The sequence below is a fragment of the Companilactobacillus halodurans genome (assembly GCF_009600985.1).
Lineage (GTDB): Bacteria > Bacillota > Bacilli > Lactobacillales > Lactobacillaceae > Companilactobacillus > Companilactobacillus halodurans.
The window spans coordinates 57,672-103,974 of record NZ_VDFP01000008.1; the positions used below are offsets into that span (position 1 = coordinate 57,672).

The following is a 46,303-nucleotide window of genomic DNA, read 5'->3' on the forward strand; positions in this document are numbered from 1 at the left end:
ATATCTTGAAAGTAAATTGAAAATCAAAACTGCGATAATCAAAACTGCAGAAGCTCCAGCTGAAACTTGTACAGCATCTGGAATCAATCCTTCTGAATTCACTTTCCAAATATGAACAGCTAATGTTTCGGCAGGTCGCATCAAGTTCAATGGACTAGTGATACTGAAAATATTGAAGTTAGTAAAGTCAAGTGGCGGAGCACTTTGACCAGCCGTATAAATTAATGCAGCGGCTTCACCAAAGACTCTTCCGGCCCCAATAATCATACCTGTAATAATACCAGGAAGTCCATCAGGAATAATAACGTGAATCACTGTTTCCCATTTTGAAAGTCCTAAAGCCAGACCGGCTTCACGTTGAGATTGCGGAACTGATTTCAATGAATCCTCAACATTTCTTGTCAAAATTGGCAAGTTGAAAACTGTCAAAGTTAAAGCACCTGACAAAATGGAAAAACCGAAATTGAAACTGATAACGAAAATCAAAAATCCAAACAAACCAACAACGATTGATGGCAATGAACTCAATACTTCAATTGAAACTCGAATCAATTCGACGAATTTATTTTTACCAGCATACTCTGATAAGTAAATTCCGGCACAAATTGAAATCGGTATTGAAATCAACATAGAAAGAATCAATAAGAAGAACGAATTGAACAATTGAATCCCCACACCGCTTCCAGCTTGAAAGGCCTTAGATCCAGAAGTGAGAAAGTGCCAGTTTACATATCGTAAACCACTTCCCAAAATATAAACTAACAATCCAATAAGAATCAAAACGATGATCCCTGACATAAAGTAAATTACGCCAGTTGCAATCTTATCTTTTGTTTTAGCATTAAACACTAGAATTCACCTCGCTTAGCAATTGATCTAATCACAAAGTTGAACAATAGTGACATTAATAGCAATAGTAAAGCTAAGGACCAAAGTGCATTATTTGCGGTCGATCCCATAATCGTATTACCCATGTTCATAGTTAGAACACTGGTTAGAGTTGATGATGGCGAAACAAGATTCTGTGGCAGAAGCATGGCATTACCAATAACCATTTGCACAGCTAATGCTTCACCAAATGCCCGTGCCATTCCAAAAACGACAGCCGTTAAAATTCCTGGCGTGGCAGCGCGTAACACTACCTTAGAAATTGTCTGCCATCTAGTTGCTCCAAGAGCTAACGAAGCTTCTCGATAATATCTAGGAACGGCTTTTAAAGCATCGACTGACATAGAAGTAATCGTTGGTAGAATCATGACGAATAAAACAAATGACCCGGCTAAAATACCAAACCCACTGCCTCCAGCAATTTTTCTAACGAAAGGAACCACAATTGTTAACCCGATAAATCCATAAACTACTGATGGAATACCCACCAATAATTCAATGACCGGTTGTAAAACTTTGCGACCCCATTTAGGCGAGATTTCAGTCATAAAAATGGCTGCTGCAATCGCAAATGGCGTTCCAATTAAAGCTGCAATCAAAGTAACTGAAAATGATCCGATAATCATTGGTGCAGCACCAACAATTGGATGGCCTGAACTATCTAACTTGTTTGGAGACCAAACTGAATGAGTTAAAAAATCAATTGGATTGACGCCATCCTTAAAGAAAATAACTAACCCTTTTGAAGCGACGAATCCAATAATAGTGATAACTAGTAAAACGATAATGGCAGTAAAACTGAAAGAAATAGCTTTTCCACGAGTTTCTCTTTTAGCGGAGACAGATTTCTTAGTTAAACTTTCTTTAATTGGATCTTTCAAATTATTTTACCCCCTTTGTAACTGGCGTAACATTGCCCTTATAATCTTTTTGATATTTCATTTCATTGATTGGAACATAGTTCATCTTTTTAACGACATCGTTTTGAACTTTCTTAGTCATAATGAAGTCCAAGAAGTCCTTGGTCATACCAGTTGGTTTGCCATTGGTATAAAGATGTTCGTAGGACCAAATCTTCCAAGTATTATTCTCAATATTTTTAATAGTTGGTGCAATATTGTTAATGTTAATAGTTTTGACAGTATCATTTAAATATGGCATTGCTAAATAACTGATGGCACCAGCAGTATTGTAGACAATTTGTCTAACCATTCCGCTAGAATCTTGTTCTTGAGAGCGAACAAACGGCGTACCGTCCATAACGTCACTTTCAAAGGCTGCTCTAGTACCACTACCATCGGCACGATTAATAATGGTGATCGGTAGATCCTGACCACCAACTTGTTTCCAGTTAGTTATTTCACCAGAAAAAATTTCTTTTAATTGCTCGATAGTTAACGATTTAACCTTAACATTTTTGTTCACTATGGGAACCATTGCGACTGCAGCTATACGATGATCGACAAGTTTACTAGCATCGATATCCTTTTTTTGTTCTGCATAGAGATCGGAATTTCCAATATCTACCGCACCTTGTTGAATCTGACTGAGTCCTGTACCAGTTCCGCCACCCTGAACGTTAACGTACTCGCTTGAATTACTCTTGGTAAATTCTTCCCCAGCGAGTTCTACTAATGGCTGAGCGGCAGACGATCCCACCGCTGTAATCGTTTGTTGGCTTCCGCTGCCTTTGCAACCACTCAATATAAAAATCATGGGTATTACAATTGCAAATAATGCGACAAGTCTTTTTTTCAATGTTCTCACCTCTATCTAGCTTAGAATAGTATAGAAATGTATATTTTTTGTATAAAAAAATGTCGCAACAAAATAAATTATTTTGTTGCGACATTTTCTTTAAAGTGGTATATCGACTGTAAATTTAGTTCCTAATCCCTTATGGGACTCGATTCTGATATCACCGTCAAGCGTATCAAGTGTTTCCTTAACGATAGCCAGACCCAAACCAGTTCCACCAGTCTCTAAACTTCTCGACCGATCGACACGATAAAATCTTTCAAAGATTCGACCTTGATCCTCTTCAGAGATTCCGATACCAGTATCTTTAATGATGAACTTGATTCGATTCTCAATTTCATCATGATGAACTTCTAAGTCAATCTCACCATTTTCTTTATTATATGAAATAGCATTTTTAATTAAATTACGAAAGACCAAGTTAATTTTTTCTTTATTGACCGTAACTTCCTGATTACCGAAATAATCTTGCTTAACAGTCAGGTTATGCTTTTTAATAGCCAGTGATTGACGCTCTAAAATCTTATTCACATCATCATGCAAATTGATAACATCGGTCTTTTCAGTATCTCGTTTAACTTTTGAAAGCGACAAAATATCTTGAATCAATTCTGTCAAACGAATACTTTCACTGTGAATAATCTTCAAGAAATGATCCAATTTTTTAGGATCATCTTTGGCTCCGCCCAAAAGCGTTTCTGAAAAGCCCTCAATTGACGTTACTGGAGTCTTCAATTCATGACTGACATTGTTGACGAAATCAACTTGCATCCGTTCAATTTGGCGGCTTTCAGTCAAATCATACAAGATAACCAAAACTTGTTGATCAAAGTCTTCTCGCGAGTGAATCAGGCGAATAACATTGGCATCAACGAATTTTTGCGAGTTGCCAACCAATTGAATCTCTCGATGATGATTCTTATTCTTCTTCAAAGTATGTTCGATCATTCGACTCAAACTATAAGTCTTAATGTCTTCAATGAAGGGGTGAATATCATTTGAAATGTTTACGTTCAACAGGCTTGCCATAGCTTGGTTATGCAACAAAACATCCCCTTGCGAATTCAACAGCATAACACCGATTGGCAAATGACCTACTAAACCACGAAATCTTCTCTCACGTAAACGGACATCATCACGTAAATCATTGATATCCATACTGATTTTATTAGTTTGTTCGACCAAGCCATACAATTCGTCATCTGGCGACAGAATCAGTGAGGCCATTTCCTTATTTTTACGTACTCGACGTAAATTCTCGGTAACGCTCTTAATATCATTGCTCAATTGCTGACGTTTGCGGTAATAAAACAGAATTACTGAATCAGTAATGAGAAAATACATCAAGGCAATGATAACTGAAGTCATTGGGCTTTGACTCCACAAACGATCAAACTTTTTAGCAACGACGTGACGATTTGAATTCGACATGAAATACATCGTTCTCGTTCCAAAGGTTGTATCCGTCACGTAATTTTTACCCGGAGCAATACGGCCACGGTGATACATATCATAGGCTTGCTTTTGCAAGGGCGTATCTTCTTTTTTCAAATCGACGTAACTCAAGCCAGCAATCCTTGCCGCCTCGGATGGATCGTGATTCTTCTTTAATTCTTGAAATGAATCAGTTTCTTCGGTAAACATATTATTTTGTGAACTGCCCAAAATACTGTCGGAAAATGTCGCCAAAATAATAAAGATAATTACGGAAATCAAGATAGCAACTATTGGTCCTATTTTTCTCTTCATCATCATACCTCTAAAATATAACCGAACCCGTGGACGGTCTTAATTATTTGTGGATTTTTCGTATCCGTTTCAATTTTATCACGGAGGTGACTAATTTGGATATCGACCATCCGCATTTGTGAATTCGAATTAATTCCCCAGACATTGTCAAAAATTTGCTCACGAGACACGACAATGCCTTTATTTCTAATCAAAAACTCCAATAACTCATATTCCTTTTTAGTCAAACTGATTTCATTTCCATCAATAATCAAACTTTTGACATCGGTATTGAGTCTGAAATTCTTTTCTTTTTCTTCACTCGAAGTTCTTCTTAGAACAACTTCGATTCGTGCCAGTAATTCTTTGATGCTAAAAGGCTTGGTGACATAGTCGTCAGCACCACTGATCAAGCCTTCAATCTTGTTATCTTCAGAATCCACCGCTGTTAAAAATATAACTGGTGTAAGATTACCTGACTTGCGCATTTTTTTCAGTACATCAATTCCACTCAATTTGGGTAACATTTGATCCAATAAGATTAAATCAAAAATTCCGGTATTGGCCTTATCAAGCGCCATTTGCCCATCTGTGGCAGTAGAGACTTGGTAATCATTACTTTCCAAATTGTATTCTATTAATTCTACGATCGTAGGTTCATCATCGACAACTAAGATTTTCTTTTTCATTGTTTGACCCCTTGTAGTTTCCATTGGAGATAAGCATAAATAAATGGATCTAAATCGCCATCCATAACGGCCTGACCATTGCTCGTTGAATAATTGGAACGATGGTCTTTAACCATTGTGTATGGATGAAAAACGTAGGAACGAATCTGTGAGCCCCAGCCAATATCCTTTTGCTCGCCTTGGATTTCAGCATGCTTTTTAGCACGTTCTTCTTCTTCTCGTTGGAAGAGCTTAGCCTTTAACATGTTCATGGCTGTTTCTCTATTTTGTAATTGGGAACGCTGTGCTTGCGAACTAACGACGATTCCTGTTGGCAAATGAGTGATTCTGACCGCTGATGAAGTCTTATTGATATGTTGACCACCAGCACCAGATGATCTAAAAACGTCAACTCTTAAATCGTCATCGTTAATTTCAACATGAATACTATCATCCAATTCGGGCATTACGTCAACTGATGCAAACGATGTATGTCGACGTCCAGCCGAATCAAAGGGTGAAATTCTTACTAAACGGTGCACTCCTCTTTCGGAACGAAGCAATCCATAGGCGTTTTTACCACGAATCATCATTGAAACACTCTTAATTCCTGCCTCATCGCCGGGTTGATAATCTTCGACTTCAACTGAAAATTTATGCTGTTCAGCCCATCTTTGATACATTCTTAAAAGCATTGAGCCCCAATCTTGCGATTCAGTTCCACCTGCTCCAGGATGTATTTCTAAAATTGCATTATGAGAATCATATGGTTCTGACAAAAGCATCATCAATTCATAATTACGCAATTCATCAGCCAACTTATCAGAATCAGTTTCCATTTGTGTTATCAAGTCATCTTCTGGATCTTCTTGATATAGCTCAGCGAGAACTTGTAAATTTTCCAAACCTTCGCTTAACTTTTTGAAATTGTCGTATTTATCTTTGAGATCATTAGTTTGATCAATTAATTTTTGAGCTTTTTCATGGTCATCCCAAAAACCATTCTCAGTCATCTTAGCTTCATTTTCAGCAATGCTTTCTTCAAGGTTCTCTAAGTCAAAGAGACCCCCTGAATTGAGTTATTTTGTTCTCCATATCGGAAATACGGTTTTTAATTTCTCCAAATTCCATTTAATCACCCTTATAAAAAAAGCCGGCCATTTGGCCCGCTTTTTATCTTTCCATATTTTGTCTAATTTCGGCCTTCATGAATAGTCTTGTAACATCATATTCAATATCAGAAACCATTTCTTCAAACATACGATATCCTTCTTCTTGATACTCAACCAAAGGATTCAATTGTCCGTATCCACGTAGACCAATTGATTGACGAAGTTGATCCATAGCATCGATATGATCAGTCCAATGTTCATCGACAACTCTTAGTATAACAACTTTCTCAAATTCTAGCATTTGTGAAGGGTCGCCTAATTGTTGTTTCTTCTCTTCATAATTCTTTGTAACAAAGTCCATCAAGTACTTAATGATTTCTTCAGGTGTCTTGAGTTGCAAATCAACAACACTCATCTTATCTTCATTAACTAAGGCTGACTTAGCAAAATCAGCAATAGCTTCAAGTTCCCAATCTTCTTCTTTACCTTGAGTATGAACATCGACTTGAGCTTTAATTGTACGTTCAATCATTGGAAGCAAGACCCTATCCAGATCCTTATCTTCAGTTATAACTTCCATTCTCTCTTTATAGATAACTTCACGTTGTTCACGCATAACATCATCATATTGCAAAGTATTCTTACGTGTATCGTAGTTATTACCTTCAACACGTTTTTGAGCTGATTCAACTTGACGAGTCATCATCTTACTTTGAATAACAGCATCGTCGTCTTCAACCTTCAAAGCCTTCAAAACGTGCTTGATTCTTTCAGAACCAAAACGTTTCATCAAGTCATCTTCAAGCGACATGTAAAATTGTGTTACACCAGGATCACCTTGACGACCTGAACGTCCACGAAGTTGATTATCGATACGACGTGATTCATGTCGTTCAGTACCAATAACAGCTAAACCGCCAAGTTCAACAACTCCCGGTCCAAGTTTAATATCAGTCCCACGACCAGCCATATTAGTAGCAATCGTAACGGCGCCACGTTGACCAGCGTTCATGATGATTTCAGCTTCTTTGGCGTGGTTCTTAGCATTCAAGACAGCGTGAGGAATACCTTCTTTATCCAATAATTTAGATAGGTATTCTGAAGATTCAACCGCAACAGTACCAACTAAAATAGGTTGACCCTTTTCGTGACGAGCTTTGATGTCGCGAACAACAGCCGCAAACTTACTCTTCAAAGTTGGATACAAAACGTCATCTTTATCATCACGGATAACTGGCTTGTTAGTAGGAATTGAAATAACTTCCATGTTATAGATTTCTCTAAATTCTTCTGCTTCAGTCTTAGCAGTACCAGTCATACCAGCTAATTTATCATACATTCTGAAGAAGTTTTGATAAGTGATATTAGCCATGGTCTTAGTTTCATCTTGGATTTCAACGCCTTCTTTAGCTTCAATAGCTTGGTGCAATCCATCAGAATAACGACGGCCATCCATAACACGACCAGTAAATTGGTCAACGATTTTTACTTCACCGTCTTGAACCACGTAATCAATATCCAAACTCATAATAAAGTTGGCACGTAATGCTTGATCCAAATGGTGATTTAAAACTGTATTATCAATATCATACAAATTATCAAGGCCAAAGTAATCTTCAGCTTTTCTAATTCCTGTTTCAGTTAAACTGATTGACTTTGTAGGCCAATCAATCTTGTAATCATCCTTGTCAAGCGTCTTAGCGAAACGATCAGTTCTAACATACATTGCAGTTGATTTTTCAGCTGCACCAGAAATGATCAATGGAGTTCTAGCCTCATCGATCAAAATAGAATCGACCTCATCGACAATTGCATAGTGAAGTGGACGTTGAACCATTTGTTCCTTGTAAACGACCATGTTATCACGCAAGTAGTCGAATCCTAATTCACTGTTAGTTGAATATGTAATGTCACAATTGTAAGCAGCACGTTTTTCTTCTGAGTCCATGCTATTAATGTTCAAGCCAACTGATAGACCTAACCAGTTATATAACTCACCCATTTGTTTAGCATCACGGCCAGATAGATATTCATTAACTGTAACAACGTGAACACCCTTGCCAGCTAAAGCATTCAAATAAACGGGCAATGTAGCTGTTAAAGTTTTACCTTCACCAGTTTTCATTTCCGCAATATTACCTTCATGCAAAGTGATACCACCGATTAATTGAACTCTAAATGGATATAGTCCAAGAACTCTTTTGGCACCTTCTCTAGCTGTAGCAAAAGCTTCTGGTAAAATATCGTCTAAAGTTTCACCGTTTGCTAGTCTCTCTTTAAATTTAGGAGTCTTAGCTTGAAGTTCTTCATCAGACAATTTACTGTAAGGTTCAGCATAAGCTTCAATCTTATCGGCAATCTTGCCCATACGTTTAACTTCTCTTTTATCGCTTTCGACCCATCTTCTTAGTGGATTTGCCATTTTAATCTATCTCTCCTAAGTGTTATAAACATACTCTTAATAGTAGCATTAATTTTTAAAGTTTTAAACTCATTATCAATTAAACAGACTTTCAGGATTACAATGATACACTATTTTTTAGTGCTTTGTATTAAAAATGCTTTACATTTTTTATAGTCAAATTAAAAAGAGCTTCAAATAAGGATTCAATCCTCATTTGAAGCTCTCTTTGTATATTATCAATTATTCATTAGTTTCAATCAAGCCATATTTGCCATCGTTACGTTTGTATACGATGCTTGCTCCATTTGTTTCTGAGTCTTCAAAAATGAAGAATTCGTGGCCAAGCATTTCCATTTGTAGAACAGCTTCTTCAGCATCCATTGGTTTCAATGAAAGACGCTTTGTTCTAACAATTTCTGAGGCATCTTCTTGAGTATCATCTGGCGTGATATCATCCAATGGAAGATCCTTAACGCTTCCACCTTCACGGCTCTTACGATTTACACGTGTTTTGAATTTCTTAACTTGTCTTTCGAGCTTATCGACAACTAAATCGATTCCAGCATATAAATCATCATTGACCTCTTCGGCTCTCAATGTGATATATGGCAATGGAATTGTTACTTCAACCTTTGTACCTTTTGAAGGGTATGTTTTCAAGTTTACATGAGCAATCGGATTGCTTTCACCACTAAAGTATTTTTCCATTTTGGAAAGTCTTTTTTCGACATATTCGCGAATTGATGAAGTTACTTCAATATTTTCACCACGTACATTAATAGTTAACATAATAATCTCTCCTTCCAACGATAGGAAATTTAAGAGTGTTCTTACATCTCTTTAATGCAATTATAATATTCTTGAGCTTATATGACAACGTTTACACTATCTAGATAATGAAAATGTCGTAACATTGTGCAAATTTTGTGCCAAAAATATCTCACGAGCGTACATTAAAGTCCGACCAGTCGTATAAATATCATCCAAAATTAAAATACTCTTGTCCTTAGGAATCGTCCTAATTTCTGGTCTGGCGCTAAAAGTCTGTGGCGTCTGCAATCGCTCTAAACGATTTTTTTGGGCTTGGGGCTTATCAGCGTCAGCTTTAATTAGGAGTTTCTTCAAATCAAAAACCTCAGAGTACAATTCATAGACTGGATCGAATCCGCGCTCTAGAAGATGACTTGGGCTTGCTGGAATATACGTAACTACATCAAAGTGATGCAAAGAAGACCACTGCATGATATCTTGATAAAACAAACGAGCCAATAAGACATCTCCATATCGTTTATACAGCTTGAAGTAGCTGTGTATGAACTGATTATACTCAAACAAAGCGTGATGACAATTGATTATATGGTATTTTTCTTCCCAAATCAGACAATCATCACAAATTCTCCCACTATTTGGTTTAAAACAGCGTGAACAATTATTGCGTCCAGCTAATGGTATTACTTGGCTACGACATAAATTGCAAATATAATTTGGATTGATTTTATTTAACGAAAAAATTTCATTTATTTTTAAATTTCTATTTATATCACTGCCACAAAAAAGACATTTCATTTTTTGACCGCCTGTCTATTCAAATAGCTGATTTCTTGGCAAGCTTGTTTTATCTGACGATTGTAAAATCGATAATAAAAATGAACTTCATCGTCAAAAGAATCCACGCCACGACCCGCTCTTCCGGCAATTTGAATCAAAGTTGTTTTAGTAAATTCTTTTGCCTGAGCTTCCAATACTATGACCGTGATTTTTTTAAAAGTTACGCCTCTTTCTAAAATAGTCGTAGTTAGGATAGCTTGGACTTGTTGTTCTCGAAATAGTTGAACCTTTTTCAAACGCTGTTCATCTTTTGAACTAACATCAACAAAAGATAATTCTGGATATAATTTCTTTAATTTCTTCGCAAATGATTTCATTATTGGAATCTGGGGAAAGAAAAGCATAAATCTTTCGTGATTTCTAATCAATCGGTTTAATCTAAGGCGTAATTTCGGATTGATTCCTAAGAATTCTAATTTTTCAATCAGCAGATGGCAATGAGGCTCTGGTAATGGATGTCCGTGAAATCTTTGATACAATTTAGTTAAGGTTACTTTCTTACGTTTTACGGCTTGCAATAATTTTTGAGGTGGCGTAGCTGATAAATAAATGATTATTCCATTATCTTTCTTTGCCTTTTTTATAGCCTTGTACAACATGTTATTGCCCGCCAAGGGGTAAGAATCCACCTCATCAATAATTAATACATCAAAGGCTCTTTCAAATCTAACTAATTGATGAACCGTCATTAATGAGATTTGAGCTAAATAATATTTTTGGTCGCTTTTACCATGAAATAATCCCACCGATGTTTGTGGAAAAACTTGCTGAATCCGAGGATATAATTCAATACAAACATCCACTCTGGGCGAACAAATGGCGACTCGTTTTTGTTGAATCAAAACTTGTTCTAATAATGGGAAAATCATTTCTGTTTTTCCGGCACCTGTCACCGCCCAGACTAAGTGATCTTGATGATTTTGAAACGCTTTGAGGAGCTCTCTAACTCCTTTTTCCTGATTGACGGTTAGTTGTCCATGCCAGGTTAAATAATTAGACTGACTTGGAAATTTTACGTTTGTGGGGGTAATTATCAATTCATCGTTAACTTCAATCTTTCCTAAATTTATACAAGCTCGACAATATTGGGATTTAATCGGCAATTTGACGATTTCCATCAAACATCTCCGGCAATACAACTTGTTACGTTTTTTAAAAGTCGCTGGAACTAAGCAGCCGCCGTTTTCTAATAAGTAATTCAATTCATCTATTTTTAAATCAGCCTTTTTTAAAATTCGGCCACCTAAATATTCATTTATTTTATCCATATTAAAAAATACGCAAGGGAGTAAATTTTTTGCAAAATTATAAAACAATTGCCAATACTGGCAGTCACGAAAAAGATATTAAGAAATCACGCTTCATCGCTCACATCGCACAAACTTTTTCAGAAGCTGAGGCCAATGATTTTATTCAAAAAATCAGAGAACAAGAATCAGGAGCTACCCACAACTGTACCGCCTTTATTGTTATGGAAAATGTTAAAACAGAACGAATGTCAGATGACGGAGAACCTAGTGGAACTGCTGGATCACCAATTCTTAATGTTTTGCAACAACAAGACCTTTTAAATGTCACAGTGGTTGTAACAAGATACTTCGGTGGCATCAAACTCGGAGCTGGCGGTTTAATCAGAGCTTATTCATCTACTACTGCAGAAGCTGTTAAAGAAATAGGCTTGGTCGAAAATCGTATTCAACAGGGATATGAATTAACGATTCCCTATCATTTATTCGATAAATTTAATAATTATGCTCAAACTGAAAAGATTCAACTAGAGAATAAACAATTTGCAATCGATGTGAAATGTGAAGTTTTCTTGGATTTAGATACAGCTGAACAGACCGAACAAAACATTCGAGACCTTTTTCAGAATCAAATCACTTTAAAGAAAACCAAACAAAGCTATAAACAAGTTCCAATTGCTGCTAATTAAACGAGTTTTCGACAAAAGGACCTAGCGATTATATAAAATCACTAGGTCCTTTTTACAATCAATTTTTAATACTTACCAGTTTGAACAGTAAATCTAACTGTTTTTTCCCACTTAGCCTGCTGTGGCAGATTTTGAGACATTTCTCGATACGTTTCATAATCAGGATACATATTATTTCGAATCGGTTTAGGAATTGATTCCCAATCGATAAAATTAATTTTAGAGACATAAGTACCATGATGTTTGACCATTGCATACGGTTTATCCTTTGGTGCCAACCCTCCGTAAAAAGTTAAATACATTGATTCTCCCCAAGCGTTGTCGGTCACCACCATATTTTTATATGGACTTCCCAAAAGTTTTTTCGTTTTATTTTTGGAAATTTTTTGAACATTATAATCCGACTTTTTCGCAGATTCCTTTGTTGGCACAGCAGCATAACCAATTTCAGTTGGTATCAGAGGATTGAATCGATCAACCACTTCATTTTTATACTGATAGGTCAAAAGAAATATAAAACTACCAAGAATGGCAATAAATACAAAAGCCATGATGGTAAACCACTTCTTATAGACTCCCTTTAACTTTAAATCTTTATCAATTTTATCCACAGTCTCTGCGTCTCCTTTTAAAAACTCATCTAAGGAAATATTCAAAATAGAACTAAGATTAATTAATGAAGAAATATCCGGATAGGTCCGACCAGTCTCCCAACTCGAAATGGTTTTATCAGAAACGTTTAGTTTCATCGCCAATTCTTTTTGAGTCAGATTAGTTTTTTTCCGATATTTTTTTAATTGCTGGCTTAATTCCATAATGTTTTCTCCTCAAAGTCAATTTAACAAGGCCAAATCTAATTAACTACCTACAGACACAAGAATTCAATAACTAGTCAGTCTATCAATTGTGGAATTAATTCTAGAGCAAAAAAAACAGGCGTTATAACGACGTCTGTTAATTTTTCTTTTCTAATCTTTTTACAAGTCTTTGAATTGCTTTTAATAAAGGTTGTCGATCATCGCCCAATAATCCAATCGATTCAATAAATAATTCCAAGCCAATCAAAACACCAATTGTTAAGAGCACGCTGCCCCACAAGGTTGACAATGGATAAAGCAAGGAAATAAACGCAAATACCAACGACAATCCGTAAATTACTAGAACCGTCTGGCGATGCGACAATCCTAATTGCATTAATCGATGGTGCAAGTGATGCTTATCAGCTTGCATAATTGGCTTTTTGTTCAATAATCTTCTTAAAATTGCATAAACAGTATCGGTAATTGGCACACCCATAATAACTACCGGCATTAACAAAGTAATGAAAGTTACGTTTTTCAAACCCTTGAGTGAGAAAACAGCCATCATGAAACCAATAAATAACGAACCGGTGTCACCTAAGAAAATACTAGCTGGATGGAAATTGTGCGGCAAGAACCCTATCAAGGCTGAAACCATCGCAAAAATCCAAATAGCAACGTAAACGTTGGTAAAGTTCAAGAAGAAATATGCCATGACGCCCATTGTGAACAGGGCAATAATTGAAACCCCCGTCGCTAAACCATCCAGACCATCAATCAAATTGACGGCATTAGTAATGGCGATAATCCAAATAATGGTAATCGGCAAACTCCACCATCCTAAGTAGAAAGTCCCTACAATTGGCAAGGTAACCTCATTCATTCTGATTCCTGCTAAGAAATAAATAACTAAAGCAGCTGCAAAAATACCGGCTAACTTAGCTTTCGGGGAAAGCTCTCGAATATCATCAATAATACCAGTCAAAATAATTATACATTCCGCTAAAAAAACACTAAATAATTCATGTGTAGGGAACTGTTCCCGTAATAACGCAAACGTGGAGAAATTAAACGCAATAAAAATAGCCAGTCCACCCATTGTGGGCATTGGCTTGATATTAACACGACGTGCATTGGGCTTATCCACTGCCCCTAAGATATAAGCTAACTTCACTACGAAAGGAGTTATCGCAGCCGATAAGATCATCGTTAAAAATAATTTTACTATTACACTAAACATACCCGACATTTTTAGAAAAACTCACTTTCCATTAATAAAACAATTATACAATACCAAGCGCTTATTCCAAAAAGAAATTAAAAAAAGAGTGCATCAAAAGACACACCCCTTAATATTTTAATTATTTAGCTAATTCAACTTTTCTAACTTCACGTACGACTGTAACTTTGATATGGCCTGGATATTCAAGATTTTCTTCAATCTCCCCTTTGATATCTCGAGCCAAAATTGCAGCTTGGTCATCAGAAATTTCTTCTGGTTTGACCATCACGCGAATTTCATGACCAGCTTGAATTGCGTAACAATGATCAACACCTTCATGCTTATTGGCAATTTCTTCCAATTTTTCAAGTCGATGGATGTAATTTTCCATCGATTCAGATCTGGCACCTGGACGTGCCGCAGAAATTGCATCAGCCGTTGCAACAATTGTTGCGATGAATGATGTTGGTTCTACATCCCCATGATGTGAAGCAATCGTATTAACGACTACTTCTGGTTCTTTATACTTAGTGGCGATATCCACACCAATTTCAACGTGTGAACCGTCAACTTCACGATCGATAGCTTTACCGATATCGTGCAATAAACCTGCTCGTTTTGCTAACATAACATCTTCACCCATTTCAGCAGCCATTACAGCGGATAATTTAGCTACTTCGATTGAGTGACTCAAAACATTTTGACCGTAACTCGTACGATATTGCATACGTCCAATGATCTTGATTAAATCTGGATTGACAGAGCTGATGCCCAGACTATAAACTGTCTGTTCACCGACTTCACGAATATGATCATCCATTTCTTTTCTAGCTTTATCGACCATTTCTTCGATTCTAGCTGGATGGATACGACCATCTTCAATCAATTTCTCCAGAGCCATGCGGGCAATTTCTCTTCTCACTGGATCATAAGCGCTCAATGAAACCGCTTCTGGCGTATCGTCAATAATCAAGTCGACACCAGTAAGTGATTCAATGGTACGAATATTTCTCCCCTCACGGCCAATGATTCTGCCCTTCATATCTTCATTAGGTAGGGTAACGGTCGTAACGGTAGATTCTGAAACCGTATCAGCCACACTTCTTTGAAGAGCTGCAACGATTAAGGCTTTCGCATCTTTATCAACATGTTGCTTAGCCTGTTCGTCGCTTTCTTTAATCATCTTGGCACGTTCATGTACTAATTCTTTATTTAATTTACCAAGAATAATCTTTCTTGCTTGTTCACGAGTTAAATTACTTACTCTAACCAGCTCCGCTTGCTGTTCATTTAGAGTATCAGTCAATTGTTTAGATTTTTCATCAAGTTTATGTTGTCTTGCTGTAATATTATTCTCGCCATTTTCAATATTTTCCTCACGTTTTTCTAACGATTGGTCCTTTTTATCTAAAATGTCTTGTCGTTCGAGAACTCTATTCTCTTGTTTCTGAATGTCTTTACGACGTTCTTTAAGTTCATCTTCTTGTTTCTCACGATAACGATGAACTTCATCTTTTGCTTCAAGCAAAGTCTCCTTTTTCAAAGACTTAGCCGCTTTTTTAGCATCTGAAACAATATCTTCAGCAGTTTGTTTTGCTTGTGAAAGTTTTTTCTCATAAGCATCCTTACAGAGAGCATATCCGAAAAGAACACCTACGATCAATGTTACTAGAGCGAAAGAGAAGGTTATGATAGCAGGATACATGCCATCACCTCCATGTTTGCTTTTAAAAAGTTTGTTGTAAAATCATATGTTACAGAATATTTACATACAACTTAATATTATAGAATAAATATGACCTGTCAACCAAATAAAAAGAAAAAAAGAGACCTAATCAGTCTCTTTTTTATTTGAATTTGGAATTAAATCGATGGTTTCAGCATTTTTTTGACCTTTTTTAGTTGATGATTTTGTCTCAGAAGACTTATCATCATCCTTTTTTTCTGTAGCTGAATCATCTGGTTTTCCATCCATTCCATAAGCGGCTCTGACACGACTCTTGATCTCTTCCATCTTCTCAGGATTCTCAGATAGATAAGTCTTCGCGTTTTCACGACCTTGTCCAATCCGTTCATCGCCATAAGAGTACCAAGAACCACTCTTATCAATGATATCCTTATCGACAGCCATATCGACCAATTCACCTGTCTGTGAAATACCATGTCCATACATGATATCTACTAGAGCCACCTTAAATGGAGGCGCAACCTTGTTCTTCACGACTTTAATCTTAGTTCTGTTACCAATTACATCTGAACCATCTTTAATTTGTTCAGCACGGCGAATTTCAAGTCTGATAGTCGAATAAAACTTCAAAGCACGACCACCAGGCGTTGTTTCAGGATTACCGAACATAATACCGACTTTTTCACGAATTTGATTGATAAATAAAGCGATTGTCTTAGTCTTGTTGATTGAACCCGAAAGCTTACGTAAAGCTTGCGACATCAATCTAGCTTGAAGGCCAACGTGAGCATCGCCCATTTCCCCTTCAATTTCAGCACGTGGAACTAAGGCTGCAACTGAATCAACAACAACAATATCAACTGCACCACTGGTAACCAAGGCATCAGCAATTTGAAGTCCTTGTTCACCTGTATCAGGTTGAGAAAGCAATAATTCATCAATATTAACGCCTAAAGCCTTGGCATATTCTGGATCCATGGCATTTTCAGCATCGATATAAGCAGCTGTACCGCCTTGTTTTTGCACTTCTGCAACCGCATGTAAGGCCACAGTAGTTTTACCAGAACTTTCAGGTCCATAGATTTCAACGATTCTACCACGTGGAAATCCTCCGACACCTAGAGCATTATCTAAGGCTAGTGAACCAGTAGATACTGTTGAAATCTGGGTATTTGCGTCATCACCCATTCTCATAATGGCACCTTTACCAAAGTCTTTTTCAATCTTTTTCAAAGCAACGTCTAACGCTTTTTGACGTTCATCTTTTACCTTTTGTCGTTCATCTTTAGCCAAATTGAGTTCCTCCTAATGCATTCATCACTAAGTATATTATTAGTAATTCATCAAAAAAGCAAGAAAAAAGCGAACAAATGTTTGTCCGTTATATTATTTCCCAAACGAGAGCAAATCCACAAAGCATTGCTTGCAAACGAATCGCCTGACGTGTTCCAGAAAAGTGAATTTCTTTAACTATTGTTTGGTTCTTTTGACTATTATTAACACCGATAAAGACGGTTCCGACCGGATTGCCTTCTAAAGGATCAGGACCAGCTACACCTGTAAAGCCTACGCCAATATCAGCTTGCAACTTTTTAGCTGATAATTCGGCCATAGCTTGTGCAACAGGACCACTGACGACAGTATTTTTTTTAATCAAGTCTTCATCCATCCCTAATAACTGAACCTTAACAGAATCAGCATAGGTAACGAATCCTCCATCAAAAACATTTGAGGCTCCAGGAACAGATGCCAAAGTTGCTTGAAATAATCCTGCCGTTAAACTTTCAGCAGCAGTAATTTTTAAACCATTGCTTTTTAATGATTCCACCACTTGTTGAGGAATATCTTCATATTCCTTAGGCAAGCCAGATTCAAAATCAGTCGATTCAATTCTCTTTAAAATTTCAGTTACTTTGCTATTCATTGTTCTCACTTTCCAAATTACGTATTAAGATTTGAAAACATCTTTACTTTGAATAAAGTAATCAGCACCTGAATAAATCGTAAAGATCAAACAGATGTATAAGAATATTTCTCCAATAGGAATACCAATAGCGGAGAAGAAAATATCGTGTAGCAATAAGAAAATAATTGCTAACATTTGTGTAGTTGTTTTAATTTTTCCAGGCATTTGTGCTGCCATAACTTTGCCACCAAATTCCAAAACAATCGTTCTCAATCCGGTAACGGCCAATTCACGGCAGACAATAATTGCGACTACCCATGCTGGAGCCATGTTAAAGCTAACTAAAAAGATAAATGCTGTCATAACTAACATCTTGTCAGCTAAAGTATCAGCAAACTTACCAAAATTAGAAACTAAATTATATTTACGAGCAATTTTACCATCAAGTAAATCTGTTAATGAAGCTACAATGAAAACTACTGTTGCAATAACGTGATTCATTGGAATCAAATCGTTAGCAACATAAATATCGCCCCAATCACTCCAACCGAATGCCAATAAAATAATAAATACTGGTATTAAAATAATGCGAAACATGGTTAATTTATTAGGTACATTCCAAACCATCAGATATCCTCCAAGATTTTTAACAAAATAATGGTGTCTACTCATATAAGATTAGACACCATTATTTTATTTTTCAATATTAAATGTCAAAGTTTTAACGATTGAACTGCCACTTTGAGATTTTGATAAATCAACAGCTTTTCCATCAATAGTAACTTTCGTATTGTTGACGTTACCTGTTTGAATCGAGAAAGTTGAAGTATCGCTTGGTACAGTCGTTGATTTCTTATCGCCAGAACTCAATGCTTGTTGCCAAGTCGTGTCTGAGCCTTCATCAAATTGAATCCAAGCTTGACCACCACTACCTTCGACAACTACTTTCAAGCCATCTGAAGGAACGTTCTTAACTGTGAATGTTCCAGAGGTACTTGATTCTTCAACACTTGCTGAAGTTGACTTTTTAGTTGTCTTAGACTTTTTCTTAGTATCTTTTTTAGCTGTTGTTTTTTTACTGCTGCTGCTCTTCTTTTTAGTTGTTTGCGTTGTATTATCCTTAGGAATTGAGACACTTGATTCGTTTTGACTACGGTGTACCATTCCAAAAGCAATCACAGCAATAATTACAATTATAATTATTCCAACAACGATTTGAGGAATATAATTACTCAAATTGGAGAAAAATGAATTGGATTCTTCTTTGATTGTTCGAGTTTTTGTTTCTGTTGGTTGTGCTTCTTGCTTTGGTTGAGAATTAGGTATCTCAGCCTTATATTCATCCAACAAGTCATCGCTATTTATCCCAACTGCATCAGAATATTGTTTGATAAAAGCTCTAACGTAAAAGTCACCAGGAAGATGATCAAATTGACCCTCTTCAATAGCAATTAAATATCTTTTTTGAATTTTTGTGATTTGTTGTAAATCATCAATTGTGTAGCCCTTTTTAATACGGGCATTTCTTAACTTTTGGCCAATTTCGTCCATTATTTACCACCGATTAACTAATTTTTCTAAGTATAACATATATTATTATCCAACTACTAGCGACCTTATAACAACCAGCCACCAGCAAAATATATCGTTTGTCCAGTCAGATAATTCGACTTGATATTGACTAAATAACTGACTAAATCAGCTATTTCATCTGGATTTGCCAACCTGTCAGCTGGTATCTCATCTTTGACGCTTTCCAAATCCTCTTGTGAAAACTCTTGTGTATTCATCTTGGTATTCACCGCACCTGGTGCAACAACATTGACAGAAATACCTAATGAAGCAACTTCTTTAGCATAAGCATCCGCAAAAGATGACATTGCACCCTTCACCGTGCTATAAACGACTTCCATTGCTGAACCAATCTTTCCATAAATGGATCCAATGAAAACCACTCGACCATGATGCGTCTTTGCAAGCTTATCCTGCAATTGTTTCAGAATAAGAATTGGTAATTTCAAATGAATATTCCAAAGAGAATCAATTTCCTCTTCTGAAATATCAACTAATAACTTGTAGTAAGTATTGCCTTGTGCAAACACAATCGCATCTAACCCAAAGATTTGTTTCGTTAAATCTGAGACAGCATCATGCGTCATATCAAATTTAATGGGAATGAAATCTTGTTGCGGATACTTATCGACAAGCTCTGTGCGTAACTTTTCAATTCGTTCTTTATTGCGATTGTAATGCAGATAAAGAGACCAGCCATTTTTAGCCAGTTTCTTTGCACTGCTAGTCCCTATATCGCCAGAACTACCCATAACCAATGCATACATAATTTACTTCCTATTTGGTAAAAGATTGTAATAGGTACAATTATCATCTTTTAGAAATTTCGCAGATATTTCTAGCACATCATCCTTACTTATCGAATCAATCATATGGATAAGTTGCAAATAATCGACATCATAAAAATACAATTCTGCCATTTGATTGGCAATTGCATCTGGTGAATTTTGTGCAAAAAGATAAGAACCGATTGCATCACGTTTGATTCTTTCAAATTTTGCGTCGCTTAAGACTTCTTTTAAGACCTCGTAAGATAGATGATTGCGTAAATATTCTTGAAATTGCTCAGGATTATTTGTTGACCCACTAACAATGATAAAACAATAGTTGTTTTCTGCAACAACATTATAAGAAAAACTATCATCAATTAAATTAAGTCGGCTCATTTCTTGATAATTTTTAGAAGATTCACCGATTAAGGTTTCCATAATCATGTTCAATTCAAACTGCTTTTTAACTAAATCATATCCAGACATTTCAGTATCGATTCTAATTCCAAATGAACTTCGAGCCTGACTGATATCCATTGTCTCCTGTCCGCCTTGAGCAATTGGAGCAAATTTTCCTTGAATTTTTTTCAAAGGTGCATCTACGGTATGAAAGTCAGATGATTCAACAATATTTTCAATTTTTTCAAAATCAACATCGCCAACTAAAACTAAATCCATATTATCTGGACGATAATTTTGAAGATAAGTCTCTGACAAGTTAGTTCGATTGATTTGTTTTAAAGATGCACTGGAACCAGCTATATCTTGAGCAATAGGGTCATTTGGATAGAGTTTTCCTAAAATTCGTTGTTCCAAGACCCACTCTGGCATATCAAGATACATTTGAATTTCTTGATCAATAATTCCTCGTTCTGAAGCCACGTTTGCATCAGTGAAATAAGGATTTTGAACCAAGTCCAAAAGGATACGCAAATTATCATAAGGATTCTCTAAAGTTTGAAATAAATAAGCCGTCTTAGTGTAACTGGTATAAGCATTTGAGTTAGCCCCATATTGAGCGAATTTTTCAGATACATCATAATTTGGCTTGGCAAACAGCTTATGCTCAATAAAATGAGCTATCCCGGCTGGCAAAGCGCCCTTTTGCGTCTGAGTGTCAACTGATCCAAAATTAGCCATCGCCAATCCATAAACTTGGTTAAAGCCTGGCATTGGTACGACGCTTATTTGCAAACCATTGGCCAATTTTTTTGTTTGTTTCTCTAATTTTTCCGTCATACTAATCTCAAATCAACTGATATTGCGCAATTGCATGCAGATTTTGAGCTGCATTTGCAATATGTTCTCGATCCAAATTATCCAAATCATTTTGAAATTGTTCATCAGTTAGTAAAGTCTTTGGATAAACTGTTTCCCAAATGCTTCTCATAATGTAATAGTGAATCGAATCAGTTGAAATCTTTCGTCTAGTTAACATAACTTTTTGAGCATGGCTAACTTGATTATCAGTGAAATCGCCACGCTTGATGTAATCAATTTGTTGATTGATCAAGTCCAAAGCCTTATCAATTGAAGCAGAATCAAGACCTGCTTGAATCATCACTAAGTGACTGATTGGTTGATAAACGCTAGAAACTGAATAAGCTAAACTATTCTTTTCTCTGACTTGTTGAAATAGTTGCGATTGGTCGTCTCCTCCTAAAATCAAGTTCATAACTTGTGGAGCCAATCGGTTAAATTTTTTATTGATATTTTCAGTCGAATAAGCTAGGGCAATTCGACTTTGGTTTAAATGTTTATGATCAATTTGTTTCAAAGGATGTTTAACTAATTCCGTGAATTTCTCAAATTCAATTTGTAAGTCATTTCGATCATTTGTCATTTGTTGATAAAAATCACTAGCCATTATTTCTTGAAGAAACTCATCTTCATTAACATTTCCGACGACATTGATCACAATCGTATCGTTTTTGACAACATCTTGATAAGTTTCCAATAACTTTTCATTTGTTAAATCTTTTAGTTGCTCAATACTTCCAAAAATTGGAATTTGACGGTTAGGATTATTTTGATAGATTAGCTTAGCTAATCCCAAGGTACTAACAAGGTCTTGATTATCTTGGACCGAAATTAAATTGGACATTAAGTTTCTTTTCTCTGTCTCAAAGGCAGTCTGATTGAACTTATTTCCATCTAAATTGGGCTTAAAAATAATTTCACCAAGTAAATCAAGATTATCCTTAATCTGCTTTTGTCCATCTATTAAAAAGTTAGGATCAGCAAACTCTACGCTAAATGCTAAATCGTTGAAGTTTAGAAGATTGCGCGTAAAGACGTTGATTTCTGAACCATAAAGTTCCATTTCACGGTCATTTATCGCTTTAAAACTGGGATAATCTGCCGTTGAATTAGACATAACATTAGCCAATAAGCGTCGGCTAGTGGTTTCATCTTTGTTTAATGGACGTAAGAAGTCCATCTGAATCTTAATGGTTCGGAATTTTTTTATTGGATTAATATTCAAGAAAATATTTTTTGCTAATGTTTTTCTCAATTTTTCACCTGATTTTTCTTTATTGTTTCAAGTTGTTCGGGAGTGATTAAGACTTTGCGGGGTTTACTTCCCTCTGAAGCACCAACAATGCCCTTATTCTCCATTTCATCGACCATTCTAGCGGCTCGATTGTAGCCAATACTGAATCTTCTTTGAAGCATCGAAACACTGGCTGATTGCTTATCAACTATCATGTCGACAGCATCATCCCAATATTCATCTTCAGGTTTTTCACCATCACCTGTGCCCGATTCATCAACATCAGTTGGAATCATATCTTCATCATATTCTGCCGTCTGTTGATTTGTAATAAAGTTAACGACATTTTCTACTTCAGATTCCGAAATATAAGCTCCCTGCAAGCGAACTGGCTTACTCTTTCCAATCGGTTGAAATAGCATATCGCCTCGCCCTAAGAGCTTCTCTGCACCAACTGAGTCAAGAATTGTTCTTGAATCGACCCCACTAGAAACAGCAAAGGCCATTCTTGATGGAATATTGGCTTTGATCAATCCAGTAATAACATCAACAGATGGACGCTGCGTTGCAATAATAATATGCAAACCAGCAGCACGCGCCATTTGAGCCAATCGAACGATAGCTGCTTCAACTTCATGCCCAGCAACCATCATTAAATCAGATAATTCATCGACTATAACGACGATATAAGGCAAACGTTCCATTTTTTCTTCATCGCTAGCTGTTTTATTGAATTTATCTACATCGGCGTTGTATTCAGTGATATTACGGTGACTGGTATCGGCAAAGAGCTTGTAACGCCGTTCCATTTCTTTAACCGCCTTTTGTAAAGCTCCAGCAGCACGTCTTGCATCAGTTACAACTGGAATCAACAATTGCGGAATGCCATTATAGACATTTAATTCCACCATTTTTGGATCAATCAAAATTAATTTGACATCATTTGGCTTAGCTTTCATTAAAATACCGGTAATAATCGTATTAATAGCTACAGATTTACCACTACCAGTTGAACCAGCAATTAATAAATGCGGCATTTTAGTAATATTTGCTTCAATAATGTTACCTGAAACATCTTTTCCTAATGGAACAATCAACGGATGAGTCTTATCCTTTTGATTCTCAGTAATATCTTTGAATGAAACAGTCGAAATAGTCTTATTAGGCACTTCAATACCAACGAATGGCTTACCAGGTATTGGCGCCTCGATTCTAATATCTTTGGCTGCTAAAGCTAGTGCTAAATCATCGGCCAAGTTAACAATCTTGCTGACTTTAACACCGACAGCTGGTTGAACTTCATATTTTGTGATGGTTGGTCCAAGACTAGCTTTTTTAACATCAACGTCAACGCCAAAACTCTTGAATGTCTCACGTAATTTATCTTTATTTTCCTCAATCAAATGTACTTCTGATGTTTGGTCAGTCTGAGGAACTTCTTTTAACAAGTCCACTCCAGGCAATTGATACCCTTCATCACTAACATTTGTATCGCCCTTTTTAGCACTGACTGGGTCTGGTAAGTCCTTATCTTTAGTCCCATCGATACCATAAGGTTTGGAAACCACTTGAGCTTTATCAGAATTAGGTTCAGACATTTCCTTCGATGCCTTTTTCATTGTTGGTTGTTCAATTTCAAACGGTTCAGAATCTGGCTCTTTTTTAGTAAAACTATTGATTCCATCGGCAAACTTATCATCGTCACGATCCACTGTATCTTCTTTAGCTGCTTTATTAGCCGTCTTCGGTTTGTTATCAGTTGCTTTTTGATCAACATAATCGTTATATTTTCCACTCAAAGCATCTTTTATTTTGATGAACAAATGTTTGAAATAAACTAAAACATCCGTTGTAACGATTGATACCTGTTTCATCGTCACATTGCACAACATCAATATTCCTATAAAAATCAATATTGCCGTGACAAAATAAGTCCCCACAGTTGAAAACATCGGCATAAAAATACTGAACAAGTATGAGCCTATCATACCTCCACCGACAGTGTCATTAACTGAGACTTGCGTTATGTCAGCAGCCAATGTATTCCAAGTCACTAAATTATAGTTATGATAAAGCGACATATTTGAGAAGAAAATGCCATGTAAAATAATTAAAGTTCCTAAATATACAAATAAAAATCCGAAATTTCTCTTCGGCGTCATAACGGGTATTCGACCCGTTGCAATCACTACTGCCCCAATAAAAATGCTAATAATCAATAATGCTTGATAACTGTCACCAACTAGAATTCGATAAAGATTATCAAAGGTTTTTCCAACCAGTCCAAATTTGAACAGGCCTAAAACTGACAAAATTATCCATACTAGACTGATTAAAGATTTAATCAAGCGTGAATTATCAACAGTCTTTTTTCTCTTTCTAGGCTTTGAACTTGCCTTTTTTCTTACCATAAGTACCTCACACGATTTTAAAAGTCATCATCTAAAATTATACCTTTTTTAAGACCTAAAAAAAACAGCCCAGCTGGACTGTTTATTTATCTTCATTCTTCAAATCATTCATAGCGTCATTGGGCTTAATCTCTGAATTTTCATTAAAGTTCAATGAAACGCCATGATTCAACGTAACGCTAGTAACTTGATAAACCAACGTTTCAATATATTCCACTACTGAACGTGATAATTGTCTAACCTGTTTAGAATCGAGATCTTTGATTTCACCATGAAAATCAACTGGCTGAACAACTTGTCCAATAAGTCCCGACACCTTGAATGGTGCATCTTCAATGTGAATTTCAAATGGAACCACGATTTGTAAAATCAGACCTTCATCTTCATTCATTGGCGTTCCATCCTCGTTTTTGAATCCAGGATGTTCAATATTGATATTCAAATTTGTTTTTGCATCGGCTGTCGGTGCTTCTGCATCATAATGAAACGACTGAACAGTAACTTCACCTTTATTAATTTTCATAATCTAATCTTTCCCCCTAATCTAATTTATCATGTTGATAATGGTGACTTAATTCTAAGCCTGCAAACTTTTGTTGACGAACAGCTTCATATATAACTAAAGCAACACTGTTAGATAAGTTCAAAGCTCGAATATTATCACTCATTGGAATACGAAGACATTTCTCAGGATTTTGACGCATAAAATCTTCTGGCAAACCTGTTGTTTCTTTACCAAATAAGAAATAGTGATCAGCTGAAGTATCAGTGAAATCTTGATCACTGTAAACTTTATTTGAAAACTTAGTGATTAAATAAAGATATTTATCATCAGGAATAGAATTCAAAAAGTCATCTAAATCATCATGATAAGTAATATCGACCTTATCCCAATAATCTAAGCCAGCTCTTTTCATATGAGCATCATCAGTACTGAATCCTAATGGACGGATGAGGTGTAATTTAGTGTTGGTACCAGCACAAGTTCTAGCAATATTACCTGTGTTTGCTGGCATCAATGGTTCGTAAAGTGCAATATGATTTGTCATTATTTAAATTTAGTCTCCTTTTTACCAAAAAAGCGCATACCCTCGGTGAAAACCACAGCAAGGACATGCGCTAGTATAGCCTCTCATTTACCTGCTTTTGTCAAAATTTCTCCTGAGAAAAACAAGCAAATACAAAACTCAAAGAACATTATATACGATATGCCCGGTCTAGACAACACAAATATGAATTATTTGTGAATTTTTTTGGAACTATCATCATCTGAATCCTCTGATTCAGTTTTTTTATCCTCTATTAATGGCTCATCTTGATACCAACTTGAGTTTCGTTTGAACCAATTAAAGAATCTCGTACAAATAATTTTCAAGATAGCAAAGATTGGAATTCCGGCAATCATGCCAATCAAACCATACATCCCTGCTGAAACTAACAGTACTAGGATTGTCGTAACAGGATGCATTTGCATTTTGTTTCCAACAACAATTGGCGAAACAACACGTGTTTCAACTGTTTGTTCAACAATAAAGACAATGACGACCTTTAAGACCATTGATGGTGCAATAAATGCAGCAATCACAAGCGATGGTATTAAAGCTAAAGTCGAACCGATATAAGGAATCAAATTAAGAATCCCAGCTACGATACCCAAAATCAAAGCGTATCTTTGACCAATAATCAGGTAGCCAATGAAAAACATCACAGCAACCCAAAAGGCAACCGTCAATTGACCTGTGATATATGAACTCAAAGCTTTGCTGATTTCAGATAACATATCGCCAACTGATTTTTTCACACGGTTTGGAACAAAACGAATCACTGACTCTTTAAATTTATTATTATCCTTTAACATAAAGAACAAAATAAATGGCGCCGTTAAGATAACTACTACCACATTGGTCAACACGCCAACAGCTGAACTGATATTATTGACGGTCTGTGGCAAAATCTGGTCCATTGATTTCTCAAAACTCTTCGTTATGCTGGTATTCGTATCAGCTAATCTCTTCTGAACAATATGAAGCTTAGGATCAGAAAATAAATTCTGCAAACTCTTATTCAAAGAATCCCAATACTGTGGCCAATTTTGAACTAACGAAGCAACTTGGCTTTGAACAAAAGGAATCAGCGACATAACGCCCCAAATCAATAATGCCAAAATAATTATGAAAACGAAGGTAATCGAAACTATCCGATTAATATGAAACCTTTTTTCTAATAAATTAATTAACGGATTAATCAAATAATATAACACCAGCGCTAAAATCACTGGTGGCATCGTAATCCCCAGAATTTGGCTTATTGGTTCAAAGACAAATTTTATTTTTGAAAATAAGTAAATTATCAAAAAAACTAGGAAAATATTAATCAGAATCACCGTCAATTGGTTATTCAGAAACCATTTGTAAAACCAACTTTTCTTTCTTTCTGGTGTTTCTTTCATGAATTACTCCCCAAAAATATTCTAGTAAGATTATACTGTATATTATAATACTATACATTATTTGGAGGAATTATTAATGATTGAAAACGTTCTTTTAAGTGGTTATACCAATACCGGCAAAGGTGTTTATCAAGCACAATTCAATTCTGAAAACGGCGAATTGACAACACCTAAAGTTCTACTAGAACTCAATAGTCCCACATATATTGACGTTACTAACGATATGAAGTTGATTGCCTTAGCCAAAAAAGGCGACAAAGGTGGAATCGTCATTTATGATATTTCCGAAGATTCACCAAAATTATTGGATGAAGATTTTTCAGAAGAAACTTCCCCATCATATGTAAAATTTGATGCCAGTCGCAATTTGATTTTCAGTGCCTATTTCCATTTGAGCAAAGTTAAGATTGACCATCTGACAGAAGATGGCAAAATTGAACACTACTCCGAATTAAATTTCGAAGGCCATGGTCCACGTACTGAGCAAGACCAATCAAAACCTCACTATAGTGCCTTGACACCAGATGGCAAATTGATTATTTGTGATTACGGTGCAGACAGGATTTATATTTATGACCTCGAAAATCCTAAACAACCTAAATTAATGAATAATTATGTTGCTCCAAGCGGCTATGCTCCTAGACATTTAGTCTTCAATCCTACTAAGCCTTATGTTTATGTGGCCTGTGAGTTATCATCTAAAGTATTAGTGATGGAATACAATAAAGAAACAGCTGGATTGACCTTAGTTGATGAAGTAGAAGCTGCTAAAGATGAACAAAAGAATACCACCGCTGCTATCCGTATCAGTAAAGATGGTAAATTCCTTTATGTTTCAACTCGTGGCGCCGATACGATCGCAACATTTTCAGTTAGTGCAGATGGCGATCGTCTCAAGAAACTCAATACTACTTCAGCTAATGGCAATGGTCCACGTGATTTTGAACTCGACCCAAGTGAAAATTACCTTGTTGTGGCTAACCAAGATTCTGACAATATCTCAATCTTTAAACGCAATGCCCAAAAGGGAAATTTGACTGATTTGAAAAAAAATATTTCCATTCCTGAGTGCGTTTGTGTACACTTTATCTAGTTCTAGTCTTAATCTAAATTTGGTCAATTTTTTAGCTAGCATATAAATCAATGTGAGGTGCTTGTTATTAAATACTAAGAATCGTTTTTCATTCATTGACCAATTACGATTTTAGAAAATGAAATGTAGAAGGGAAATATACAATCTTTCTTAAGTGCCTTTATGACATTTACTCACATCTTGTATATCAGAATAATTATTTATTATGTTCATTGAAATTATAAAAACCATCATCCTTGGTATCATTGAAGGTTTCACTGAATTTCTACCTATCAGTTCAACTGGACATTTATACTTAGCTGACGAATTCGTTAAATTAAATGAATCCACCGCTTTTATCAACATGTTCATGGTAGTTATTCAATTTGGTGCAATCTTAGCGGTTATCTTGATTTACTTCCACAAGTTGAATCCTTTCTCACCCAAGAAAAATCACGTTGAGAAAAATCAAACTTGGAATATTTGGTTCAAGGTCATCGTTGCCATCTTGCCTTCAGTAATCTTCGGATTGCCACTAAACGATTGGATGGATGCTCACTTAACTAGTTGGCAAGTCATTTCAGCCACACTTTTGATTTATGGTATTTTGTTCATCGTTGTTGAAAACTGGCTTAAAGACAAGCAACCTCAAGTAGCTGATTTAGATAGTCTTTCTTATAAAACTGCCTTGCAGATTGGACTTTTCCAAGTTCTCTCATTGATTCCCGGTACTTCACGTTCCGGTGCAACTATTTTAGGTGGTATGACAGTTGGTACTTCTAGATTCGTTGCAACTGAGTTCTCATTCTTCTTAGCCATTCCAACAATGTTTGGTGCCAGTCTTTTGAAGATTTTTAAATACTTTAAAAATGGTCATTCCTTCACAGGTGATCAAACGATAATTTTAATTGTCGGTACGTTAGTTTCATTTATCGTTGCCTACGCTTCAATCAAATTCTTATTGGATTACATCAAACGTAATGACTTTAAGGCTTTTGGTTGGTACAGAATTATCTTGGCCATCATTGTAATTGCTTACTTTGGTTTCAAAGCAATTCTATAATCGTAAAGAACGTCGTCTGACGTTCTTTTTTTTGTAATAATTGTTAGAATATAGTCACAACGAATAAAGAGAGGTTGATTATTATTTATAAGGAAGTTGCATTAGAAAATTTCACAAAGGTCCCTACTGCTGTTTTAAAGGGTGCCAATCGAATTGAATTAAACGATAATCTAGCCGTCGGTGGAACATCCCCAAGTTTTGGAGTTCTCCAAGAGACTACCAAATACCTTCAAGAAAAATCCATTCCCATAGTAGAAATGATTCGTCCTCGTGGAGGAGATTTCGTCTACAATGATTTGGAAATTAAAATGATGGAAGCTGACTTGTTCCAAGCTCAAAAATTAGGCGTCGACGGCGTCTGCTTTGGTGCATTAACTAAGGACGGAGAATTAGACACTGATGCAATGGAACAATTGATTGCTGCTTCATCTGGAATGCAAGTAGTCTTCCATATGGCTTTTGATTTCTTAGCAGAAGACAATAAAAAAGATGCTATCGACTGGCTGATCGATCACGATGTAGAGCGCATCCTGACTCACGGTGGACCACTAACTACTCCTATCGACCAAACCTTAGACAATATTAAAAAGTACATCGATTATGCCGATGGCAAAATCACAATTCTTCCTGGTGGTGGCATTAACCATCAAAATTGCGATGAAATCGCTGAAAAATTAGGTGTTAAAGAATTGCACGGTACTAAAATCATCGCTGGAATCAACGATTAGAATGATTAATTAGAAATAAAAGAGTTTAAGGACATAACTATTTTCTCCTAAACGGGGAATATAACATCCAAAATAAATAGCTCCTGGTAATTAAAGTACAATTACCAGGAGCTATTTATCTTAATTTTTCAAATATATTAACTTTTCAAACCTTGACAAAGTACTGTAAGAAACTACCTGCAATACTGAAGTAAATCAAAACACTGGTCAAATCACTCAAAGTTGAGATAAAAGGACCACTGGCTACAGCTGGATCAAATCCGAAACTAGACATCAACATAGGGATGAAACTTCCGGCTAAGTTAGCTACTGTAATCGCAGCACACATTGCCATTCCGATAACCATTCCTAAGATGAAATTGTGTTTCCAAATTCCGACAAGTAAAAAGACTGCTATTCCTGTCACCAAACCAGTTACGAATCCGGTGATGAACTCTTTAACTAAAAGCTTCAAGAATTCATGACGATCTATTTCTTCAACAGCTAGACGTCTAACCGCCACAGCCAAGCTTTGCGTCCCCGCATTACCAGCTGTACCAGTAATCGTCGAAATAAAGACTGCTAAGATACTCGCTTCAGCTAAAAGATTTTCGTAATGGTTGATTAAAGTCGCCGTAATCATACTAAGCAACAACAAAGTAATCAGCCAAGGCAAACGCTTAGAAGCAGCCTTTAAAGGCCCGTCATTATTGGCTTCATCCATACTAACACCAGCCAAACCGGAGTAATCTTGCTGAGCCTCGTCATCGATAACTTCAATAACATCATCAACAGTGACGATACCAACTAATTTATTAGAATGGTCGACGACCGGTACGGCCAAGAATTCATAATCTCTAAATACTTGTGCAACTTCAGCTTGTTCAGCATCAACGTTGACCGTAATAATATCGCTATTCATTTTTTCACCCAATGTGTCATTATCATCAAGCAAAATCAAATCACGTAAAGACATCACCCCAACTAAATCGTCGTGGTGGTCCAATACGTATAAGTAATAAATCGTTTCAGCTGTTTTAGCAAATTTTTTCAGTGCTCGAATAGCTTCTTGAGCAGTTTCTTCTTCATGAAATTCAACGTAATCAGTCGTCATGATACCACCGGCTGTTTCCGTATCATAATGCAACAAGCCACGAAGATTATTTGCATCATTTTTTGGCATTTGTTCTAAAAACCGATCAACATCGACTTTTTCTAAATGCTCCAAAACATCGGCGGCATTATCATCGTACATATCGTTCAACATCTTAGAAGCATATTCCAAATCCATTTCCTTTAATAATGCTGGAATTTGAGGATTATCGTCTTCAATCGTGTCGAACATATCGCCCATTTCATCAGGTTCAAGAATTCCATAAAGAGCTTCTCTTTCAGCCTTATTCAATGTGAGGTAAAAAGTACTCTGATCATAAAAATGCATATCCAAATAAGTTTTTCGGAACCTTTTTTTATCACCACTATCAAGATAGCCCTTTAATTGGGTAAATCTATCTTGGAGTCTTTTTTCATTTTCGTCCATTCTTCTCACCCCTTAGCACACCCTTTAACATTACCATATCTTTTGGCAATGGTGCCTTTAATTTTAATAATACTTTCGTAACAGGGTGAACAATATTTAATCGGTAGCAATGCAAGGCTTGTCGATTGATTCTTGAATCGCGGACTTTACTATACATATCATCACCAATGATGGGATGACCAATGGCAGTTAAATGAACTCTGATTTGATGAGTCCGTCCTGTCAGCAATTTCAATTTCAATAAACTAGCCTGTGGATAATTTTCAATGGTCTTATAAAGCGTCTTTGATTCTTTTCCTTTAGAATGATCGATCGTTCGCATATAAAAAGCTTTAGAATCAATCCCAATTGGCAAGTCCACCAGACCATTAGGAGGTTGAACTTGTCCGTATACTAGTGCTAAATAATATTTTTGAAAATTCTCGGTGTGGAGAATTTGATCCAACAATGAATGAGCATAAGAAGTTTTAGCAAAAACCATCAATCCCGATGTATCTCGATCTAGGCGCGTTACCAAATGAATCGAACTATTCTCATTTTTGTCAATTAAATAAGCCTTAACTAAATTAGCCATCGTTTGGGTATCTTTAGCTTTAGCTGGTAAACTAGCAATCCCGGGTGGTTTGTTCACAACTAATAAATAATTATCTTCATAAATAACATCAATTTTTCCCTTCATCGGTTTAATCAAATCCGATGGTTCTTCCGCATTCAAAACGACTAATAACTCATCGCCTGGTTTCATTTTGAAATTGAAGTGACGTTTTTTATGATTGACAAAAATTAGTCCACCTTTATTTTTTAAATTGTGTAACTGACTAGAGGAAAACTTGTGTTGAACTAAAAATTTTCGAATTACTGGTTTGTCATTTTTACCAATTGTGAACTTTAAGAAGCGATTACTTCTTCTCATCTTGTCCTAAGAAAGCCGTCTCTACTCTAGTCCAGAAATGACGATGACGATATTGGGCAAACTGGGCTCTTTGATAGTTGAGCTTAATAGTTATCTTTTTGACATTCTTCAGCTTAGTAGTAATTCCGTCACAACTGATAACATAGTCGTCAGCAATTTGCGGATATAAGTCAACTTGTTGATTATGCGGAATAATGATTGGCGACGATATCGTCCGATAAACTCGATTGTTGATCGAAGCAATTTCAATCATCTGAAAAACGCTGATTTTAGGATGAATCAAAGCTCCACCGACTGACTTAGAATAAGCCGTTGATCCAGTTGGGGTTGAAAAACAGAGTCCATCCCCCCGAAAACTCTCAAAAAATTCTTCATCCAAGTCGATTCGCGATTTCATAGTCAAAGAAGATAGTCTTCTAACCACTGTTTCATTGATAGCAATCCCATGAAAAGCGGCTCCTTCTTTATTTTCGACTGTAACATCCAAAAGTGGATAACTTGTCGAAGGAATATTATCCTGACATTTGATAATCCGTTGTGCTAAATCATCAATCTCAGTATCCGTCCAATCAGAGTAAAACCCTAAATGTCCGGTGTGCAGTGCTAAAAATTTCACTTTGTCTAATCGAGCAGCGTATGCATGAAAAGTACTTAGTAAGGTACCATCTCCGCCAACACTGATGACAAGCTTGGGATCGCGTCGATCTAAAACTAAGCCCGCATCTAACAATTGTCCGCGTAATTTATTGGCTGCAACGACAGACTGTTCTTTATTATTATTATTAATCCAAAATTTCATTATTTTCTGTGCTCCGTGGAGTTATTTAAATCTCGTTTTCGATCGGTAAAGTATTGTTGTGCATCCTGAATCTCTTCTCGAATTTTAGACATTTCCTCATCGAGCATAAAGGAGGCTTCAGCGGCACGCTTCAATCTTTCATTGATCTCTTCAGGGAAATCACCCTTGTATTTGTAGTTGAGAGAATGTTCAATCGTTGACCAAAAATTCATGGCTAGCGTTCTAATTTGAATTTCTGCGAGAATGTTGATTTGACCATTCGCTGTTTGAATTGGATACTCAATAACTACGTGATATGAGCGATACCCACTAGGTTTACTGTTAGCGATATAATCACGCTCTTCAATCACTTTCATATCTTCTCTAATATGTAAGAGCTTAGCAACATCATAGATATCTTCTACAAATTGGCACTGAATTCTAATTCCAGCAATGTCTTGCATATCTTGTTTCAAAAGTTCTTCTGTGATGAAGCGACGACGCATTTTTTCTTTGATACTATCAACTGTTTTAACACGTCCAGTCACAAATTCAATTGGCGAATGTTCATTTTTTTCTAAAAACTCTTTACGCAGGTTTCTAAATTTGATTTTCAACTCATCAACTGCCTGTGAATATGGTATCAAAAATTCATTCCATTTAATTTCTGACATATTAACCTCTCTTTACTTATTAAATATATCGTATATTTGTGAAAGATTCACCCAATTGTGAATATAATGTACGTGAGTTTAAAATTTTACCTTTTTACTGAATGTTGGTAGAATGACATTGCAATAGAGATATGGAGGGAATCATAATGTGGGAAGTATTTTTATATATTAATCCCCTATGTTCATATTGTTTAAGAGTGGAACAGGCTATAATCGACTTCACTAGAAAACATGACATCGAGACACAATATCATTTCGTAACTAACTATAACATGGCAACTATCAATGGCTACATGCACCTTAAGGGCTGCAAGATTTCCGATACCAAGACACGTAACAAAGCAACTCACGAAGTTGTTGAAGCAGCAAAACTTTATAAAGCTGCTTCCTGCCAAGGAAACAAAAAGGCACGTAACTTTTTGATGGATCTTCAAGAACAAGTAAATGTTCTAAACAATCCCTTTGATGATACCACTATCAGGACTGCAATTAACAATAGCGGACTTGATTACAAGGCCATCATGGCTGATAAAGACAGCCAATGCGTCATTCAAGGTCTTAAACGAGACCAACAGTTGTCAATGGAAATGAATATTAAAAAGGCTCCAACTGCAGTCGTCTTTGACTGTGAGAATGAGGAAAAAACCGGAATCATGATTAATGATTTTGGAGAAATCAACTCCCAAGAAGAGATTTCTTCAAACGTCAATGCTTTGCTGGAACGAGAACTTCCACAAACAGATGACGGTTATGTCGATTCTAGTACAGTGATTAGTCTGGATAAATTCAGAAGATAACAATTTATGAACTTTTACATGAGGATGTAATTGAGGATAATATAAGAACTAAGCGAATCAACCAATCGAATAAGCAACACCGATAAAATAGGTGACTTCAAGGATTAAACTTGAAATCACCTATTTTTTGTCTAGCAGTGGCTGTCGCAACAAGATATTCTTTTGTCCACATGACCTTTGCCACGCTGGAAATCGATAAATTGGTGCTGTCATACAAAATGTCTGGTTCAATAAATACGTTTCGACTGGTATTTTATGTCTTTGATAAAATTGCAATTTTACTTTCTGTGATTCAGGATCATTTTTTCGACGTATTCTTTCCAGCACTCTTTCATCCACCCTTTGTAGACAATTCGTCTTTAATTGGAAATCGCTTTTCACAAACTTTTGCCAATCATTTGCAGACAAAATTCGCTTTTGAAAATAAATTTTATTGAAGGGACCGACAAATGAAATATTATAAAAAATGAGCAACAATTCCTTTTGTGCATCTAGCATCACCAAATGATAACCTAATTTTTGATTATAGCTGATGAATTTTAAATGCTCTCGTTTCAAACGGCGATTCAAATAAGCTTGTCCTAAAATCCAAATACTCTTGATGCCTAAACTTCGATAACCTTGAACCCGTTTTTCAAACGTAGGCAAATCTAATTTTGCACATTGATATTCGAATGCTATTTTTTGATTCAAGAAAAGATCTGGAGGCTGCTTAATAATCGGCAAATAGACTTCATCTAAAATCTGTTCAAAGCCTAATTTAGTCAACTCACGATGAATAATTGCTTTGCCCTTAAAGTGTACTGCTCGTTCGTTAATTTCGTTGTGACGCTTACTTTGATGCTTGAAATAAGACTTTTTAGCCGTCTTAATTAATTTGACTTTTTGTGCACAGTGACAGCAAAGATAGCTTTGGGTCAATCGAGCTTGTTTAGCGTAAATTAATCTTCCTTTATCGTCTAAAGCAGCATACATTTTTATCACCTCAGAAAAAATTACGCAAAAAAAATAACTCATCAATCCCAATTGTATTGATGGGTTAATTTTATCTATTTATCAAAGTAATATCTTGTTAATTCCAAAGCAGTCTTTGACATAATCTCTTTACCATACTCAGACAATACAGCAGCTGTGACCTTTGTCTTAAAGCTGTATTCGCTCAGTAATGCTAAAACATCGCTATAAGTCATTTCGTGCATCTCATCTGTGAACAAGATAAGTTGTAAATAATACTTCTTATCGTATTCATAAAGATTAGAAATACCACTTTCTAAGTGTAATAAGTTAGCCAATTGGACGTAATCTTCAAAGTCTTTAAACTCGACAATAATCGTCTTGGTAGGTGTATCTGGGTCATTCAAATATGGTGCTGTGTCACTGTCATATTCGGCAGTACCCAACTTATCATCATTTAAACTATCGTCATTATCATTATTACCGACTGAATTTTGTAGCCCACTCAATGGCAATGAACCTTTACCCTCAGAATCATCACTCTTACTAATCAATAATTCCAAACCTTCCTTGTTTGGCATTATCTGGAACGTAACTGGTTCATTATTCGTAAAGACATGATCCTTATCAACTTCATCCAAAATACTGTAGAAGAACGATTCAATCTGCTTTTTATTACCAAGCAAATCTAAAACAGTTACCCCACGTTCTTGTAAATCTTCCGTACTAAGAATGACTCTGATTGTATTCTCATTAAGTCGATCCATTTCCATCATAGTCACCTCAATTCTGTATCTACATTTTAACAGTCTCAAAAACTATTTCAACTATCATATACTGAAGTTTTGAGTCATTGGACAAATATACTAAAACTTAAAATGTTAGTCAAAAATAAAGACTTATAGAATTTATAAACTATTCTCCAACGTCCAAGTTAAGGTTGTAGAATAAGTTCCACTAACAATGTTTTTCCCCGTGATATTTAAGAGTATCCCCTGATCATTTTCCCAATTGAAAGTCTTGGTCTCATTACCGATCATCCCGTCATAAATTTCCGCTGGCGATTCATCTAATGAAGTCACTCTATTGTTGGCATCACGATATATCAAAGTTCCAGGCAACTGATTTTGACCATCGGCAGTTGTCAATGGATGATCCATCGAAACTGTCAAATCATATTTCACATTCGTAGTTGGATAGGAGTACTTCGTGATTGAGAGATTAGTTTTATTTTGACGATTTAGAACGCCTTGGGGAGCATTGACCGTCCCATAAGCAATGTCAGGTACCGTCATGCTAAGTTCTCGATATTCTTCTTGCTGCCACACAAAGGTCAAAACATCTTGACCACTATTCGAATACATCGCAATTATTTCATCAGTACTGAATAACTTTCCGACCGGATCATGATCTGTACCCCCACTATCAGGTGCAACTTCCTGCCATTTTGTACTAATAGCGCTGTAATTAGTATCCTGGTCCTGGAATTTCGTTCCTACAACAGGAATCGGCAAATTCATCGTACTATTCAATAAAGAATTTGGTCCTAAACTAATTTTCCACAAATTTTTATCTGAATTTAGCATTCTAGACCGATCACTATTAGCGCTCATAGTCCAATTAGATAAATCAAGTGCCTGTAAATTATCGTCTTTTTCAAACATTGATTTAAAATTCGTACATTTCTTGGGATTCCAATTTTTTAAAATATCGAGTTTTTCATAATCAGAATTGCCAAAGGCTGTTGATAAATTAGTAACATTTTCAACATCCCACTCAGCAATATTAAAATCGCTGAAATCTTGAACATCGGTATTATTAAATAATGATTGCATTTCTTTCACATTAGAGGTATCAAAATTACCGATAATTTTGGTCAAATAATTTTTATTATTGCTGAACATATTACCCATATTGGTTACTTTTGAGGTATTAAAACTAGACAAGTCTAATGTTTTAAAGCCAGTATTGCTAAACATTCCAGACATGTCAGTAACGTTTGAGGTATCAAATTTGTCCAATCCTTTTAAAACATTTTCATTGGCGGCTAAACTAACAGCAAACATATATTGCATAGTGGTAACCTTAGAAGTATCCCAAGCAGATAAATCTAAACTAGTTAATTTTGTACAATTATAAAATAAATAACTCATATCAGTTACATTAGAAGTATTCCAATTTTCAATTGCCAATTGAGTCAAACGTGTTCCCGAAAAAGTTTGTGCCATATTTTCAACTTTACTAGTATCCCAAGTATCTAAACCCTTGATTTCTGTTATTGCACTATCGTTGTAAAACAAGCTGGAAATATTTATTACATTAGACTTATTCATTTGCGACAAGTCAACATTAGTTAATTTAGAACAACTAGCAAACATCCCATTCATATTAGTTACTTTACTAGTATTCCAATTCTTAATATCATCAGTGTTTTCAATCCAGGTGCCAGAAAACATTGATTCCATATTTTCAACTTTGCTAGTGTCAAAATCAATTAATCCTTGAATATTTGCGTGACAATTATTAAAAAAAGAATTCATATTAGTGGCATTGGAAGTATCGAATTTACTTAAATCAAGTTTTCCCAGTGCACTGCATCCAGAAAACATCGAACTAAAATCAGTCACTTTACCAGTTTTAAAGTTTGAAACATCTAAATTGGTCAAAGAAGAGTCATTATTGAACATACTACCAATGTCATTCACGTTAGTGGTATCAAAATTTGAAACATCAAGCTGGGTTAGATTACTGTCATTATTAAACATTGAATTCAAGTTTTCAGCTTTAGAAGTATTCAAATTATTTAGGCCTTTAATTTCAGTTAAAGCATTCTCGGTCTTGCTACCATTAGCCATACTGAACATACTTGAAAAATCAATTACATTTTTGGTGTCAAAATTTGAGACATCGATTGAAGATAATTGATAAGCATTCATAAACATCCCTGACATGTTAATTGCACTATTAGTATCCAGTTTATCCAAACCGATTATTTGAGTTAAAGATGATGTATTTGGAGAGGTTGACATTAACTTCCTTTCAAAATAAAACATTCTATAAAAACTCTTAACATTACTAGTGTCCAAATTTGTCAAATCAATCGTCTGGACATTTGTCAGCATCGCAAACAAATTATTGGAATCAGTTGATGCGACAACGCCTGGTTCAACATAAATTTTCTTGATTAAAGCATTTGATTCAATCCAATTTCCTTGCCCAACTCCGAGTTGACCAGCATGAATCGTCAATAAACCATCGCTATCAATATCCCAGTCGCAAGTACCAAAAGTACCACTCGTACTATTAATAGCTAAAGGTTGTAAAACGGTCTTTACCATAGATTGATTTTGTAATGTTAAACTACTATTCTGATCAATTATTTGTTGAGCGTCCACATCACTATCTGCTTTAATCAAAACCGGTTTAAAAAGGATAATATTTAAACCAAAAATAAAATTTGTGAGTATAAAAACAAAACGAGGGTGTGTCTGTCTAGGACCGTGTTTATTCTCGATTTTTTTCATGATATTCCCCTACCTAAACGTTTTCATTGAGCAATTATATCGGAATAAATATCAAGTCATAATTCTTTTTATATAAAAAAATCTTGTGAAAAGTGGTTAATTGTCTAGACACATTCTGTTTGACCACAAATTCAACAAATTTGGTCATTATCTCAGCAAATTGGTAGAAAAAATCTGGTAAAAACACAAAAATCGATTCCGCTTATGATACAGGGAATCGATTTTGTCTTATTATTGTGTACTTTTTAATTTATTGCTTTTTCTTACAAAAAAAGATCACTTCCGAAAAGAAAGTGATCTGGTATATTTTAAAGTCCAGCCATTAATTGAGCCTTTTGAAGTTCCATAGTTCTGACACTTCTTGGCAAGAATCTTCTGATTTCGTCTTCATTGAATCCAACTTGGAGACGTTTGTCATCCATGATGATAGGACGTTTCAAAAGACCAGGGTTTGTTTGAACAAGGTTCAACAATTGATCAATTGTTAAATCATCCAAATCAATCTTAAGGTTTTGGAATGCCTTTGAACGTGTTGAAATAATTTCTTCTGTACCGTTCTCTGTCATTTGAAGTACTTGTTTGATTTCTTGCTTATTTAAAGGTTCGGAGTAAATGTTTCTTTCTTTGTAAGGAATGTCATGTTCTTCGAGCCAAGCCTTGGCTTTACGACATGATGTGCAACTTGGAGATGTATAAATGGTTACCATAAATAATCTCTCCTTTCCTGTGTAGTATCAAACTCTTTAAACACATTAACATTGTAACTTACTATCATAATAAAATCTATACTTTTTCAATAAAAAATTACGAATGTTTGTTCTGTTTCGGTTCAATTGTGAAAACACGTACCCGATAAACGGCTCTTTATGTAAAATTTTCACAAATTACATAAATACGACGTTATTTATTTTATTAGTTATAATCAATGTTACTTTCAATGAAAGTATTCATGTCAGTGGTTCAACTTACAGTTCTACTTCCAATCCCTTAAATGCATGGATAACAGGAACATCGCTTGCATATTTCTGTGATTGTTTTAACATAGTCTCAACATCAACTGTCTGAGGAAGATGACTAATCATCAAACGCTTGACATTAGCCTTCTTTGCCAAGGTTCCAGCTTCCTTAGTATTAAGATGAGCTTTACGACCTGTTACATCTTCAGGGAAGTTAGTATCAGCAATCAAAAGGTCGCAGTCTTTTGCAAAATCTACTAAACCATCGAAGTAAGTTGTATCAGCTGTGTAAACTAAGACCTTTCCTTCTTGATTGGTAACACGGATTGCATATGCTGGCACCGGATGAACAGTTTTTAGAAATTCAAATTTCAAATTACCGATCATCGTTGGTTCATAGTCATTATAAGCAATACCCTTTGTCGCATTTTCCACAGTTAATTGTGCAAAGTTGACAAAATCTTGAGTGTGACCATAAATTGGTAGTGGACTTTCCTTTTTAGCAGCGAGCCAATTGTACTGTAAGACACCAACGTCTGCTGTATGATCATGGTGATAATGAGATAAGACGACTTCATCTAGATCAGTTGGTTGCATGTAACTAGCAAGTGCATTTAAAACACCGCTCCCACAGTCAATCAACAAGTTCTTGCCATCATCTTGCAAGAGGTAACCGGATGTACCGATTCCCTTATAGGGATAACCACCGTAAAAACCTAAAACCGTAACTAACATAGAAAACCTCCAAAATTTATTAATTGAAAGGATTCCAATAATTATGAACATAACATTAAAACTAGGCACATATAATTTTTTAAAGAGTCAGCTAAATCCTGCTGATACTTTATTAAACCCTTTATTCCACGCTAACGCAGACCATCTTTTGATAAAAAATTTATCCACTTCTGCACAATACCGCAGTCTGACAGGAACGTACGATAAATCAAAGAATCTATATTCCTTGACTTATCTAAAATTAAATGCGGACCAAGCTAAGTTATTCGAAAACAAATTATTTAGCACCCAACAATTCTCCTTTAATTCTAACTCAACTGCTATCCTCCAAAAAAGCGAAAGTCCAAGAGAATACCTAATTATCAAAACTTTCACCGAGACGACTCAGATTAAAGATTGGCAAAAAATGCTGCAAAATGATATTCAAAAGCAAATTCAAGGAAATACTGAAGAAGACTTCGGTTTCTTCTCCAAAGCTTATTCAGTCACAGACTAAACTTTTGCTTGACGCTGCGCCATGACACTTGATAACTGATAACGCCGAATAGGCAATAAAGCACCACAAAACCTAAATAAATCAAAATAATATTTTTTGATAAATGCTTTCCAGTATTAAAAATAGCCACTGCGGTGAAAGATTGAACTAAAGCAAAGATTAACGGAATCATAAAGGTCAAGGCATTTTCTTTCTTCACGATACCTTTAATCTTGCTTTCTTCAACGCCGATTTTTTGCAGAGTCCTTAACTGATTCATCTGATGATCGTCACGCAACAAAATCCGCAAGGTCAAAACGCTGCCTAAAGCTATTAATAAGGCGACGCTAAATAATGCAACCACGAACAAGTAGAATCCTCCACCTTGAGCGAATTCTTTTTTAATATCACCCTGTCTAAGAAAACCAGTTTGCATATAAGTACTGGAAGGATATTTTGATTTAGGGTCTTTTTTTAAAACCTGAATAGTCGAATTGGCAAGCGATTTTTTAAAATTGATTTTCATAAAGTAGGCATCTCGATAACTATCAAGTTTTTCCAATTGTGATTCCTGTAATCTATCACCCTTTTTGAAGTCCCAACCGTAAAAGGTATCGTTAACTTCAGAAGGCATCTTTTGATAATAATTATCAGGAACAATCATCATTGGTCCAAAATGCATGGGACTTCCATAAGGAAAAGAGCTTCCCGTCTTAGCAGTAGCAATCAAAGGAGCATTCTTAACTTCAATATCGTGTTCCTTAAGCGTATTTTTATTAAGGATAGACGAATTGTAATCAATTTTTAGGAATTCATGCGAATTAATTTTACTATTACCTTTGCGCATTCGTTTAGGCAATGACTGATATTGCGAGTAGGACATAAATGTCATCGGTTGACGAACATAACTTTGATTTTCTTTATTATAATAAGATACTAAATTGATTTTTACATTTGTCTGATAACGACCTTTTATTTTAGCATCACTCTTTTTTAATTCCTTTTTAATCACTTTGACCGTATCCTTATTGGCGGCCAATTCAAAAGGATAATTGGAATTATAATTTTGATGAACAGCTTGATAGCCAAAGTAACAAAAAGTCAATAATGCTAAAGCAAATGCCGATACTTCAGTAACGAACCACAAAATAGAAATATTATGAAAAAGTCTTTCTTTCAAATATTTAAATGAAAAAATATTTACACCCGAATAAGCAATCGAGTGTATTTTTTGTAGCAAATTTAAGATTGATGGTAAAAAGCCAAAGTAAACTAAATAAGTCCCAAAAATATCAGCTACTAAAACAAAAAGGATTTCCATTGAAGGACGAGCTGAATAACTGATTGTATGCATATCGTAAAATAAATAAACTGAACAAATTTGCGCTGCAATCAATAGAATCAAACCAAATATACCTGCTGGTATCCTTAACCACCAACGAGTTTTAGTACTACGAGATTTCTTCTTGCGTGTCAGTATCAGCAGCGCTTTAAAAGCATTAATAAAACTCAGAATCAAAGTCGAAAAGAAGAATAGTCGTACAATTAAAAACAAATCATTCAGACTGATCGACATCTCGAAATTGACTCTTACATGCATTAAGAAAAGTAACAACATCCCCATAAATTTTTGGAAAATAATAGTTAAACTTAAGCCAATAATCCAAGCGATTGCTTGTACAAATGCCGTTTGAAAAAAACTAATGGCAACTATTACCCAATCTTGCATCCCCAATTTTTCAAAGGTCAAAAATTCATTGCGCTGTTGTTTTATAAAAAAACCACCCACATAAACCATGTAGATAAAAGCAAAGAAAGCAAAAATAACACCAGACGCTTTCACGAGATCATTTAAATAAACTAAGGCTTTGCCTAATGATGGATTGTCGCCCAACGAAAGCAAAATTCCGAAAACGCCGATGGCAAAACTGCATGCCAAAATATAAATCAAATAGCTATCACGCATATTGTACAGACTGCGTTTAATTATTTTGCGATACATTAAAGTAACTACCCCCTCCAATAGTGCGCTGCATATTGATGATTTGTTCAAAGAATTGGTCCCGGTTTCCCGGATTGACTATCTCTGAAAAAATCACGCCATCCTTTATAAAGACAACGCGACTGCAATAACTAGCTGTAAAGGCATCGTGCGTTGCCATTAAAATAGTTGTTTTTTCGCGTTGATTGACCAATTGCATATAATTCAATAAAATAGTCGCTGATTTAGAATCAAGACTTCCTGTTGGCTCGTCCGCAAATAATATTTCAGGACGATTGATTAAAGCCCGGGCTGCCGCCACAATCTGTCTTTGGCCTAACGAAAGCTCATCGATATTTCGATTGCTTAAATTTTCAATATTCAATAAATGCATCATATAGTTAAAACGTTCTTCAATCAGTTTCTTGTTGGCCCGACTCAAGGCTAAAGGCAAAATAACATTTTCCTTAACATTCAGTGAATCGAGCAATTCAAAACTCTGATAAATAAAGCCCATTTTCTTGCGCCGATATTTAGCTTGTTGATGATCATGCATCTGCGTAATATCTTGACCATCAATCAAAATCTCTCCATGATCTGGTCTTGCATTGGTGGAAAGCATATTCAAAAGCGTCGTCTTACCGGCTCCTGATGGGCCCATGATACCGAGGAACTCGCCATGATCGACTTTTAAACTGAAATCCTTGATAGCATGAACGGTGCTTCTTTTCTTTCCAAAATCCTTTGAGATATTCTTTACAACAATTTGCATGGTAATTTCTCCATTAATAAATAATTATTGTTATCATACTAATATACATAGTGTCTTTATTCTAGCACGGAGGGAATTTTAATATGGCTAAAATTATGATTATTGAAGATGACCAATCCATCTCCAAATTAATCAGCGAAAATCTTGCCAAATGGCAAATCGACTCTTACATCACGACTGATTTCAACAACATCATCGAACAATTTAATGACTATCAACCTGACTTAGTTTTACTCGACATCAATTTACCTGTTTATGACGGCTACTATTGGAACCAAGAGATTAGAAAAATTTCTAAGATTCCTATCATTATTATCTCATCACGCAATTCAAACATGGATCAAATCATGTCGATGAACATGGGAGCAGATGATTTTGTCGAGAAGCCTTTTTCAATCGACATCTTGATTGCTAAAATCAATGCTCTTTTACGTCGAACTTACGATTTCACTAAGAATACCAGCGACATCATCGAATACAACGGTTTGAAACTGAACTTATCCAGCGGCAATGTTGAAATCGGCAATAATAAAATTGACCTTTCAAAAAATGAGTACAAGTTGCTGCAGCGCTTATTAAAAGATAAAGGTAAAATCGTCACGCGTGAACAATTGCTAAACTTCATGTGGGACGATGAACGTTTCGTCGATGACAATACTTTGACCGTTAACATCAATCGCCTCAGAAGCAAGATTGAAAAATACGGTCTCAAAAATTACATCGTGACTAAAGTCGGACAAGGATACATTATTCCTTAACGAGGTAAATTATGACAATTTTTAAATACTTGCGTGACCACATCTACTCTATCCTGATTGTTTTAATTGGGATGACTTTTGTTGAACTAGTCTTATTTCTCGACCCTCGAGTTCACTTTCATATCGGTACCTTGATTTATTCTTGGATTTTAGCGGTCATCTTTTTAATTGCCAATTTACTGATTTCTTACAATCATAAAAAGAATTGGTATGAGCAACTGACTAATTATCAAGAGGACCTTTCAAAAGAATTAGCCGGTGCTCAAAACAATGAGCAACGATTCATTCAAAGCAAAATCAATAATATTTCGTTAGAATACCGCAACGAATTGACTAAACTCTATCAAAATCAAAAAGACCAACGTGAATACACTGAATCCTGGGTACATGATATTAAAGTTCCTCTAGCTGCTTTGAAATTGTCGCAAGATAACCAGTTAGATAAGGCCTTGATTTCTGAGGAACTGGACCAAATCGATTACCTAGTCGACCAAGCACTCTACTTTGCTCGTTTAAATAATTTTTCCAATGACTATCTGATTAAAGAACAGGACTTAAACGACATTGTTAAGGCTTGTATCCGATCCAACAAACGCCTCTTCATTAGCAAACGTATCGGGATTGATTTTGATATTACCGATAAAAAGGTTTTGACTGATGAAAAGTGGCTGAGTTTTATTATCAATCAAATTATTTCTAATAGTTTGAAATATACTGATACTGGTGGAAAAATCACTATTTTCACAGATATGAAAGACAACAATATTCAACTTCATATTAAAGATAATGGGGTTGGAATTATTGATACAGATATTAGTCGTATCTTTAACAAAGGATTTACAGGTAAGAATGGTCGCCAATCCGGCAGCAAATCCACTGGTATGGGACTTTATCTTGTCAAAAATATGGTTGATAAACTTGGCCACACGATTTCCGTCAAATCAAAAATTAATGAAGGAACCGAATTCATCATTACCTTCTTGGATTTACCTTATTACAAGTAAAAGAGAGCTGCAGCAATCATTTTTGATTACTTGCAGCTCTCTTTTACTATCTATTTAATAAGGCTGTACGATAAATAAAGTTGATAGGTATTTTGCCATCAACTTTATTTTTGTATACCATTTATTAGTAATAACCATTTAAGAACACCAAAAAAGGACACCATTCATGCCCTTTAGATGTTCGACC

Annotated in this window: 43 protein-coding genes (1 of these 43 running past the window's edge); 8 read left to right on the forward strand and 35 right to left on the reverse strand. The window is 35.6% G+C overall.

The window, feature by feature from the left end:
• From pstA to FHL06_RS05565, 10 genes are all read right to left on the reverse strand, one after another.
• Nucleotides 1-849: the 5' portion of a phosphate ABC transporter permease PstA gene (gene pstA / locus FHL06_RS05520; RefSeq protein ID WP_162000163.1), read on the reverse strand. Its footprint begins 42 nt before the window's first position; 849 of the gene's 891 nt are visible here — the first part of the coding sequence; the start codon lies at nucleotides 847-849; the stop codon falls past the left edge of the window.
• Nucleotides 849-1,769, reverse strand: a complete 921-nt coding sequence (gene pstC / locus FHL06_RS05525; protein WP_153385232.1) for a phosphate ABC transporter permease subunit PstC — start codon at nucleotides 1,767-1,769, stop codon at nucleotides 849-851. Before pstC ends, pstA begins: the two co-directional genes overlap by 1 nt.
• Nucleotide 1,770: 1 nt before the next feature.
• Nucleotides 1,771-2,646, reverse strand: a complete 876-nt coding sequence (locus FHL06_RS05530) for a phosphate ABC transporter substrate-binding protein PstS family protein (RefSeq protein WP_192917950.1) — start codon at nucleotides 2,644-2,646, stop codon at nucleotides 1,771-1,773.
• A 99-nt stretch (nucleotides 2,647-2,745) separates the two neighbouring features.
• On the reverse strand, nucleotides 2,746-4,395 hold the full coding sequence (locus FHL06_RS05535) for a sensor histidine kinase (protein WP_153385233.1): 1,650 nt from the start codon (nucleotides 4,393-4,395) through the stop codon (nucleotides 2,746-2,748).
• Nucleotides 4,396-4,397: 2 nt separating this feature from the next.
• Complete coding sequence (locus FHL06_RS05540) at nucleotides 4,398-5,063, reverse strand: response regulator transcription factor (protein WP_153385234.1); 666 nt, start codon at nucleotides 5,061-5,063, stop codon at nucleotides 4,398-4,400.
• A protein-coding gene (gene prfB, locus FHL06_RS05545; RefSeq protein ID WP_153385235.1) for a peptide chain release factor 2 occupies nucleotides 5,060-6,173 on the reverse strand; the annotation gives its coding sequence in 2 pieces (ribosomal slippage) (nucleotides 5,060-6,100 and nucleotides 6,102-6,173; 1,113 coding nt in all). The genes FHL06_RS05540 and prfB overlap by 4 nt, the downstream gene beginning before the upstream one ends.
• 42 nt (nucleotides 6,174-6,215) lie before the next feature.
• Nucleotides 6,216-8,576 (reverse strand): preprotein translocase subunit SecA, encoded by a 2,361-nt coding sequence (gene secA, locus FHL06_RS05550; protein ID WP_153385236.1) that lies wholly within the window; start codon nucleotides 8,574-8,576, stop codon nucleotides 6,216-6,218.
• A gap of 222 nt (nucleotides 8,577-8,798) precedes the next feature.
• A complete protein-coding gene (gene hpf, locus FHL06_RS05555; protein ID WP_153385237.1) occupies nucleotides 8,799-9,347 on the reverse strand; it encodes a ribosome hibernation-promoting factor, HPF/YfiA family in 549 nt (182 codons plus the stop codon).
• A gap of 96 nt (nucleotides 9,348-9,443) precedes the next feature.
• Nucleotides 9,444-9,827: a ComF family protein gene (locus FHL06_RS14670; protein ID WP_238333968.1), complete on the reverse strand. Its 384-nt coding sequence runs from the start codon at nucleotides 9,825-9,827 to the stop codon at nucleotides 9,444-9,446.
• A gap of 293 nt (nucleotides 9,828-10,120) precedes the next feature.
• Nucleotides 10,121-11,482: a DEAD/DEAH box helicase family protein gene (locus FHL06_RS05565; protein ID WP_153385239.1), complete on the reverse strand. Its 1,362-nt coding sequence runs from the start codon at nucleotides 11,480-11,482 to the stop codon at nucleotides 10,121-10,123.
• Between FHL06_RS05565 and FHL06_RS05570 the strand changes: the two genes are divergently transcribed.
• On the forward strand, nucleotides 11,464-12,102 hold the full coding sequence (locus FHL06_RS05570; RefSeq protein WP_153385240.1) for a YigZ family protein: 639 nt from the start codon (nucleotides 11,464-11,466) through the stop codon (nucleotides 12,100-12,102). The genes FHL06_RS05565 and FHL06_RS05570 overlap by 19 nt on opposite strands.
• Nucleotides 12,103-12,167: 65 nt before the next feature.
• Here the strand turns inward: FHL06_RS05570 and FHL06_RS05575 are convergent, their stop codons facing one another.
• The 14 genes from FHL06_RS05575 to FHL06_RS05640 all read right to left on the reverse strand — a co-directional run bounded on the left by FHL06_RS05575 (nucleotide 12,168) and on the right by FHL06_RS05640 (nucleotide 27,413).
• Nucleotides 12,168-12,917 carry a helix-turn-helix domain-containing protein gene (locus FHL06_RS05575; RefSeq protein ID WP_153385241.1) on the reverse strand — a complete coding sequence of 250 codons (750 nt, stop codon included), beginning with the start codon at nucleotides 12,915-12,917 and terminating at the stop codon, nucleotides 12,168-12,170.
• A 139-nt stretch (nucleotides 12,918-13,056) separates the two neighbouring features.
• Nucleotides 13,057-14,142: a glycosyltransferase family 4 protein gene (locus FHL06_RS05580; RefSeq protein WP_153385276.1), complete on the reverse strand. Its 1,086-nt coding sequence runs from the start codon at nucleotides 14,140-14,142 to the stop codon at nucleotides 13,057-13,059.
• Between the two features lie 121 nt (nucleotides 14,143-14,263).
• Nucleotides 14,264-15,829, reverse strand: a complete 1,566-nt coding sequence (gene rny / locus FHL06_RS05585) for a ribonuclease Y (RefSeq protein ID WP_153385242.1) — start codon at nucleotides 15,827-15,829, stop codon at nucleotides 14,264-14,266.
• Nucleotides 15,830-15,955: 126 nt separating this feature from the next.
• Nucleotides 15,956-17,104, reverse strand: a complete 1,149-nt coding sequence (recA, locus tag FHL06_RS05590; RefSeq protein ID WP_153385243.1) for a recombinase RecA — start codon at nucleotides 17,102-17,104, stop codon at nucleotides 15,956-15,958.
• Nucleotides 17,105-17,192: 88 nt separating this feature from the next.
• Nucleotides 17,193-17,735 (reverse strand): CinA family protein, encoded by a 543-nt coding sequence (locus tag FHL06_RS05595; RefSeq protein ID WP_153385244.1) that lies wholly within the window; start codon nucleotides 17,733-17,735, stop codon nucleotides 17,193-17,195.
• A gap of 24 nt (nucleotides 17,736-17,759) precedes the next feature.
• Nucleotides 17,760-18,344: a CDP-diacylglycerol--glycerol-3-phosphate 3-phosphatidyltransferase gene (gene pgsA / locus FHL06_RS05600; RefSeq protein ID WP_153385245.1), complete on the reverse strand. Its 585-nt coding sequence runs from the start codon at nucleotides 18,342-18,344 to the stop codon at nucleotides 17,760-17,762.
• Nucleotides 18,345-18,410: 66 nt separating this feature from the next.
• Nucleotides 18,411-19,268, reverse strand: coding sequence for a helix-turn-helix domain-containing protein (locus FHL06_RS05605; RefSeq protein ID WP_153385246.1), 858 nt, complete (start codon nucleotides 19,266-19,268; stop codon nucleotides 18,411-18,413).
• Nucleotides 19,269-19,333: 65 nt separating this feature from the next.
• The gene (gene ymfI, locus FHL06_RS05610) at nucleotides 19,334-20,059 is read right to left on the reverse strand and encodes an elongation factor P 5-aminopentanone reductase (protein ID WP_337692534.1); all 726 of its coding nucleotides are present in this window, start codon (nucleotides 20,057-20,059) and stop codon (nucleotides 19,334-19,336) included.
• A complete protein-coding gene (gene yfmH / locus FHL06_RS05615) occupies nucleotides 20,060-21,298 on the reverse strand; it encodes an EF-P 5-aminopentanol modification-associated protein YfmH (protein WP_153385248.1) in 1,239 nt (412 codons plus the stop codon). It lies immediately after the preceding gene.
• A 7-nt stretch (nucleotides 21,299-21,305) separates the two neighbouring features.
• Nucleotides 21,306-22,574, reverse strand: coding sequence for an EF-P 5-aminopentanol modification-associated protein YfmF (yfmF, locus tag FHL06_RS05620; protein WP_153385249.1), 1,269 nt, complete (start codon nucleotides 22,572-22,574; stop codon nucleotides 21,306-21,308).
• A complete protein-coding gene (locus tag FHL06_RS05625; RefSeq protein WP_153385250.1) occupies nucleotides 22,571-24,964 on the reverse strand; it encodes a DNA translocase FtsK in 2,394 nt (797 codons plus the stop codon). Before FHL06_RS05625 ends, yfmF begins: the two co-directional genes overlap by 4 nt.
• An 82-nt stretch (nucleotides 24,965-25,046) precedes the next feature.
• Nucleotides 25,047-25,487, reverse strand: coding sequence for a DUF1149 family protein (locus FHL06_RS05630; protein WP_153385251.1), 441 nt, complete (start codon nucleotides 25,485-25,487; stop codon nucleotides 25,047-25,049).
• Between the two features lie 16 nt (nucleotides 25,488-25,503).
• Entirely contained in the window at nucleotides 25,504-26,013 is a 510-nt protein-coding gene (trmL, locus tag FHL06_RS05635; protein WP_153385252.1) for a tRNA (uridine(34)/cytosine(34)/5-carboxymethylaminomethyluridine(34)-2'-O)-methyltransferase TrmL, read from the reverse strand.
• Between the two features lie 188 nt (nucleotides 26,014-26,201).
• Complete coding sequence (locus FHL06_RS05640) at nucleotides 26,202-27,413, reverse strand: AI-2E family transporter (RefSeq protein ID WP_153385253.1); 1,212 nt, start codon at nucleotides 27,411-27,413, stop codon at nucleotides 26,202-26,204.
• A 76-nt stretch (nucleotides 27,414-27,489) separates the two neighbouring features.
• Here FHL06_RS05640 and FHL06_RS05645 point away from each other — a divergent pair, with 76 nt between their 5' ends.
• The 3 genes from FHL06_RS05645 (at nucleotide 27,490) to FHL06_RS05655 (ending at nucleotide 30,276) form a co-directional block, all read left to right on the forward strand.
• A complete protein-coding gene (locus tag FHL06_RS05645; protein WP_153385254.1) occupies nucleotides 27,490-28,506 on the forward strand; it encodes a lactonase family protein in 1,017 nt (338 codons plus the stop codon).
• A 205-nt stretch (nucleotides 28,507-28,711) separates the two neighbouring features.
• Complete coding sequence (locus FHL06_RS05650) at nucleotides 28,712-29,548, forward strand: undecaprenyl-diphosphate phosphatase (RefSeq protein ID WP_153385255.1); 837 nt, start codon at nucleotides 28,712-28,714, stop codon at nucleotides 29,546-29,548.
• 83 nt (nucleotides 29,549-29,631) lie between these two features.
• The gene (locus FHL06_RS05655) at nucleotides 29,632-30,276 is read left to right on the forward strand and encodes a copper homeostasis protein CutC (protein ID WP_162000168.1); all 645 of its coding nucleotides are present in this window, start codon (nucleotides 29,632-29,634) and stop codon (nucleotides 30,274-30,276) included.
• Between the two features lie 145 nt (nucleotides 30,277-30,421).
• On the opposite strand, the gene mgtE is transcribed toward FHL06_RS05655, so the two are convergent.
• From mgtE to yjbM, 4 genes are read right to left on the reverse strand one after another with little or no spacing between them, the layout of a single operon-like run.
• The gene (mgtE, locus tag FHL06_RS05660; protein WP_153385257.1) at nucleotides 30,422-31,795 is read right to left on the reverse strand and encodes a magnesium transporter; all 1,374 of its coding nucleotides are present in this window, start codon (nucleotides 31,793-31,795) and stop codon (nucleotides 30,422-30,424) included.
• Nucleotides 31,782-32,708 carry an RluA family pseudouridine synthase gene (locus FHL06_RS05665; RefSeq protein WP_153385258.1) on the reverse strand — a complete coding sequence of 309 codons (927 nt, stop codon included), beginning with the start codon at nucleotides 32,706-32,708 and terminating at the stop codon, nucleotides 31,782-31,784. The genes mgtE and FHL06_RS05665 overlap by 14 nt, the downstream gene beginning before the upstream one ends.
• Nucleotides 32,695-33,507 carry an NAD kinase gene (locus FHL06_RS05670; protein WP_153385259.1) on the reverse strand — a complete coding sequence of 271 codons (813 nt, stop codon included), beginning with the start codon at nucleotides 33,505-33,507 and terminating at the stop codon, nucleotides 32,695-32,697. The genes FHL06_RS05665 and FHL06_RS05670 overlap by 14 nt, the downstream gene beginning before the upstream one ends.
• The gene (gene yjbM / locus FHL06_RS05675) at nucleotides 33,507-34,160 is read right to left on the reverse strand and encodes a GTP diphosphokinase (protein WP_153385260.1); all 654 of its coding nucleotides are present in this window, start codon (nucleotides 34,158-34,160) and stop codon (nucleotides 33,507-33,509) included. The genes FHL06_RS05670 and yjbM overlap by 1 nt, the downstream gene beginning before the upstream one ends.
• 146 nt (nucleotides 34,161-34,306) lie before the next feature.
• Between yjbM and FHL06_RS05680 the strand changes: the two genes are divergently transcribed.
• Nucleotides 34,307-34,957, forward strand: coding sequence for a DsbA family protein (locus FHL06_RS05680; RefSeq protein WP_153385261.1), 651 nt, complete (start codon nucleotides 34,307-34,309; stop codon nucleotides 34,955-34,957).
• Between the two features lie 120 nt (nucleotides 34,958-35,077).
• On the opposite strand, the gene FHL06_RS05685 is transcribed toward FHL06_RS05680, so the two are convergent.
• The 5 genes from FHL06_RS05685 to FHL06_RS05705 form a co-directional block, all read right to left on the reverse strand.
• Nucleotides 35,078-35,932, reverse strand: coding sequence for a competence protein CoiA (locus tag FHL06_RS05685; RefSeq protein WP_162000162.1), 855 nt, complete (start codon nucleotides 35,930-35,932; stop codon nucleotides 35,078-35,080).
• Between the two features lie 74 nt (nucleotides 35,933-36,006).
• Nucleotides 36,007-36,684, reverse strand: coding sequence for an adaptor protein MecA (locus FHL06_RS05690; RefSeq protein WP_153385277.1), 678 nt, complete (start codon nucleotides 36,682-36,684; stop codon nucleotides 36,007-36,009).
• Nucleotides 36,685-36,819: 135 nt separating this feature from the next.
• Entirely contained in the window at nucleotides 36,820-39,435 is a 2,616-nt protein-coding gene (locus FHL06_RS05695; protein ID WP_153385263.1) for a BspA family leucine-rich repeat surface protein, read from the reverse strand.
• 308 nt (nucleotides 39,436-39,743) lie between these two features.
• A complete protein-coding gene (spxA, locus tag FHL06_RS05700) occupies nucleotides 39,744-40,142 on the reverse strand; it encodes a transcriptional regulator SpxA (RefSeq protein WP_153385264.1) in 399 nt (132 codons plus the stop codon).
• A gap of 258 nt (nucleotides 40,143-40,400) precedes the next feature.
• Nucleotides 40,401-41,126: an MBL fold metallo-hydrolase gene (locus FHL06_RS05705; RefSeq protein WP_153385265.1), complete on the reverse strand. Its 726-nt coding sequence runs from the start codon at nucleotides 41,124-41,126 to the stop codon at nucleotides 40,401-40,403.
• Nucleotides 41,127-41,169: 43 nt separating this feature from the next.
• On the opposite strand from FHL06_RS05705, the gene FHL06_RS05710 reads away from it, so the two are divergent.
• On the forward strand, nucleotides 41,170-41,622 hold the full coding sequence (locus FHL06_RS05710; RefSeq protein WP_153385266.1) for a hypothetical protein: 453 nt from the start codon (nucleotides 41,170-41,172) through the stop codon (nucleotides 41,620-41,622).
• On the opposite strand, the gene FHL06_RS05715 is transcribed toward FHL06_RS05710, so the two are convergent.
• Together FHL06_RS05715 and FHL06_RS05720 are read right to left on the reverse strand one after the other, a co-directional pair.
• Nucleotides 41,612-43,603 carry an ABC transporter permease gene (locus FHL06_RS05715; RefSeq protein ID WP_153385267.1) on the reverse strand — a complete coding sequence of 664 codons (1,992 nt, stop codon included), beginning with the start codon at nucleotides 43,601-43,603 and terminating at the stop codon, nucleotides 41,612-41,614. The genes FHL06_RS05710 and FHL06_RS05715 overlap by 11 nt on opposite strands.
• The gene (locus FHL06_RS05720) at nucleotides 43,584-44,360 is read right to left on the reverse strand and encodes an ATP-binding cassette domain-containing protein (RefSeq protein ID WP_162000167.1); all 777 of its coding nucleotides are present in this window, start codon (nucleotides 44,358-44,360) and stop codon (nucleotides 43,584-43,586) included. The genes FHL06_RS05715 and FHL06_RS05720 overlap by 20 nt, the downstream gene beginning before the upstream one ends.
• Before the next feature lie 77 nt (nucleotides 44,361-44,437).
• On the opposite strand from FHL06_RS05720, the gene FHL06_RS05725 reads away from it, so the two are divergent.
• Nucleotides 44,438-45,112, forward strand: coding sequence for a response regulator transcription factor (locus FHL06_RS05725; RefSeq protein ID WP_153385269.1), 675 nt, complete (start codon nucleotides 44,438-44,440; stop codon nucleotides 45,110-45,112).
• An 11-nt stretch (nucleotides 45,113-45,123) separates the two neighbouring features.
• Nucleotides 45,124-46,116, forward strand: coding sequence for a sensor histidine kinase (locus FHL06_RS05730; RefSeq protein WP_153385270.1), 993 nt, complete (start codon nucleotides 45,124-45,126; stop codon nucleotides 46,114-46,116).
• Nucleotides 46,117-46,303: the final 187 nt, after the last annotated feature.

What these genes read in the sequence shown, in the direction of transcription:
- FHL06_RS05535 (WP_153385233.1), bottom strand. Translation starts at nt 4,395, where the DNA reads ATGAAGAGAAAAATAGGACCAATAGTTGCTATCTTGATTTCCGTAATT.
- FHL06_RS05540 (WP_153385234.1), bottom strand. Translation starts at nt 5,063, where the DNA reads ATGAAAAAGAAAATCTTAGTTGTCGATGATGAACCTACGATCGTAGAA.
- secA (WP_153385236.1), bottom strand. Translation starts at nt 8,576, where the DNA reads ATGGCAAATCCACTAAGAAGATGGGTCGAAAGCGATAAAAGAGAAGTT.
- hpf (WP_153385237.1), bottom strand. Translation starts at nt 9,347, where the DNA reads ATGTTAACTATTAATGTACGTGGTGAAAATATTGAAGTAACTTCATCA.
- FHL06_RS05575 (WP_153385241.1), bottom strand. Translation starts at nt 12,917, where the DNA reads ATGGAATTAAGCCAGCAATTAAAAAAATATCGGAAAAAAACTAATCTG.
- FHL06_RS05580 (WP_153385276.1), bottom strand. Translation starts at nt 14,142, where the DNA reads ATGTTTAGTGTAATAGTAAAATTATTTTTAACGATGATCTTATCGGCT.
- rny (WP_153385242.1), bottom strand. Translation starts at nt 15,829, where the DNA reads ATGTATCCTGCTATCATAACCTTCTCTTTCGCTCTAGTAACATTGATC.
- FHL06_RS05595 (WP_153385244.1), bottom strand. Translation starts at nt 17,735, where the DNA reads ATGAATAGCAAAGTAACTGAAATTTTAAAGAGAATTGAATCGACTGAT.
- pgsA (WP_153385245.1), bottom strand. Translation starts at nt 18,344, where the DNA reads ATGGTTTGGAATGTACCTAATAAATTAACCATGTTTCGCATTATTTTA.
- FHL06_RS05605 (WP_153385246.1), bottom strand. Translation starts at nt 19,268, where the DNA reads ATGGACGAAATTGGCCAAAAGTTAAGAAATGCCCGTATTAAAAAGGGC.
- yfmH (WP_153385248.1), bottom strand. Translation starts at nt 21,298, where the DNA reads ATGACGGAAAAATTAGAGAAACAAACAAAAAAATTGGCCAATGGTTTG.
- FHL06_RS05625 (WP_153385250.1), bottom strand. Translation starts at nt 24,964, where the DNA reads ATGGTAAGAAAAAAGGCAAGTTCAAAGCCTAGAAAGAGAAAAAAGACT.
- FHL06_RS05630 (WP_153385251.1), bottom strand. Translation starts at nt 25,487, where the DNA reads ATGAAAATTAATAAAGGTGAAGTTACTGTTCAGTCGTTTCATTATGAT.
- trmL (WP_153385252.1), bottom strand. Translation starts at nt 26,013, where the DNA reads ATGACAAATCATATTGCACTTTACGAACCATTGATGCCAGCAAACACA.
- FHL06_RS05640 (WP_153385253.1), bottom strand. Translation starts at nt 27,413, where the DNA reads ATGAAAGAAACACCAGAAAGAAAGAAAAGTTGGTTTTACAAATGGTTT.
- FHL06_RS05645 (WP_153385254.1), top strand. Translation starts at nt 27,490, where the DNA reads ATGATTGAAAACGTTCTTTTAAGTGGTTATACCAATACCGGCAAAGGT.
- FHL06_RS05650 (WP_153385255.1), top strand. Translation starts at nt 28,712, where the DNA reads ATGTTCATTGAAATTATAAAAACCATCATCCTTGGTATCATTGAAGGT.
- mgtE (WP_153385257.1), bottom strand. Translation starts at nt 31,795, where the DNA reads ATGGACGAAAATGAAAAAAGACTCCAAGATAGATTTACCCAATTAAAG.
- FHL06_RS05665 (WP_153385258.1), bottom strand. Translation starts at nt 32,708, where the DNA reads ATGAGAAGAAGTAATCGCTTCTTAAAGTTCACAATTGGTAAAAATGAC.
- FHL06_RS05670 (WP_153385259.1), bottom strand. Translation starts at nt 33,507, where the DNA reads ATGAAATTTTGGATTAATAATAATAATAAAGAACAGTCTGTCGTTGCA.
- yjbM (WP_153385260.1), bottom strand. Translation starts at nt 34,160, where the DNA reads ATGTCAGAAATTAAATGGAATGAATTTTTGATACCATATTCACAGGCA.
- FHL06_RS05680 (WP_153385261.1), top strand. Translation starts at nt 34,307, where the DNA reads ATGTGGGAAGTATTTTTATATATTAATCCCCTATGTTCATATTGTTTA.
- FHL06_RS05685 (WP_162000162.1), bottom strand. Translation starts at nt 35,932, where the DNA reads ATGTATGCTGCTTTAGACGATAAAGGAAGATTAATTTACGCTAAACAA.
- FHL06_RS05690 (WP_153385277.1), bottom strand. Translation starts at nt 36,684, where the DNA reads ATGGAAATGGATCGACTTAATGAGAATACAATCAGAGTCATTCTTAGT.
- FHL06_RS05695 (WP_153385263.1), bottom strand. Translation starts at nt 39,435, where the DNA reads ATGAAAAAAATCGAGAATAAACACGGTCCTAGACAGACACACCCTCGT.
- spxA (WP_153385264.1), bottom strand. Translation starts at nt 40,142, where the DNA reads ATGGTAACCATTTATACATCTCCAAGTTGCACATCATGTCGTAAAGCC.
- FHL06_RS05705 (WP_153385265.1), bottom strand. Translation starts at nt 41,126, where the DNA reads ATGTTAGTTACGGTTTTAGGTTTTTACGGTGGTTATCCCTATAAGGGA.
- FHL06_RS05710 (WP_153385266.1), top strand. Translation starts at nt 41,170, where the DNA reads ATGAACATAACATTAAAACTAGGCACATATAATTTTTTAAAGAGTCAG.
- FHL06_RS05715 (WP_153385267.1), bottom strand. Translation starts at nt 43,603, where the DNA reads ATGTATCGCAAAATAATTAAACGCAGTCTGTACAATATGCGTGATAGC.
- FHL06_RS05725 (WP_153385269.1), top strand. Translation starts at nt 44,438, where the DNA reads ATGGCTAAAATTATGATTATTGAAGATGACCAATCCATCTCCAAATTA.
- FHL06_RS05730 (WP_153385270.1), top strand. Translation starts at nt 45,124, where the DNA reads ATGACAATTTTTAAATACTTGCGTGACCACATCTACTCTATCCTGATT.